We start from the raw sequence: 57,671 nt of genomic DNA on the forward strand, positions 1-57,671 counted from the left end.
CTGGTAACGCCCCCCGCCCGCGCGGAGAACCGTTTGCCGGACATCTTCCGTATCCGCCGGCACGGTCGATACGAAGCGGGCCATGGTGTCGTCTGCCGGTGGGCGCTGCGCAGGGGCCTGCTGCACTTGCGCAGGCATGCCGCCCCCACTGAGCAGGCCCAGAATCGTGAGCGGATTGATGCCCAACACCCAGCCACCCACAAGCGCGATCACGATGGTGCCGATGCCGATACTGCGGCCACCAAACACGGGCATGCCGCCCCCACCCCCACTGCCACGGCGGTCTTCCACGTTGTCCGACTCGCGGTTACCTTCCCATTTCATGCTGCTGCTCCCTGCACCTCGCCACCACGCGGGGTATGGCCTCGATATTAGGCCCAGTTCCCGGCGATCAATCCGGCGCAAAGGGCTGATTGGTAAACAACGGTACGCCCGCCTGCCACCCCGGCCGGTGCCGGATAGCGGGTTTTGCACAGCAGCCGCCCCTGAAGCCTGTATAAAGTGCGACCATGCTGACCACGCAAGCTGCAGGCCGTTTTGCCGCGCCCCCATTCACGAAGGCGCCAATGCGCGGCCCGGGCAACAAGCCCCCTGAAGGACGCCATCGGTGCCATTGAACACCCTCCCCTCTCTCATCTCGGGGCGCAGCCTGCGCACCCAAATTGCATGGGTGTTCGGCGCCCTCGTCGTGACGCTGGCGGTGCTGCTGTCGCTCGGATTTGGCGAGGCACTCAAGCGCCGCATCCAGGGGGACGCCAACGCATCCCTGCAAATGGTGACGGACAACACGGCTGCCTTCCTGGCCCACGGTTTGTTTGAGCGCATCCGAGAAGTGCAGGTGCTGGCCGACGCAGAAGTCATCTGGCGCCACGGCCTGGACACTGCCGAAGTCAAGCACGTCCTGGCCCGCCAGCAGGCCATGCAACCCCACAGCCTCTGGCTTGGCGTGGCCGACGCCCAGGGTGTGGTGCGTGCCGCCACCGGCAACATGCTGCTGGGCCAGAACGTGGAAGAACGGCCCTGGTTCCGGGCTGGCCTGCAAGCGCCCTACGTGGGTGACGTCCAACCCGCCAAGCTGCTCGAAAGCCTCTTGCCGCCCACCAAGAGCGGCGACCCCTACCGATTCGTGGACTTTGCCGCGCCCATCCGCATCGGATCGACCACGGTGGGCGTGCTGGGGGTGCATGGCTACTGGGAATGGGTCAACGAGATGATCCAGACCCTGACACCTGCCGTAGCGCGTGAGCAGCAACTGGAAGTATTCATCTTTGACAGAAGCGGTCAGCTCATCCATGCCCCAGGCCGGCAGCAAGCGGTGCTGCAGCGGCTGGGCCAGACGCTGCCCGACCCCGGCTTTGCCAAAGTTCCCAGCGATGCCCACCAGCCCCGTGAAATCAAGGTGCTGCGCTGGCAAGACGGCAAGACCTACCTGACCGCGCACTCACACTTGCCCGCACGCAACGCTGAAAGCGACCTGGGCTGGCACATCGTGGCGCGCATTCCCGTGGACATTGCCTTTGCCCAAGCCGACGCGGCCGTGGCCAAAGCCCTGCTGGGTGGACTGGCGGCAGCCGCCGTGGCATCGCTACTGGCCTGGTTGGCCGCGCGCCGGCTGAGCGAGGACCTGGACGCGCTGGCGCGGGCCGCAAAGGATCTGGAGGCAGGCAAGCCGGGGGCTGATATTCCAGCAGCCCATAGCAGCCGCGAAGTGCAGCGGCTGTCTTCCGCGCTGCGCGACATGATCCACAAGCTGCTGTCAGCCAACGAGGCGATGGAAACCCAGGTGCGGCAGCGCACCCAGCAGTTGGAAGAAGCCAACCAGGAGCTGGACCGCCAGGCCCGCAGCGACCCGCTGACCGGGCTGCTCAACCGGCGTGGTTTTGACGCGCAGATGAACCACGACCTGGCCCTGGCACGCCGCAGCGGCCGCCCCTTGTCGATCATCACGGTGGATGTGGACCACTTCAAACGCATCAATGACACGCATGGCCATGATGTGGGCGACCAGGTACTGCAGCGGCTGGCCGCCACACTGGCCACGCGGCTGCGCCAATCGGACGTGGTGGCCCGGCTGGGCGGTGAGGAATTTGCGGTGCTGTTGCCCGACACCGACCTGGAAGGCGCGCGCACCATTGCACAGGAGCTGGTGGATTCGCAAGCGTCCCTGGGCTACCCGGTGATTGGCGGGCTCACCATCAGCGCGGGGGTGTCCACACTGCGGGGCGCGGAGGACACAGCGCAGGAACTGCTGCGGCGAGGCGACATGGCGCTGTACCAGGCCAAGCGCGAGGGCCGCAACTGCGTGGTGGTGCAGGCGTAGCGCGGGGGCGAGCCTTCACTCGCCTTCGGCTGCAACGCCCGCTAACGCCTGGGCCTCAGGCCTTGGGCAAGGTCACGCCCACCTGGCCTTGGTATTTGCCGCCGCGGTCCTTGTAGCTGACCTCGCAGACATCGTCCTTGTCGCTTTCAAAGAACAGCACCTGGGCGCAGCCCTCGCCCGCATAGATGCGCGCCGGCAGCGGCGTGGTGTTGGAAAACTCCAGCGTCACGTAGCCTTCCCACTCGGGCTCGAACGGTGTGACGTTGACGATGATGCCGCAGCGCGCATAGGTGCTTTTGCCCAGGCAGATGGTGAGCACGTTGCGCGGAATGCGGAAGTACTCCACCGTGCGGGCCAGCGCAAAACTGTTGGGCGGGATGATGCAGCTGTCGCCGTGGAAATCGACAAAGCTCTTTTCATCAAAGTTCTTGGGGTCCACCACCGTGCTGTGGATATTGGTGAAGACCTTGAATTCAGGCGCGCAGCGGATGTCGTACCCGTAGCTGCTGGTGCCGTAGCTGATGATCTTGTGGCCTTCGCGTTCACGGATCTGGCCAGGCTCAAAGGGCTCGATCATGCCGTGCTCTTCGGCCATGCGGCGGATCCACTTGTCGCTCTTGATGCTCATGCTGCAAATTCCTCGGCAATTACTACGATTTTGATAGCTGCTGGCGCTTGATAAATCGGCGCCCGAGCCATATTTTGCTTGAGAATTCTGCCGCCGCCACAGGACAAAGCCTCAACTGCATCAAGGTTTGGCGAACTCCAGGGTGTTCACGGGGCTCCTCGATCCATCATCATCCGACAGGTACAAGGTAGTGCCTTGCAACTCGAAAGTACCGCAATCCACCTGCGCAATGCGGTAGTAGTCGCGGCATACCTGGTTTCCCTTGAACTTCCAGCTTTTGCCAAAGTTGGCACCGCCTTCGGGACCGGACTCCAGCTTTCCGCCCGGTCTGAAGTGAACGAAGAACCGCTTGCCCGACTTTCCGCTGGTGACCAGCATCTTGGTCACCGCATCGTCCTTGATGAGCATGGACTTGATCTCTGCCTCGGTCAGCACCCGATCCGGCCCACAAGGGAGCCATTGCGGTGCGCCAGCCCGCGCCTCACAAGCCGCTGGGGCCGGGGATGCAGGCTCTTTGGGCGGGTCTTGCGCCAACGCCGCCAACGGCGTCAGTGCAGCGACGAGCCGCAAACCACGCAAGCAGTGGGTCGGGGACATGGATACCTCCTGGGTCAAAGCAAACACGCGCCGCACGCGTCTGGCGCAGCTTGGTGCACGGGCCCACTGTGCCACCCTGCTGCGGGGCAAGGCATCCTTCGAACGCAGTATCGACGCAGGGATGATTCTGCGATACGCGTTCAAACGCCTGCTCTGCGCAACATCGCGCTAGGTGGCACGCTGGTTGGCGCCTTGCTGACCAATCACCGTTTGCTCCACAACCCGGTCGTCGCCCAGCACGATCAGCGCAAACAATAGCTCATCCAGGCTCTGGGCCTGGCGCGTCTTGCGCGCCAGCAGCGGCGTAGCTTCGGGGTTGAGCACCAGAAAATCGGCCTCGCACCCAGGCTGCAGGTTCCCCACCACACCCGCCAGGCCCAGCGCCTGGGCTGCACCCGCCGTGTGTTGCCACCACAGCTGCTGGGGCGAGAGGCTCAGGCCAGGCTTGGTCTGCCCTTCGCGCCCCACATAGTAGGCGGCCATCATCGTATGGAAGGGGCTGAAGCTGGTGCCACCGCCCACGTCACTGGCCAGGCCGTAGCCAAATCCCACCCGGTCCGCACTCGCGTAGTCGAAAAATCCGCTGCCCAGAAAAAGGTTGCTCGTCGGGCTGACGGCGGCCACGGCGCCGGTGTCGCGCATCAGGGCGCGGTCATCGTCATCAAAGTGGATGCAGTGTGCATACACGGCACGATCGCGCATCAGGCCAAAGTCGTCGTACACGCCAAGGTAGCTGCGCGAGCGCGGGAACAGCTCGCGCGCCCAGCGGATTTCATCCAGGTTCTCGGCCACATGCGACTGGATCCACACATCGGGGTAACGCGCCGCCAGCTCACCCGCGCCGCGCAGTTGCGCAGGCGTGCTGGTGGGGGCAAACCGCGGCGTGATGGCGTAGCCCAGGCGGTCCACACCGTGCCAGCGCTGGATCAGCGCTTCGGTATCGATGAGGCTTTGTTCGGTGTCGTCGCGCACACCATCGGGCGAGTGGCGATCCTGCAGCACCTTGCCGGTGATCAGGCGCAGATGCTGGCGCTGCGCCTCGGCGAACAAGGCATTCACCGAGGCAGGGTGTGAGGTGGAAAAAGCCAGCGCCGTGGTCACGCCGTTGCGCAACAGCTCTGCTATAAAAAACTGAGCTACTTGCGCACTGTAATCGTGCGCTGCAAAGCGTTTTTCATGTGGAAATGTGTAGTTCTCCAGCCAGGGTAGCAACCCGTCAGCGGGAGATCCGATCACGTCCGTCTGCGGGAAGTGGATGTGCATGTCCACAAACCCGGGCGCAAGGATGCGCCCCGGCAGGTGGGTGACAGGCTGGTCTGCGTATTGCGAGCCAAGTGCCTGCCATGAGCCTGCCGCCAGCACCCGCTGGCGGCCCTGCGCGTCGGGGCCAATGGCCAGCAGGCCATCTTCGTCATACAGGGCGCGGCCGTCGTCGGCAAAGCGCAATAGGGCGGAACGGTATACAGACATGGGTACTAGGGCCTGTTCACACTATTTTTGCCAGTGCGAAGGCCATGAAAGCCGCGCCAATCTAGGCGCGTGACGACGCCAAGGCCGGGGCCTTGGCTAGAAACGCAACAACGAGTGGCGCGGCTTTCATGGCCTTCCCTTCGGGTTGCAACCAAAAAGAGCCATCCGCGGCGTTGCCAAGCCTCGCTGGGGCCGCACCCCAGCTTCGTTTGGCGCCTGGCGCCTGACTCTTTTTGATTGCAACGCATCTGGCAAAAATAGTGTGAACAGGCCCTAGCTTACTGGCACCGTCCCGCGCCCACATACGGCGCGCACCATAGTGGCTATGGACGGCAGCTTGCAAGGCATGGGCCGAGTCCATGCGGGACCGCGAGGGCGCTCAACGCGCCAGCTTGCCCACCACCCCTTCCACCAGCCAGTTCATCTGCAGGATCTGTGCATCACCCAGCGCCTGGCCTGCAGCAATCCGCTCCTGCCCCTCGTTGTCGCGCACGGGGGTCTTGCCTGCGCGGAAGGGCAGGAGCGTGCCGGCTCCAATGGCCTTTTGCGCCTTCAGCACCTCTTGCTGCACAGCCGTCGGCACGCGGGTGCCAAAGTCACCGACGCGGATCATCTCCTCGCGCACACCGCCCCAGAGGTTTGCACTCTTCCAGGTGCCGTTGGCTGCAGCTCGAACGCGCTCGGTGTAGTAGCGGCCCCACTGGTGCGTCACGGCCACGATCTGCGCGTCAGGCCCGATGCGCCGCATGTCAGAGTGGTAGGCCACTGCCATCTTTCCGCGCTCTTGCGCCGCTGCCATCACGGCCGTGGAGCCGGTGTGGAAGGCGATCACGTCCACGTCCTGGTTGAACAGCGCCATGGCGGCATCGCGTTCCTTGGGGGGGTCAAACCACACGTTGAGCCACACGACCTTGACGGTGGCCTGCGGGTTGACCGACCGCATGCCCAGGGTAAAGGCATTGATGCCCTGCAGCACCTCGGGGATGGGGAAGCCCGCCACAAAGCCAGCGACACCGGTCTTGCTCATGCGGCCTGCCGCGATGCCAGCCAGGTAGCGGCCTTCGTAATAGCGCGCATTGGCTGTGGCCACATTGGCGGTCTGCTTGTAGCCGGTGATGGATTCGAACTTCACATGGGGAAAGTCCTGCGCCACCTTGAGCGTGGGCTCCATGTAGCCAAAGCTGGGGGTGAAGATGATCTGGTGCCCGGTCGCAGCCAGATCGCGGATCACACGTTCGGCATCCGCGCCCTCGGCTACGTTCTCGACAAACGTGGTTTTGACCTGGCTGCCCAAAGCCGCTTCGACAGCCTTGCGCCCCTCTTCGTGCTGGCGCGTCCAGCCCGCCTCGGTGATGGGCGAGACATAGACAAAGCCAGCCTTCACGGGCTCGGCCTTCGGCTTCGCGGGGTTTTGGGAAAAAGCGGGGGAGAAAAAACAGGCGGCCGCGAGCGCGGCAGCGAGGTTTTTGTACATGGTGTTCCTCTACATGGTCCCGGGGACAGAAAACAAAAAACCGCCGGGACAGCGGTCTTTGCCTCTGATTTTACCGCAGCCTCTCCAGGTTGCAGTGCGGGCTACCATACCGCCATCACCCACACGTTTGCGAAGGCCTCCCGCATGCCCATGTTCGTTGACTCCACGCCCCCTGGCCAGTGCCTCTTTTGCCTATTGGTGGCTGGCGAAATACCGTCGGCCCGGGTGTGCGAGGACGACATGACCCTCGCCTTCATGGACATCGGGCAGGTCAACCCCGGCCATGTGCTGGTGGCCACCAAGCGCCATGCCACCACGCTGCTGGACCTGACGCCCCAGGAGGCCGCCGCTGTGATGCAAACTGCGCAGCGTGTGGCCAAAGCCATCGAGGCCACCTTCCAGCCACCCGGTATCACCCTGCTGCAGGCCAACGGGCGCGAGGGCGACCAGACGGTCTTTCACTTTCACATCCATGTGCTTCCGCGTCATGCACAGGATGGCGTCACCTTCACCTGGCCTCGCAAAGAGCCAGACACCGCCACACTGCAAGGCTATGCCAAACGCCTTGCAGCCGCCATTGCGGCGCCAGCGTAATCAACGGACTCAGTCATACTCGACAAAGCGCTCGAACACCCCTTTGAGCTGGTGCTCCCACGCCCGCTTTTGCGGGTTGGTGGCAAAGCTGGCCTCAAAGCTGTTGAACGCCAGTTGGTACGCGTGCCTGGCCGTCAGGCCCGTGGCGGCAAACAGCTGGGTGAAGTTCTCGTTGATGTAGCCCCCAAAGTAGGCGGGATCATCAGAGTTGACGGTGACGGCCAGCCCTGCATCCAGCAGCTTGCCCAGGTTGTGGTCAGCCAGGTTGGGGAAGACGCAAAGCTTCTGATTGGACAGTGGGCACACCGTGAGCGGAATACGCTCCTGCGCCAGGCGCTGCATCAGGGCGGCGTCGTGGATCGCCTGAACGCCATGGTCGATGCGCTCCACCTTCAGCACATCCAGTGCGCTCCAGATATAGGCCGGGGGGCCCTCCTCACCCGCATGGGCCACCAGGTGCAAACCCAGCTCCTTGCAGCGGGCGAACACCCGGGCAAACTTCTCTGGCGGGTGGCCGAGTTCACTGCTGTCCAACCCCACGCTGATGAACTTGTCGCGAAATGGCAAGGCCTGCTCCAGCGTTTCAAAGGCAGACTCTTCGCTCAGGTGGCGCAGGAAGCACAGGATCAGCGAGGCGTTCACGCCCAGTTTCTGCCCCGCATCCACACAGGCGCGGTGCAGGCCATGCACTACCGTGGCCATGGTCACGCCGCGCTCGGTGTGTGTCTGCGGGTCAAAGAACAACTCAGCATGTACCACGTTGTCGGCCGCGGCACGCTCGAAGTAGGCCCAGGCCATGTCGTAGAAGTCCTGCTCGTGCAGCAGCACGCTGGCGCCTGCGTAGTAGATGTCCAGAAAGCTCTGCAGGTTCGTGAACGCGTAGGCCCGGCGCAGGCTTTCCACATCGGCATAGGGTAGCGCCACACCATTGCGTTGGGCCAGCGCGAAGATCAGTTCAGGCTCCAGCGAGCCCTCGATGTGGATGTGCAGCTCGGCCTTGGGCATCTGGCGCAACAGTTCGGGCAGGCGCTGGGCAGGAACGGGGGGGACTTTGAACATGGGCAGACTCCATGGGTATCGTTGAAAACATCATGCCCTTTTGCCATCTGAATGCAAACCAACAAACCAGGACAAGATAAAAAAAGGCCGCCCGAAGGCGGCCTTGGCTTCATAAAAACAGCGCCTTACTTCTTGTCGGCACCAGGGATCTTGCCTTCCACGCCCTTGACGTAGAAGTTGATGCCACCCAGGAACTTGTCGTCGGCCACAGCATCTTTTTCCAGCACGGGCTTGCCGTCCTGGCCAGCGATGGGGCCCTTCCAGATCACGAAGCTGCCATCGGCCAAGCCCTTCTTCACCTCTTCGACCTTGGCCTTGGTTTCGGCAGGCACGTCTTCGGCGATGGAGACGATGTCGATCGCACCTTCCTTCACGCCCCACCAGGAAGATTCGCCGCCCTTCCAGTTGCCTTCCAGTGCATCCTTGGTGGCCTTGATGTAGTAAGGACCCCAGTTGATGACGGCAGAAGCCAAGTGAGCCTTTGGACCGTAGGCGGTCATGTCGCTGTCCCAGCCAAAGGCGCGCTTGCCCTTTTCCTGGGCCGTCTTGAGCACGGCGGGCGAGTCGGTGTTCTGGAACAGCACGTCAGCGCCGCCGTTGATCAGGCTGGTTGCGGCTTCGGTTTCCTTGGGCGGGCTGAACCATTCGTTCACCCACACCACCTTGGTCTTGATCTTGGGGTTGACCGACTGCGCACCCAGCGTGAAGCTGTTGATGTTGCGGATCACTTCAGGGATTGGCACCGAGCCGACCACACCCAGGGTGTTGGACTTGGTCATGGCCCCAGCGATCACGCCGGCCATGTAGGCGCCTTCGTAGGTGCGGCTGTCGTAAGTGCGCACGTTCTCGGCGGTCTTGTAGCCTGTGGCGTGCTCAAACTTCACGTCCTTCAGGTCGCCTGCGATCTTCTGGATGGACTCCATGTAGCCAAAGGTGGTGCCAAAGATCAGCTTGTTGCCCTGGCCCGCCAGGTCGCGCAGCACGCGCTCGGCGTCGGCGGATTCGGGAACGCTTTCCACAAAGCTGGTCACCACCTTGTCGCCAAATTCCTTCTCGATGGCTTTGCGGCCGTTGTCGTGCGCAAAAGACCAGCCGCCGTCGCCCACAGGGCCCACGTAGGCAAAAGCGATCTTCAGTGGCTCGGGCTTGGGTGCTGGGGCTTCAGCCGCAGGAGCTGGGGCGGGAGCAGGCGCGGGCTCTTCCTTCTTGCCGCAGCCCACCATGGCAGCAGCCGCCAGGGCAGACAGTGCCGCCACTTTGAACAACGAACGCTTTTGCAGATCGGTCATGTCGATTCCTTGTGAGAAAACTGTGAAACGGGAGGAGAAAAACGAAAAACAGCCATTATGAGCCGGGGTAAAACGGCTTGCCGAGAGACGCGGGCATGTTCACGCGAATCCAGGTGGGGTTGCGTGAGATCAGGGCCAGCACCACGATGGTGGCCAGGTAGGGCAGCATGCTCAGCAATTGGCTGGCCACCTGCACGCCCGTGGCCTGCAAATGGAACTGCAGCATCGTCACCCCACCAAACAGATACGCACCAAGCAATACCCGTGCCGGGCGCCAGGTGGCAAAAGTGGTGAGCGCCAGCGCAATCCAGCCGCGCCCTGCCACCATGCCCTCCACCCACAGCGGGGTGTAAACGGTAGAGATGTAAGCCCCGGCCAGCCCGCACAGTGCGCCGCCCGCCACCACAGCCAGCAGCCGGATGCGGCGCACGGGGTAGCCCAGCGCGTGGGCAGACTCGGGCGACTCGCCCACCGAGCGCAGCACCAAACCGGCGCGCGACCGATACAGGAACCACACCAGCGCCAGCACCAGAAGCATGGTGAGGTACACCAGCGCGTGCTGCTGGAACAGCGCAGGCCCTACCAGCGGAAGATCTCCCAGCACGGGAATGGCGTACTTGGGCAGCTCAGGCAACTTGGCCTGCACGTAGCTGATGCCCGCAAAGGCCGAGAAGCCGACGCCAAACAGAGACAGCGCCAGCCCTGTGGCGTACTGTGTGGTGTTGAGCCAGATGACCAGTACACCGAAGACGGCCGCCAGCAATGCGCCTGCAACCATGCCTGCCGCAAAGCCCAGCCAGGTGTTGCCCGTGTGCACCACGGTGGCAAAGCCTGCAATGGCGGCGCAAAGCATCATGCCCTCAGCCCCCAGGTTGACGATGCCCGCCTTTTCGTTGATGAGCAGGCCCAGGGCCGCAATGGCCAGCACGGTGCCCGCACTCAGCGTGGCGCCGATAAGGAGTGCATACGATTCCATCACTTGCCTCCCTTCGAGGCCACCCAGCGGATGCGGTAGGCAATCAAGGTGTCGCAGGCCAGCAGCGTGAACAGCAGCAGCCCCTGGAATACGCCCGTAAGGGATTTGGGCAGGCCCAGGCGCGACTGCGCCAGTTCACCGCCGATGTAGAACATGCTCATGAGAATGGCCGAAAGGATCATGCCCACAGGGTGCAAACGCCCTACAAAGGCCACGATGATGGCCGCGAAGCCGTAGCCCGCAGGCACATAGGGCGTGAGCTGGCCAATGGGCCCAGCCACCTCCAGCGCACCCGCTAGGCCCGCTGCGCCGCCCGAGATCAGCAGCGCTGTCCACAGCGCGCGGCGCGATGAAAAGCCTGCATAGCGCGCCGCTGCCGGGGCCAGCCCGCCCACCTGCTGGGCAAAGCCCGCCCGGGTGCGAAACAGAAACACCCACAATGCGGCCGCCCCAGCCATTGCCAGCAGCAGGCCAATCGACACGCGCGAGCCCTGCATCAGTCGGGGAATCTGCGTGACCTTCTCGAACGTCTTGGTCTGCGGAAAGTTGTAGCCCATGGGGTCTTTCCACGGCCCATAGACCAGGTAGCCCAGTACCAGCGTGGCCACGTAGACCAGCATCAGGCTGACCAGGATTTCATTGGCATTGAACTTGTCGCGCAGCAGCGCCGTGAGCCCCGCCCAGGCCATGCCGCCCAGCACCCCGGCCAGCAAGATGGCGGGCACGATCCACGGCCCGGTGGTCTTGTCGGCCAGCAGTGCCACACCGCCCGCCACCACTGCGCCAATCACAAACTGCCCCTCAGCGCCGATGTTCCAGACGTTGGAGCGGAAACACACGGCCAGCCCCAGCGCGATGAGCAGCAGCGGCGTGGCCTTGACCATGAGCTCGCCCAAGGCGTACTGCGACTTGATCGGCTCCCAGAAGAACACCTGCAAGCCCCGCGCCGGGTCTTTGCCCAGCGCCATGAACAGGGCGATACCAATGAGCACCGTCACAGCCAACGCCAGCAGCGGCGAGCCGTAAGTCCACAGGCGAGACGCCTGGGGGCGCGGTTCCAGCTTAAGCATGCTGTACCTCCCCAGCTGCGGTCTGTTGTTGGGCTTGTTGCGCCAGATGGGCTTGCACATCAGCATGCCACAGGCCGCTCATCCACTCGCCAATGCGCTCCACCGTGGCCTCAGCACGCGGCACGGAGGGAGACAAATGCCCCTTGGCCACCACATGCAGCCGGTCGCAGATTTCAAACAATTCGTCCAGTTCCTCACTCACCACCAGCACGGCGCAGCCCGCATCGCGCAGCGCCAGAATCGAGCCGCGAATCTGCGCAGCCGCCCCCACGTCCACCCCCCAGGTGGGCTGCGAGACGATGAGCAACTTGGGATTGGCGTCGATCTCGCGCCCCACGATGAACTTTTGCAGGTTGCCGCCCGACAGCGACTTGGCCGCGGCATGGGGGCCACCGGCCTTCACATTGAAGCGCCGGATGATGTCCTCAGCGTGCTTTTGCAACGCCCCGACCTTGATCCAGCCGCTGCCGCTGACCGAGTCAGTGCGCGTGAGCAGCAGGTTGTGCGCCAAGCCCATGGTGGGCACGGCGCCACGGCCCAGGCGCTCCTCGGGCACAAAGTGCAGGCCCAAAGCACGGCGCTGGGCAGGCCCCATACGCCCCGCGTTCTGGCCTGCGACCTGGACGCTGGCCGCATCGGCCCGCTGGTCTTCGCCAGACAGTGCGTACAGCAGCTCCTTCTGCCCATTGCCCGACACCCCGGCAATGCCCACCACTTCGCCCGCCTTGACCTCAAACTCCACATCGATCAAGTCCACGCCAAACTGGTCCGCGCGCGGCAACGACAGGTTTTGCACCCGCAGCACCGTGGCACCGACTTGCGCCGGGCGGTGCTCCAGCGCAGGCGGCTCGGCGCCAATCATCAGGCGCGACAGAGAGGCGTTGGTTTCTTCCGCAGGGTTACACACCCCGGTGACCTTGCCGCCCCGCAGCACAGTGCAAGCGGTGCACAGCGCGCGAATTTCGTGCAGCTTGTGGCTGATGTAGAGAATGCTGCAGCCCTCGGACGCCAACTGGCGCAGTACCACGAAGAGCTTTTCCACTGCCTGGGGCGTAAGCACCGAAGTGGGCTCGTCCAGGATCAGCAGCTTGGGGTTGGTGAGCAGGGCGCGGATGATTTCCACGCGCTGCATCTCGCCCACACTCAGGGTGTGCACAGGGCGCAGGGGGTCGATGTCGAGGCCATATTCGGCGGCCTTGGCGGTAATGCGGCTGGTCACTTCGGCCAGCGTCTGGCTCTTGTCCAGGCCCAGCCACACGTTTTCGGCCACCGTGAGGGTGTCGAACAGGCTGAAGTGCTGGAACACCATGGCAATGCCCAAGGCGCGTGCCTCTTGCGGGTTGCGCACCTGCACGGCTTGGCCGTTGAAGTGCACGCTGCCTTCGTCGGGCTTGACCGAGCCATAGATGATTTTCATCAGCGTGGACTTGCCCGCGCCGTTTTCGCCCAGCACGGCGTGGATCTCGCCGGGCTGCACCGTCAGCGACACACCGCTGTTGGCCACCACGGCCGGGTAGCGCTTGGTGATGCCCGCCAGCTGCAGCCGTGGCGGCGCCGCACCAGGCGCTGAAGGAATGGGGGGAGAACTCATGCGGGGATTGTCTCTCAGAATTACAACTTGTTATCTCTGGGCGTATAGGGGCAAATCTTGCCTTGCGGCTTTGTCAGCGTGCGCAAGCAGCTATTCTTTTCGTAGCGACGCGGCGACGGACTTGACCGTATCCCGCAACCAGATGGCCGCAGCCGAGTGGTGGGTGCGTGCATGCCACAGCTGGTAATACATCAATCTTGGAAACGCCACCGGGCTGGGCAGGATGGCCAGCGGCAGCTGCGCTGTGAACCGTTCGCAAAACTGGCGCCCGGTGGTCAAGACCAGCAGGCTGGAAGCCACGATGTGCGGAATGGCGCTGAAATGCGCGCACCGCGCGGTGATGTTGCGCGAAAGGCCCAGGCTGTCCAGGTGTGCATCGATCACACCACGCGCGCCGGGGTGGGTGGGCGTGGGGGCGATGTGCTCAGCCGCCAGCCAGTCGGCCTCGGTCCATCCCCGGCGCACGGCAGGATGGTCCTGGTTCACCAGGCACACCACTTCGTCACCAAAGAGACGCCCCATGTGCAGGTCATCCGGCGGCTGGGGCCAGTTGCCAATCACCACATCCACATCGCCCTGGGCCAGGTGGGCGTGGTAATGCGCATCGGCCGACAGGGGCAGGATTTCAATCGGGCACAGGGGGGCTTGGGCCTTGATACGGGCGACCAACTGGGGCAGGAAGAGCGGATCCAGATAGTCGCTGGCCGCCACGCGGAAAGTGCGGGTGGCCGTGCGCGGGTCAAACCCCCGCGCATCAGAAAACAGTGCCTCGGCCGAGCGCAGGATCAGCGCGGCGGGCTCCACCATGCGCAGGGCAGCGTCGGTGGGCATCATGCTGGCGCCCGATCGGACCAGCAGCGGGTCGCCCGCCAGGTCGCGCAAGCGCTTGAGCGCGGCCGACACCGCTGGCTGGTGCATGCCCAGGCGGACGGCGGCCCTCGATACGCTGCGTTCAGTAAGCACGGTGTGCAAGACCCTTATGAGATGGAGGTCTATCTTGTCGAAAAGGGCTTGGTCTCTCATAGCGGTGGGGGCATGGCTGTCATAAGCTTGCACGTATGCCGACGGCGGCACTGCGTTCTACCCTCTGCGGGGCCTTCAAAGATCAAAGAAGCGTTTGTCATGACCACAAGACCCTTGCAATTCCTGCGCCGAGGCCAGCCCGTGGCGCTGGGCAATGTACCACCCGACCGCACTTTGCTGGAGGTGCTGCGCGAGGACCTGGGCTGCACCGGCACCAAGGAAGGCTGCGGCGAAGGCGACTGTGGCGCCTGCACCGTGGTGCTGGGCGAGGCTGATGGCCACGGCAAGGTGCGCTACAGCGCTGTGAACAGCTGCATCCGCCTGGCCCATTCGGTTGACGGGATGGCGCTGTGGACGGCGGAAGATCTGGCCGAAGACCCGCTGATCCAGCCGGTGGCCACATCGACGCAGCCCGCAGACCAAACCACGCATCACAGCGCACTGCATCCGGCGCAAGAAGCCATGGTGCAGTGCCACGGCTCTCAGTGCGGCTTCTGCACCCCCGGCTTTGTCATGAGCCTGTTTGGCATGTACCAAAACCGGGTGTGCCAGGGCCAGAGCATCTCGCGCGCACTGGCTCAGCAAGATCTGTCAGGCAACCTTTGCCGCTGCACGGGCTACCGCCCCATTCTGGACGCGGCCCAGCACATGGCCCAGCTGCCTCCGATGGCGGTGAACGAAGCCGAATTGCTACAAAAACTAGAGCTGCTTGCGCTTACCCCACAAGCGCCAGAGGCCAATTTGGCTTACATTGCCCCCACCACCCAGGCCGAACTGCTGGCCGCCCGCGCTGCCCACCCCCAGGCACAGGTGGTGGCAGGCGCCACCGATGCGGGCCTGTGGGTGAGCAAGCAACACCGCCAGTTGGCCCAGGTGCTGGACGTGACCCGCGCCGCCGAGCTGCGCCGCATCGACGACACCCCTGAACACATCGCCATCGGCGCCGCCGTGACGCTCACCGAGGCGTTTGCCCGGCTCACCGCCCAGTGGCCCAGCCTGGCCGAGTTTGCCCACCGCTTTGCAGGCCTGCCCGTGCGCAACTCGGGCACGCTGGGGGGCAATGTGGCCAACGGCTCGCCCATTGGCGACTCCATGCCGCTGCTGATCGCGCTGCGTGCCCAGGTGGTGCTGGCCAGCCAGGCGCGGGGCGAGCGAGCGCTGCCGCTGGAAGCCCTGTACACCGGCTACCGCCAGAACGTGATGGCGGCCGACGAGTTGCTCGTGCGCATCGTGGTGCCGAAACCATCGGCCACCGAGTCCGAGCCGCCGCCGGGCCGCCCCAAGGCGGCGAGCGCCCCCACGGGGGGCAGCGACGACACGCCAGTGCGGAGCGTGGGGGCCAACATCTTGCAGGCATACAAGATTTCCAAGCGCTTTGACGACGACATCTCTGCGGTTTGCCTGGTGCTGAACCTCGACATCGCAGACGGCACGGTGCAGCGCGCCAGCATCGGCGCGGGTGGCGTGGCGGCCACCCCGGTGCGTGCACAGCAAACCGAAGCCGCGCTGCAAGGCCAGCCCTGGACCGAGGCCACGGTGCAGCAGGCCATGCGCGTGCTGCAGGCCGAGTTCAGCCCCATCTCCGACATGCGCGCCAGCGGCGACTATCGCCGCACGGTGCTGGGCAATCTGCTGCAACGCTTTTGGCTGGAAAGCCAGGGCGGCGCCCCGGCCAGCATCGCCCAACTGCAGGCGAGCCATTTGGAGGGCGTGCTGTGAAACCTTCCATCGACCACACCGTGACCGACACCGCCCAGCCCGCCCCCGCACGCACTGCCATGGGGCAATCGCACTTCCACGAAAGCGCACGCGCCCAGGTCGCTGGCGCCGCCCATTACATCGACGACCTGCCCGAGGTGAAGGGCACGCTGTACGCCGCGCCCATCCTCTCCAACGTGGCGCACGGCACCCTGAACAGTGTGGACGCCACCGCCGCACTGGCCCTGCCCGGCGTGCGCGGCGTGGTGCTGGCGCAGGACGTTCCCGGCGACAAGATCCTGGCCGCATTCGGGCACGACGAGCCCGTGTTTGCGCTGGACAGCGTGCAGTTTGTCGGCCAGGTGATCGGCCTGGTGGTGGCCGACTCGGTCATGCAGGCGCGCCGCGCCGTGCGTGCCGTCAAGCTCGACATCACCCCCCTGCCCGCCGTGCTCTCGGTGCAGGACGCGCTGCAGGCGCAAAGCTACGTGCTGCCCCCGGTGTTTGTGCGCCGGGGCGATGCGGCCACGGGCCTCGCGCAATCGGCACACCGCATGCAGGGCGCGTTTGAAGTCGGCGGCCAAGAGCACTTCTATCTGGAAGGCCAGATCGCCTATGCCCTGCCGCTGGAGCAAAAACAGTGGTGGATCTACTCCAGCACCCAGCACCCCGGCGAAGTGCAGCACTGGGTGGCCCACGCGCTGGGCATTGACAACCATGCGGTCAAGGTGGAGTGCCGCCGCTTGGGCGGTGGCTTTGGCGGCAAGGAAACGCAGGCCGGACACCTGGCTGTGTGGGCGGCGGTGGCAGCGAACAAGCTGGGCCGCCCCGTCAAGCTGCGGCTGGACCGGGACGAAGACTTCATGGTCACCGGCAAGCGCCACCCGTTTGCGTACGAGTACGACGTGGGCTTTGACGACACCGGCCGCATCACGGGCCTGAAGCTGCAAATGGCTGCCAACTGCGGTTTCAGCGCCGACCTGTCCGGCCCCGTGGCCGACCGGGCGGTGTTCCATGCCGACAACGCGTATTACCTGAGCGATGTGGAGATTGCGTCATACCGCTGCAAGACGAACACCCAGAGCCACACGGCGTTCCGCGGCTTTGGTGGGCCGCAGGGTGTCATCGTCATCGAGGCCATCCTGGGCGACATCGCCCGTGCACTGGGCCGCGATGCGCAGGATGTGCGTCTGGCCAACCTGTACGGGCGCGATGCCAGCGAGGGCCGCAACGTCACCCACTACCAGATGGCGGTGGAAGACAACATCCTGCACGAGTTGCTGCCGCAGCTGGAGCAGACCGCCAACTACCGCCAGCGCCAGGCCGAGATTGCTGCGTGGAACGCGCATAGCGCGGTGCTCAAGCGCGGCATCGCCATCACCCCGGTCAAGTTCGGCATCAGCTTCACGGCCACGCTGTTCAACCAGGCAGGCGCGCTGGTGCATGTGTACACCGATGGCAGCGTACAGGTGAACCACGGCGGCACCGAAATGGGCCAGGGCCTGCACACCAAGGTGGCGCAGATCGTGGCCGATGAGCTAGGCGTGCCGCTGCACCGTGTGCTGGTGACGGCCAGCGACACCAGCAAGGTGCCCAACGCCAGCGCCACCGCCGCCAGCAGCGGCACCGACCTGAACGGCCGCGCCGCCCAGTACGCCGCGCGCAACGTGCGCGACAACCTGGCATCGTTCGTGTGCGGGCTGGACGGCTGCGGCGCCGGGGCCATCCGCTTTGTGGGCGGGCAGGTCATCTCGCCAAAAACCGTGCGCAGCTTTGACGCCGTGGTGAAAGAGGCGTACGCCAACCGCATCCAGCTGTGGAGCGACGGTTTCTATCGCACGCCCAAAATCCACTACGACAAGGCCACCCTTACTGGCCGACCTTTCTACTACTTCAGCTACGGCGCAGCCTGCTCTGAGGTAGTGATCGACACGCTGACGGGCGAGAGCCGCGTGCTGAAGGTGGACATCCTGCACGACGTGGGCCACAGCATCAACCCGGCCATCGACGTGGGGCAGATCGAGGGCGGCTTCGTGCAAGGCATGGGCTGGCTCACCACCGAGCAACTGGTGTGGAACGACAAGGGCTACCTATCGACCCACGCCCCCAGCACCTACAAAATTCCGGCCACGGGCGACATTCCTGAGCACTTCAAGGTGGATCTGTGGCCCGAGGCCAACCGCGAAGACAACGTGGGCGGCAGCAAGGCGGTGGGGGAGCCACCCTTCATGCTGGCGATCAGCGTGTATGAAGCGCTGCGCAATGCCATCGCCGCGGGGCGCAGCGGCGAAGCGTCAGCAAAACCGGTAGTGTTGACGGCCCCTGCCACAGCCGAGAACGTGCTGAGGGCGCTGGGGCGCTTGAGTTGACCGAGTTCTCTGATGGCGAGTCAGGCCGGGCCCAGCGCCACACGCCCTGACGCAGACGCTTCGCGGGCGCGACCAGTCTGTACCCGGTTGCGCCCCGCCCGCTTGGCGTCGTAGCACGCCATGTCGGCCGCGTACAAGACGGAAGCCACGTCTTGCATGGACGCATCCAGAGCCACCAGACCAATACTCATGCTGAGGGTGAAGCTGCTGCCCTGGTACGACGGTGCCCAGGCCTGCACCGCCTGGCGCAGTTGCTCTGCCACCGCCTGGCCTCGCGCCAAGGCACAGCCTGGCAGCACCACGGCAAACTCATCGCCGCCCACGCGGGCAGCCCAGCCCAGCTGTCGCACCTGCGATTCCAGCAGCCGCGCCACATGGCGCAGCGCATCGTCGCCCGCGTCATGCCCCGCCAGGTCATTCACCACGGTGAAATGGTCCAAGTCCATGAACAACACCACGCCCTCGCCTGCAGCCGCAGCGTGCGGCGCCGCACCGTCATCGCGCAAACGGGTGGCGCGCTCGGCCAGCAGGGCTCCCAGACGCTCGTCAAACGCCGCACGGTTGAACAGCTGGGTCAGCGCATCGTGCTCGGTCTCCCAGGCCTTTTGCTGCTGCGCCTCGCGGGCCGCGGTGATGTCTTCCAGAATCCACACCGTGCCGCCATCGATGGACCCAGCCCCCACGCCCCGCCCCTGTACGCGCGCCCACACGGGGCTGCCGTCCTTGCGCATGAAGCACACGTCGCCATCAAACGCGCCGTGCACCGCAAACTCGGCCTGCACCCTGGCGCCAGCGCGGGCGTATTCCTCTGAAGAGGCATAGATGGTTCGCGCGGGCTTGCCTTGCAGTTCGGCAGGGGTATAGCCCAGCATCAGGCAGGTTTGCCGCCCCACCACCTCCAGCACGCCGTGGCGCGTGATGACGATCCCGACCGAGGCGTGGTCCAGAATCGCCTGAAACTGGCTACCCAGCGTGGACTGTTGCTCCGCATGCTGGCTGCCCTGGCGCGCCAGCCGCTCCAGCGCCTGGACCAGGTCACCCACTTCGCCCCGCGCCCGGGGCCACTGCACGGGCCCCTGGGTGTCGCCCTGCAGCAATTGCTGTGCAGCCAGCCGCAGCCGAGCCAGGGGTTGGGCCATCCACCCCAGCAGCAGCACCAGCAGCACGGCGCCCGCGCCCAGTGCACCTGCCACGGTCCACCATGCATCGCGTTGCGCACCCGCCAGTGGCGCCAGCAAAGCGCGCGAGTAACTGACCCGGGCAACCACCCACTGGGGCAGCGGCATGCCCGCCATGCTGACGATGTGGTCGGGCATCACCTGCGTGATGCCCCGGCCCACCAGCGGCTGGGCTTGCTGCAGCCACTGCGCATACACCGCTGACAACCCCGCCTCGTCCCGCACATTGCCCAGCACCCGGGTGGGGTCAGAATGCGACAGGATGGTTCCGTCCCGCGAGAACACCACCAGCCGCGAATCGTCTCTTTCAGGTAATGCCATGGAAGGCGGCAGCAGGCTTTGCGATTGCAGCTTAAGCGCACCGCCTACAGCCCCCAGCACGGAGCCATCTTCCCGGTGCATGGGCATGGTGAAAGTCACCCGGGCGTCGCCTGTTCCGCCGGCCACCAGCTCCGATACCTGGGGCTTTCCATCGGCCAGGGTGCGCCGCAGCACATCGCGTTCTGCTGGCTCCAGTGAGGCTGCGGCCACAGGCCGGCCCCCGCGCAGGTTGAGCAGCATGGCACCGTCGCTGCCCACCACCTGCACCGCATCAAAAAAGCCCAGGGCGGGCAGCGCAAGATACTGCCGCTGGTCGTCAAAAAAACTGGAATCCTGCATGCGCGGCGTGACACCTGCAGCCATGGTGCGCAACACCTTCTGGCTCTGCTCCATCTTGCTGGCCAGCAGGCGCGCAATCACTTCGACCTCGTCGGTCTGCTGTGCCACCACACGGCGCATCGCCTCCTGGCCCGACACCTGGGACACATGCCACGCGGCGCCAGCCCCCGCCAGCACCATGGCGCACACTGCCACCAAAATCATGCGCAGCACCCAAGGCCCGGGCATATGCCAGGACGGAGCTTCGAAAGGCTGTGCTGGAGCAGGGCGTGGGGTCATGGCGCGCCCGCAGAGATAAGCAACAGCACTCTGCCGCAACCGCACGCCAACCTGCCTGCGCAAGCCGTGGCGCGCATAACATGGGCTGGGTAGTCAGGTGGCAGGCTGGGCATAAAGGCTGGTGATGGCAGCAAGGCTTCCAGCAAATATACGCAGTACATCCAGGGCCACGCTTGGGTGGAACCCTCATCAAATCACACGGAGAAACCCTTAGGGCAACTGGGCTTTGCAAGGTCCCAACGCAGGGCACCGACAGGGGATGGCCGCAGTGTAGACACAGCCGCCAGCCAATGGCAAACGCGCTGAAAACCAGCGCGTTCAATCCTCAGGATTCAGCGATTCAGCTATTCAGGGGCTGCGCTGCCGTCAGCTACCTGCCATGGTTTGCAGCGCCAGGGGCTGCGGCAGGTTCAGCACATTGCCTGTGCCGTGGATGAGCCCCATCTCGCGCAGATGGCGAAGTACGCGCGAGAAGGTTTCCGGGGCAATGCCCAGCTGCGCCGCAATCAAGCGCTTGCGCTGGTGCAGCGTGACGCGCATGGTGCCTGACGCATCCTGCTGGGCATGGTTCAGCAACCACTGGGCACAGCGTGTTTCCGCGTCGTGGGCCAGACGGCTCACCGCCAGTTCAGACTGCTGGCGATAGCCCGACGCCATGTCGAGCAGCAGGCCACGCGCCCCTTCGGGCATGGCGGCCAGGCTTTGGCGAAACTCCGCAATAGGCACCCGGCGCAACTGCACACGCGTTTCGGCCACCATGTCCACCGGCAAGGGCAGACCGAGCAACGCCGAAGCAGCGTCGAGCCAGAACGGGCCTTCCACCGCACCCAGCTGGTGCCGCAGGTAGCCTTCTTCGTAGAAGCCGCGCAGCACCCTCCCGCTTTCCAGGTGCAGCACAGAGGTAAGCACCTCATTACGCCTGCGCAGCACTTCGCCGGCGGCAAATACTTCCGTCTGGACGGGCAAGGAAAATAAGTTGGATGGCAGCATGCGATTGAATGTGCCGCCGCAGGCCGCAGAAGGCTTTGAGCAAGATCAAAAGCCGCGCGGAACCTACCCCGATTAGCTCAAAGCCAGCAGCCATGCCCCTTGGGTGGACGCACAGCCCGTGCTCAATTCGGTGCATTCAGCGCATAGCGCCCTCTTGCGGTGCCGACCCCTGCGGCAAAAGTGACAATATGCAACCGCCAGGAGTGCAAAGCCGGGGCACAAAACTTGCTCAGCCTTCTGGCATGCAAACGAAGTGCGCCACCACGCGGCCATCGGCAGCGCCACAGCGGCTGAAAGCGCAATGGCGCAACTTCCCAAGCATTCATTTTTGACTTTGTTTACAACCCTTCCCAACCCAGGAGAACCCATGAAAAAAAACCTGTTGGCACTGTCCCTTTCGCTGGGCGGCGTGCTGCTGTGCGCTGGCGGCGCCCATGCCCAAAGCTCGGTTGAAGTGTCCGGTCTGGTCGATGTGTTTGCCGGCTCCATCAAAAACTCTGGCGATGCAGGCCGCAAGTCGGTGGTCGACAGCGGTGGCCTCACCACATCCTGGTTTGGCTTCAAGGGCACCGAAGACCTCGGCGGCGGGCTCAAGGCCAACTTCCAGCTGACCTCATTCATCAAGGTAGACACAGGCAGCCAGGGCCGCTTCGCCAACGACACCTTTTTCTCGCGCGACGCCAACGTCAGCCTCTCGGGCAGCTTTGGCTCGGTGATGCTGGGCCGCTGGATGGCGCCCAACTTCCTGCCCTCCGTGGTGGGCAACCCGCTGGGCGACTCGTTCACCTTTTCGCCCCTGATCCTGCACATGAACGTGCCTTTGTTCAACGGCACAGGCTGGGGCGCCACCACGCCGTCTGACACGGGCTGGAGCAACCAGCTGGTGTACAGCACACCCAACATCGGCGGCTTCAAGGCCAACTTGCAGTACCAGTTTGGCGAGCAGGCCGGCAACAACGGCAAGAAGAACGTGGGTGCCAATTTCTTCTACTTTGGCGGCCCGCTGACGCTGACCGGTTTTTATGAACGCGACCAGATCAGCAACCCCGGCGCAGGCAGCTACCTGGGCACCACCAAGAAGGACTGGATGCTGCTGGGCGCCTACGACTTCGGCGTGGTGAAGCCCTTTGTGAGCTACGGCCAGGCCAAGGCCGACAACAACCCGAACAAGGCCAAGACCGTGCAACTGGGCGCCTCGGTGCCCGTGGGCCCCGCGGGCAAGGTGCTGGTCGAATGGGTGAAGACCGACCTGTCGCAAACCAAGGTGGACCGCAAGACCTACACCGTGGGCTACGACCACTTCCTTTCCAAGCGCACCGACGTGTACGCCATGTTCATGGGCGACAAGATCACCAACCAAACCTCTGGCACCAGCTTTGGCGTGGGCATTCGCCACCGTTTCTAAAGCGGCTTGAGCTAGGCGGGCAGCGCGCTGCGGCTGCTCGTCTGCTCCATCACGATTTGCCAAGGGGCCTGTTTCAGGCCCCTTTTTCTTGGGTGACTTTGCAACAAGGCAACCCCTCAAATACACAAGGCATGTTGGCATCCAGCGCTTAATACAAAAGCGCAATCAGCTATACATTTGATAGCAAACCAGGAACTACAGCGCACACCGCAGCCTGGCGCAAGCTCCCCGCCCCTCTTTTGCCACTTGTAACCACCGTGTCACAAGTCGCCGCTATCGTCAGCCCCTGCTCAGGGATTCAACACAAGCGATGCAAAACACACAGTGCAGCCGACGGGAAGCGATGGTGGCGCAACTGTCGCCCGCTGCACGCCATGGCACAGGCCCGCTGGCGGGCTTGATGCGCGATGGCGCGCTGCATTGCGTTTTTCAGCCCCTTGCCGATCTGCGCGAGGGCAGCGTCTATGCCCATGAAGCGCTAATCCGAGGCCCCCACGGCAGCCTCTTGCACGCACCCGATGCCCTGCTGGCGCAGGCCCGCACCGAGGGAGTGCTGCAGGATTTCGAGCTGTTCTGCGTTTTCACCGCGCTGGAACAATGGAGCGCCCAGGCCACACCAGGGCGCCTGTTCGTGAACATCAGCGCCGACGCTTTGGTCCACGGCGTGGGCATGGTGGGCATGGCCAAGCTGGGCGAAGCGGTGCGCAGCTGCGGCCTCAATGCGCGGATGCTGGTGCTGGAAATTACCGAGCACGAGCGCGTGACCGACATGCCTCTGCTGCGCGAAGCCATTGACGCGGTGCACGCCTGCGGCGCCCGCATGGCGCTCGATGACTTTGGCGATGGCCGCTCCAGCCTGCGCCTGTGGTCCGAAGTGAAGCCCGACTTCGTGAAGATCGACAAGTACTTCATCCGCGAGATCAGCGACCGCCCCGAAAACCTGCAGATGCTGCAAGCCATCAAAGGCATTGCCGATGTGTTTGGCACCACGCTGATTGCCGAAGGCATTGAAACGCAGGACGACCTGCGCGCCCTGCGGGACCTGGACATACCCTACGGCCAGGGCTGGCTGCTGGGACGGCCCGCAGCCATGGCGCGTGAAACCATTGAAGGCCCGGCCCTGGATGTGCTGCACGACCGCCGGGTGGCCGTGCTGCCGCACCTGGGGCAAACCGCGCGCCCCAGCATCTTGCGCAGCCTGCGCGTGGTGCAGGCCCCGCCCGTCACCCCCACCACCACCAATGACGCAGTGGCAGCGATGTTCCACGAAGGCACCGAACTGCACGCCCTGGCCGTGGTGGACGGCACGAAGCCCGTGGCCCTCATCAACCGCCAGCAGTTCATGAACCACTACGCCACGCTGTACTTCCGCGAAGTGTACGGGCGCAAGCCCTGCCTGGCGTTTGCCAACACTGCGCCGCGCGTGGTGGAGCAAGACTGCGATGTGGAACAGCTCATGGGCATCCTCACATCGCAAGATCAGCGCTACCTGAGCGACGGCTACATCGTGACGGACAACGGCCGCTACATCGGCCTGGGCACGGGCGACCAGCTGGTGCGCGCGGTGACCGAAACGCGCATCGAAGCCGCCCGCCACGCCAACCCACTCACGTTCTTGCCGGGCAACATCCCCATCAGCCTGCACATGCAGCGCCTGCTGGACAACGGCACCGAGTTCGTGGCCTGCTACGCCGACCTGAACCACTTCAAGCCCTTCAACGACCACTACGGCTACTGGCGCGGCGACCAGATGATCCGGCTGGTGGCGCGCCTGGCCACCATGCACTGCGATGCGCGGCGCGACTTTGTGGGCCATGTGGGTGGGGACGATTTCATGCTCATCTTCCAGAGCAGCAACTGGCGCCAGCGCTGCAAAAACATCATCCAGGACTTTGGACGCGAAGCGCTGGCCTTGTTTGACGAATCAGCCCGGCGGTCGGGCGGCATCCACTCTGAAGACCGGCACGGCGTGCGCAGGTTCTTTCCGTGCACCACCCTGGCGGTGGGTGCGGTTCACGTCACGCCAGGGCGCTTTCGCCACGCGGAAGAAGTGGCCAACGTGGCCGCCACCGCCAAGCACGAAGCCAAGCAAACCGCTACCGGCTTGGTGCTGCACACCGGAATGCCCCCGCAGACCTGAACATGCTGGTGGCGTGAGCGCGGCCAGTATCTGGAAAACAACCGTCAAGGCACCAGCGCCCCCGCCTCAAACCAGCGGCCAATCAGCGCACGCTCGGCATCGGTGATCTGCGTGGCATTGTTCATGGGCATCAGCTTTTGCACCACCACCTGCTGGTAGATGGCCTGGGCGTTTTGCCGAACCAGGGCCGGCTCGTCCAGCCGCAGGTTCTTCATCTGCACCTGCGCGCCGTGGCAGGTGTAACAGCGCTGCTCCAGCACACCCCGCACCATAGCAAAATCAACCTTTGCATCATTTTGGCCTGCAGGGCTTGTGGCGCTTGCGCTGCCAGCTACTGAAACAGGAGCAGGCCGCATCCACACCATGGCGCCGACGATGACGGCCACGCCCACCAGCGCGTAGGGCAGCGGGTTGCCGTTGCGGCCCAGCTTGTAGCCATGGCGCATCACGAAAAACTGGCGAATGGCCGCGCCCGCAAACATCATCAGGATGAGCACCAGCCAGTTCTGCGGGTGGTTCCAGGTAAAGCTGTAGTGGTTGCTGAGCATGGCGAACAGCACCGGCAGCGTGAAGTAGGTGTTGTGCACGCTGCGCTGCTTGCCGCGCTTGCCGTGGATGGGGTCCACTGGCTGCCCCGCCTTGATCTGCGCCACCACCGTGCGCTGGCCGGGAATGATCCAGAAGAACACGTTGGCGCTCATGGCCGTGGCGATCATGGCGCCCACCAGCAAAAAGGCCGCGCGGCCTGCAAACCAGTGGCAGGCCAGCCACGAAGCCACGCACACCAGCACGAAGACGAGTGCACCCACAATGGCGTCGCCGTTTTTGCGCTGGCCAAAGATGCGGCAGATGGCGTCGTACAGCAGCCAGAACACCACGAAGAAGGCGAGCGCCACGATGATGGCGGTGGCGGGCGCCCAGTCCATCTTCGATTTGTCAATGAGGTAGGTGCTGGCGCTGTAGAGGTAAGACACCGTGAACAGCGCAAAGCCACTGAGCCAGGTGCTGTAGCTTTCCCAAAAGAACCAGTGCAGATGCCCCGGAAGCTTGGGTGGCGACACGGCGAACTTGACCGGGTGGTAGAACCCGCCGCCGTGCACGGCCCACAGCTCACCGCTCACGCCCTGCTTTTTCAGGTCATCGTCTTCGGGCGGCGTGAGGCTGCTGTCCAGAAAGACGAAGTAGAACGACGAGCCAATCCAGGCGATGGCGGTGATGACGTGGACCCAGCGCAACAGCAGGTTGGCCCAGTCGAGAACGTAGCTTTCCATATCTCAACCTCGGCAGCGCATGGCGCTGCAAACCTGCTCACCACTGCGGGCGCTCTGAGCAGAACACACAGGTCGCGCACCTTGGCTCGCTGGCCTCTCCATACAAGAAGGGCCAGCGGGCCGGGGCACCGCTGCGACCAAAACTTACTGACAACACCCGAGGGTGCATGCACGAATTGTTCCAGATTCCATGCGTTTCAGATCACTGGCGCAGGTCTTACGGCGTCAGGGTCTGCAGCAATTGCGCAGCCACCGCCACGGCAATCACCTCGGGTTGCTTGCCATGGATGCCCGGCACGCCAATCGGGCAAGTCACCTGCGCCAGCTCGGCCGGGCTAAAGCCACGCTCGGCCAGCCGGTGCGAGAAAGTGGCCCACTTGGTCTTGCTGCCAATCAGGCCGATGAAAGGCAAATCCTGCTGCTGCCGCTGGCGACGCAGGCACGCGGCCACCACGTCCAGGTCTTCGGCGTGGCTGAAGCTCATGATGAGCACGCGCGAGCCTGCCGGCAGCGTGGGCACGGCCAGGTGCACGGGCTCGGAATGCTCGCAGACCACGCCCTCGGGCGGATGGGGCGGGAAGATGCCGTCGCGGCTGTCGATCCACGTCAGCGCAAAAGGCAGCGGCGCCAGCACTCGCGCCAGGGCGTGGCCCACATGGCCGCCGCCAAACAGGGCCACGGGCACGCGCGGGCCTTGCAGCCGGGCGGGCAGGCTGGCGGCATCGGCCGGGCCCAGCGCCTCAAACTGCAGGTGCACCACGCCACCACAGCACTGGCCCAGGGCCGGGCCCAGGGCGTAGCGCACCTGCGGCTCGCCAGGCTCGCCCGCCAGGCGGCGGCGCGCGTCGGCCATGGCCTGGTGCTCCAGATGGCCGCCGCCAATGGTGCCAATCACGCGGTCGGCCAGCACCGCCATCCAGGCCCCGGGTTCCCTTGGGGCCGAGCCTTCGGTAGACTTCACGCTCACCAGCCACGCGGTTGCGCCCTTGTTCAGCGCGGCCACCAGCAAACCTACATCCGTCACATCGGCCCTTTCACCTTGAAGGCTGCGCGCGGCGTTACCGCACGCAGCCATTGCGTTTCGAGTTGCCTGACTCTCCCACCAGCATGCCATCCATTCCACCCCAGCGCGCCACGCGCGCCCAAGGCAACCGTACCAGTTGGTTGCGCTGGCTGCTGGCCAGCGCCATGGCCGCCCTGGCAGCCTGTAAGTCGCCTCCGCCCCAGGCCCCTACGGCACAAGACAGCAAAATGCCCAGCCGGGACACCGCGGCCGGCCCTGCCGCGATGCCTGCACCCAAGGCATCTGCCGCAGCCACCCCGCGCGACTACCGCAAGGACGCTGCCAGCCATCTGTACAGCCACAACCAGCAGCGCATTTACAAGGGCAAGCTGCCGCCCATGCTGTACGCCATTGGCGTGCTGGAAGTGGACATTGACCGCCAGGGCCGCGTAACCCGCCTGCACTGGACCCGCGCCCCCCGCCACGCGCCCGAGGTGGTGGCCGAGATTGAACGCACCGTGCGCGCTGCCGCCCCCTACCCCACGCCCAGCCGCCTGGGCAAGGTGACGTATACCGACACCTGGCTGTGGGACAAGAGCGGCAATTTCCAGCTCGACACCCTGACCGAAGGCCAGCTCTGACCCATCTGCCGCTATGAAAGCAGGAGCTGCCAGCGCTTTCATCGCCTGCCTTGCAAGGTCAAAAGATACTGAAAGGCGCACTCAAAAAGCGCAAGCAGCTATCGAATAAATAGCGCTTGCTTGCATTGCCCCCGGGCTCAAGACCCCCGGTAGGTCGAATAGCTCCAGGGGCTGACCAGCAGCGGCACGTGGTAGTGCTGGTCGGCATGGGCAATGCCAAAGTCCAGGCTCACCTGGTTCAAGAAATTCGGCTCGGGCAGCGCAACGCCCCGGGCTTTGAAGTAGCCTGCCACATCAAACGTCAGCCGGTACGTACCCGCGCGCAGGCTGGCGTTGTCAAACAGGGGCGCATCGGTGCGGCCGTCGTGGTTCAGCACCAGTGACTTGACGAGCGTGGCCTGCTCACTCTGGGTGGCGTACAGGCGCACCGCCATGCCCGCAGCGGGGCAGCCGTGCATGGTGTCTAAAACGTGGGTGCTCAGGCCCATAGGTATCTCCGTATCTCCGCGAGGTGGTTGGCAGGCATCCAAAGTGGTGCAGCGGCCGCCGTGCGCTGACGGCAAAGTGTATACAGTTTCTGTACATCCGCAGCCGGTGCTGAAGCCAGTTTCGTGCCACGGCCCCTGGCGGCCCACACCCCGCCAAAGCCCCGCAGACAACCTACACTTGTGCCACCCATTCTTTAAGGCGGCAAACCCATGAACATCCGGCAAACCCTGCTGTCCGCCAGCCTTGCGCTGGCCCTGGCCAGCCTTGCGGCCTGCAGTGCGACCCCGCCGCAAGCGTCCACCGCGCCTGCTGCAGTGCAACAGACATCCGCTGCCGCAGCCGCCAGCGCAGCGTATGACTTCGACATGGACGTGTTCCACCCCGTGGTGGCCAACAACGGCATGGTGGCCACTGAGCAAGAGCTGGCCTCGCGCATCGGGCTCGATATTCTGAAAGCCGGTGGCAACGCGGTGGACGCCGCCGTGGGCATTGGCTTTGCGCTGGCCGTGGCCCTGCCCAACGCAGGCAACCTTGGCGGTGGCGGCTTCATGATGGTGCACGACGCCAAGACGGGCAAATCCGTGGCGCTGGACTTCCGCGAAGTGGCCCCGATCAAGGCCACACGCAACATGTACCTGGACGACAAGGGCAATGTCATCAACGGCAAGTCGCTCTACACCCACTACGCCGTGGGCGTGCCGGGCACCGTGGCCGGCATGGAGCATGCCCTGAAGAAATGGGGCACCATGCCGCTGGACAAGGTGATTGCCCCCTCCATCGCGCTGGCAGAAAAGGGCTTCCCTGTGAGCGAAACCCTGGCCAAGATCCTGCGCCAAGAGCAAAAGAACATGGGCAAGTGGCCCGCCACCACCGAGATCTTCTGGAAGAACGGCGAGCCCCTCAAGCGCGGCGACCTGCTGGTGCAAAAAGACCTGGGCCAATCCATGCGCCTGATCGCGCAGCAAGGTGCCAAGGCCTTCTATGAAGGCGCCATCGCCCAGAAGATTGCCGCCGAAATGGCCCCGCACGCCGGCGCCGTGACACTGCAAGACCTGCGCGAATACAAGGTGGCCGAGCGCGAACCTGTGCGCGGCACCTACCGTGGCCATGAGGTGGTGACCATGCCCCCACCCTCTTCCGGCGGCACGAACCTGGTGCAGATTTTGAACATGCTGGAGCAGTGGCCCCTGGCACAGTGGGGCCAGAACAGTGCGCAAACGCTGCACCACATGGCTGAAAGCAGCAAGCTGGCCTATGCCGACCGCTCTGAATACCTGGGTGACCCCGACTTTGTGAAGATCCCACTCAAGGGCCTGACCTCCAAGCGCTACGCCGAATCGCTGGCCAAGACCATCGACCCCAACCGCGCTCGTCCTGCCAAAGAGATCAAGCCCGGCCAACCCCAGCCGTATGAAAGCGACCAGACCACCCACTACTCGGTGGTGGACAAGGCGGGCAACGCCGTGGCCGTGACCTACACGCTGAACACCAACTTTGGCAGCGGCATCGTCGCCAAAGGCACCGGCATCTTGCTGAACAACGAGATGGACGACTTTGCCGCCAAGCCCGGCGTGGCCAACGCCTACGGCCTGGTCGGCGGCGACGCCAACGCCGTGGCCGCCAAGAAGCGCCCCTTGTCTTCCATGACGCCCACCCTGGTGCTCAAGGACGGCAAGCCCACCCTGGTGACCGGCAGCCCCGGCGGCGCCCGCATCATCACCACAGTGCTGCAAACCGTGGTGAACACGATTGACTTTGGCAACAACCCCGCCGAAGCCGCCGCAGCCCCCCGCGTGCACCACCAGTGGACGCCCGACGAACTGCGCGTGGAAAAGGGCCTCTCGCCCGACACGCTGGCCCTGCTCAAGCAACGCGGCCACAACATCGCAGTGAAGCCATCGATGGGCCGCACGCAGACCATCCAGATCCGCAACGGGATGCTGTATGGCTACTCTGATCCACGCAACCCCGATGGGCAGACGCTGGGGTACTGAAAACTGCCAAAGCACCAGCGCTGACAGGCGGCTGGTGCCAACGCAGAAAAGGGGCCGCACATTCTGCGGCCCCTTTTTTTATGGACTGGGCCTTGTGCAGAGGGGTGCCTCACAGCTTGCAGGTCGCCGCACGGCGGTCAATCCACTGCGCGGATGTCGGGCTTGTGTGCACCTCCCGACACTCTGTCCGCACGCGATGATGCACACTCGGCAACATCAACAAAACGGGCCGCGCCCGCAGCGCAAGACACCACACATGCGGCGAAATGTGTACTGCGGGTTACAGGCTTTGGGCACCCTAAGGAGACAAACGTGGCATTGAAAAAAGTAGTGCTGGGCACACTGGTCGTTGTGGCGGCCGCCGCCGTGGGCGGCTGGTTCAGCCTGGACAAGGAAACGCGCGGGCTTTTGGCCACCGTGCCCACCAACCGCGATTTGCTGTTCTGGACGCAGCCGCAACGCGACGCCGCCTTCCGCGCGCTGGACCGCATCCCGCTGCTGGCCAAGGCCAACGTGGTGCCCGCCAGCAGCACGCCATCGCCCCTGCCCCCAGGACCGCCCCTGAAGCTCAAGAGCGATGTGGATGCCTACATGGCAGGCCAGCGCAGCGCTGCGCTGCTGGTGGTGCACGACGGCAAGCTGCGGCTGGAACGCTATGGCCTGGACTTTGATGGCGCTGGCCGCTGGACCAGCTTTTCTGTGGCCAAGTCGCTCACCTCCACCCTGGTGGGCGCTGCGGTCAAAGATGGCTTCATCCAGAGCCTGGACGACAAGGTCAGCGTCTACATCCCCGAGCTGAAAGGCTCTGCCTACGACGATGTGAGCGTTCGGCAACTGCTGACCATGACATCTGGCGTGAAGTGGAATGAAGACTACGCCGACCCGAATTCAGACGTGGCCAAGTTCAACAACCACCAGCCCGAACCCGGCGTGGAAGCGCTGGTGAGCTACATGCGCAAGCTACCGCGCGATGTACCGGCAGGCACCCGCTGGCTGTACAGCACGGGCGAGACCAACCTGGTGGGCACCCTGGTGCAGCAGGCCACCAAGAAGCCCCTGGCCACCTACCTGGCAGAAAAAGTGTGGGGCCCGGCAGGCATGGAGCAGCAGGCCACCTGGCTTTTGAGCAAAACCGGCAAGGAGATTGGCGGCTGCTGCGTGCAGGCATCGCCACGCGACTATGCCCGCCTGGGCGTGTTCATCCTGAATGGCGCACAAGTCAACGGCCAGAGCATCGTGCCCGAGAGCTGGTGGGCCGAGGCCACCACCAAGCGCGCCGACATTGGCCGCCCCGGGCGCGGCTATGGCTACCAGTGGTGGACCTATGACGACGGCAGCTATGCGGCCCGAGGCATTTTCGGCCAGGGCATCTTCATCGACCCCCAACGCAAGCTGGTGATCGTGTCGAACGCCAACTGGGCCCATGGGGCGCGAGACCCCCAGGCCACCGAGGCGCGCGAGAACTTCTACCGCGAAGTGCAGCAGGTGATTGACGAGGAAGCACGGGCGCCGCGCCCATAGCGGCATCAACCCGGGGTGCCCGCCTGTGCGGTGGTCGGTGGGTACGCCAAATCAGTGCCGCCCCAAACCACCGCCCACCGGCGCGCAAACCCCATTTCTCAGGGTTGTCCAGAATGCCGACGCAGCCACCAGCCCACATGCCCAAGGCGACGCCGCAGCCCATGAGCTTTTTCAGCAGCCTGGAAGATGCCAAGGCTGCGGTGGAACAGGCTTTGGCCACCTGAGCCGGCCAAGGCTTCAAGCCTTTTTGGCACCTGGCGCTTAATACATAAGCGCAAGCAGCTACAAAATCAATAGCACCCTGAAGTCATTCACATTGGTGTGCGTAGGCCCGGTCACCACCAGATCACCTAAAGCGCTGAAGTAGCCGTAGGCGTCGTTGCGGTCCAGATGGTCGTCCAGCCGCAAACCCAGGGCGCGGCCGCGGGCCAAGGTGTCCGGCGTGACGATGGCGCCCGCGTTGTCTTCCACACCGTCGATGCCATCGGTGTCAGCCGCCAGGGACCACACGCCGCTCTGGCCTTGCAGGGCCTGGGCCAGGCCCATGCAGAACTCACCTGCGCGGCCACCTCGGCCTTTCGGGGTGCCTTCGGGCCGAGGGCGCACCGTCACCGTGGTTTCACCGCCTGACAGCAGCACACAGGGGCGTTCAAACGGCGCCCCGCGCTGGGCCACGGCGCGGGCCAGGGCCGCGTGCACCTTGCCCACTTCGCGCGATTCGCCTTCTATTTCGTCCGACAGGATGTGCGCGGCCCAGCCTGCTGCGCGGGCGGCTTGGGCAGCCGCTTCAAGCGACTGCTGGGGTGTGGCGATGAGGTGCACCGCATGGCCTGCAAACACGGGGTCGCCGGGCTTGGGGGTTTCTAGCGCGCCCGCCTCCAGAGCTTCACGGACGGCGGAGGGCACGGTGATGCGGTAGCGGTCCAGAATCGCCAGCGCATCGGCGCAGGTGCTGGCATCGGGCACGGTGGGGCCGCTGGCGATGATGGAGGGATCGTCACCCGGCACATCGCTGATGGTGAGGGTGACCACACGCGCCGGGGCGCAGGCCGCAGCCAGCCGCCCGCCCTTGATGCGCGAGAGGTGCTTGCGCACGCAGTTCATCTCGCCAATGGCGGCACCGCTGGCCAGCAGTTCTTTGTTGATGCGCTGTTTTTCGGCCAGCGTGAGGCCATCGGCAGGCAACGTGAGCAAGGCCGAGCCGCCGCCAGAGATGAGGCAGATCACCAAATCATCGGCCGTGAGCCCCTGGGTGAGCGCCAGCATGCGCTCGGCCGCCTGCAGGCCTGCGGCATCGGGCACGGGGTGCGCGGCCTCGACCACTTCAATGCGCTGCCTCAGGCCCGCCGGCCGGGGCGGTATGTGGCCGTAGCGGGTGACGACCAGGCCGCTCAGCGGCGCATCGGCAGGCCACAGCGCCTCCAGCGCCTGCGCCATGGAGCCCCCGGCCTTGCCCGCGCCCAGCACCAGGGTGCGGCCTTTGGGTGGAGCAGGCAGATGGGCTTGAAGGCCTTGCAGGGGCTGGGCGCTTTGCACCGCCACGTCGTACAGGTGGCGCAAGAAGGCGGTGGGATTCTGGCGAGGGTCAGGCATGGTCATGGCGGGGCATTGTGACGTAAGCACCGTCGCGCTGGCCCGGCTTACTCCAGCACCACCTTGGCCTCTTTCACCAGGCGCGCAAAGCGCTCGGTGTCTTCCTTGATCTGTCGGGCCATTTGCTCAGGCGTGTTGCCGATCGGGTCGGCACCGATGTCTTCCATCTTCTTGCGGAAGTCGGGCGACTGGATGATCTTGACCATTTCGGTGTTCAGCCGCGTCACCACCTCCTTGGGCGTGCCCGCAGGGGCCAGCACGCCAAACCAGGTGCCCAGGTCAAAACCTTTGAGCCCGGCCTCGTCCAGTGTGGGCACATCAGGCAGCGCGGCAGAACGCTTGGCCGTGGTCACTGCCAGTGCTCGCAGCTTGCCCGCCTTGATGTGTGGCAGCACGGGCGTGATGGTGTCGAAGGACATGGTGATCTGCCCGCCCAGCAAGTCGGTGGTCATGGGGCCGCTGCCTTTGTAGGGCACGTGCAGCAGCTGCACCCCGGCCATGGCTTCAAACTGCGCGCCAATCAGGTGCTGGCCCGTGCCGTTGCCGTTGGAGCCGAAGGTGAACTTGCCTGGCGCCCGCTTGGCCTGGGCGATCAGCTCGGGCACCGTGCGGCTAGAGCTGTCGGCCTGCACCACCAGCACATTGGGCACCATGGCCACGGTGGTGACAGGGGCCAGGTCTTTCTGAAAGTCGTACGCCAGCTTGCGGTACACGCTGGTGGCAATGGTGTGGTGCACCGCCCCCATCAGCAGGGTGTAGCCATCGGGTTTGGCTTTCGCCACAAAGTCGGCGCCCAGCGTGGCGCCTGCACCGGGTTTGTTCTCCACGATGACGGGCTGGCCCAGGCTCTTGGCCAGCTCTTGCCCCAGCGCGCGGGCCAGCACATCGGTCGTGCCTCCTGCGGGGAAGGGCACGATCAGGCTGACGGCTTTGGTGGGCCAGGCCTGGGCTGCGGCCGTGGTAGCCAAAGCACACAGCAGGGCAGCGCCTGCCAAGTGGCGCAAAGTGTGGCGCTTGGGGGATTGAAACGTGGTCATGGCTTGTCTCCAATATCGTTCTGTGAAGGGGTACTCCGCCCTCGCGCCTCTTGTCGGGAGCGTATTGGCGGGGGGAATGGATGCAAGAGGAATCAGGCTGCGGTGGCCAGTCGCTCGCACACAGCACGGGTTACCTGCCCTGTAGTCGCTTTGCCGCCCAGGTCGCCGGTGTGCAAGGTGGCATCGGCAGTGACTTGCTCGATGGCAGCCATCAGGCGCTTTGCGGCGGCGTACTCGCCCAGATGTTCGAGCAGCATCACGCAACTCCAAAACGTACCCACGGGGTTGGCCAGGCCCTTGCCCATGATGTCAAAGGCAGAGCCGTGGATGGGCTCGAACATGCTGGGGTAGCGGCGCTCGGGGTCAATGTTGCCGGTGGGCGCAATGCCCAGGCTACCCGCGAGTGCAGCGGCCAGGTCCGAGAGGATGTCGGCATGCAGGTTGGTAGCGACGATGGTGTCGAGCGTGGCGGGGCGGTTGACCATCCGGGCGGTGGCTGCGTCCACCAGCTCCTTGTCCCACTTCACATCAGGAAACTCCTGGCCGATTTGCAGCGCAATCTCGTCCCACATCACCATGGCGTGGCGCTGGGCGTTGCTCTTGGTGATGACGGTGAGCAGCTTGCGGGGCCGCGACTGGGCCAGGCGGAAGGCGTAGCGCATGATGCGTTCCACCCCGGCGCGGGTCATCACGCTCAGGTCGGTGGCCACCTCGATGGGGTGGCCCTGGTGGGCGCGGCCGCCCACACCGGCGTATTCGCCCTCGGAGTTTTCGCGCACGATGACCCAGTCCAGGTCTTTGGGCGCGCAGCGCTTGAGGGGTGCATCAATGCCGGGCAGGATGCGGGTGGGCCGCACGTTGGCGTACTGGTCAAACCCCTGGCAAATCTTCAGGCGCAGGCCCCACAGCGTGATGTGGTCGGGGATGTGCGGATCGCCCGCCGAGCCGAACAGGATGGCGTCCTTGTCCCGCAATTGCGCCAGCCCATCAGCGGGCATCATCTCGCCATGGGCGCGGTACCAGTCGCCGCCCCAGCCGTAGCTGGTGAATTCAAACCCCAGGCCGGGCTGTGATGCGGCCAGGGCCTGCAGCACCTCTTGCCCTGCGGGAATCACCTCTTTGCCAATGCCGTCACCGGGAATGCACGCAATGCGGTACGTCTTGCTCGTCATGAAACCTGTCTCCTGTAGATGGGTGGCGCGCCACGGGTGCGCCGGACGAAGACAAATCTACCGGCTTCGCATTCACAAAACCATACTTCAAGTTATCCTATTGTTAACTTCAAAGAAACAATGAGCACACCTTTGTCGGCCCCCTCGGAGATGGGCTTTTTCAGCCTCCTGGCGCGTTGCGGCAGCTTCTCGGCCACAGCACGCGAGCTGAATGTGACCACGCCCGCCGTCAGCAAAAGGCTGGCACAGATGGAAACGCGCCTGGGTGTGCAACTGGTCAACCGCACAACCCGCCGCGTGAGCCTGACGCCCGAGGGCGAGACCTACCTGCAGCATGCACGGCGCATCCTGGCCGAGATTGACGACATGGAGCAGCTGGTTTCGCGCACCCTGGCCACGCCGCAAGGCCTGCTGCGCGTGAACGCCACGCTGGGCTTTGGGCGTAGCCACATTGCGCCGCTGATTTCAGATTTTGTGCGCCAGCACCCACTGGTGCAGGTGCAACTGCAACTTTCGGTAGACCCACCACCGCTAGCCGCCGATGCGTTTGACGTGTGCATCCGCTTTGGCGAGCCGCCCGACGCCCGTGTGATTGCACGCCGCATTGCACCCAACCGGCGCCTGCTGTGCGCAGCACCCGCCTACCTGGAGCGCCGGGGCACCCCCAAGTTGCCCAGCGACCTGGCACGGCATGACTGCATAGGCATCCGCCAGGGCGACGATGCCTATGGCCAGTGGCGGCTGACGGCCGGGCGCAAGACCGAAGTGGTGAAGGTGCGGGGCGCACTGAGCACCAACGACGGCGAGATCGCCGTGAACTGGGCGCTGGATGGCCACGGCATCGTGATGCGGGCCGAATGGGACGTGGCCCGCTACCTGCGCAGTGGCCGCCTGGTTCAGGTGCTGGCAGACCACCAGACACCTCCGGCGGACATCTACGCCATTTACCCCCAACGCCACCAGACAGCAGCGCGCGTGCGCGCGTTTGTAGACTTTCTGGCAGAACGCTTTGCCACCAGCTCGCCAGGGCACTGAGCGCGCCAATCGTCCACCAAAACTGTATACAAAACACCGCTTGCCGCTATCATGCGGCGCATGGACAACTCGACCACCAGCCTCATCGCTGCGCGCCTGACCCGCGCCATCGTCGAGCACCGCCTGCAGCCGGGCACCAAGCTGGCCGAGCAAAAGCTGGCCGACCACTTTGGCGTGTCGCGCACGCTGGTGCGGCAGGCGCTGTTCCAGTTGTCGCAAAACCGTCTGGTGCGGCTGGAGCCCGCGCGGGGTGCCTTTGTGGCTGCCCCCTCGGCCGACGAGGCGCGCCAGGTGTTCGCCGTGCGCCGCATGCTCGAAGCCGAAATGGTGCGCGCCTTCATGCGCCAGGTCACCCCCGCCAAACTGCGCGCACTGCGTGAGCATGTGGGCCGCGAAAAGCAGGCCGTGGCCCAGGGCGACGCGCCTGAGCGCACCGAGCTGCTGGGCGACTTTCATGTGCGCATGGCCGAGCTGATGGGCAACCAGGTGCTGGCGCAGATGCTGGGCGATCTGATCTCGCGCTGCTCGCTCATCACGCTGATGTACCAAAGCGCCAGCGCCGCCGCGCACTCGCACGAAGAGCACGCCCAGATCGTCAAGGCCCTGGGCGCCAAGGACGAAGAGCGGGCCGTGCAGCTCATGCAGGCACATTTGCTGCATGTGGAAGAAAGTCTGACGTTTGACCGCCAGCCACCGGTCAACGATCTCTCGCTGGCCCTGTCTTGACCCCATTCCATGCCCCTGACGCCATGATCTACGACGCCACCGCCCCCTACCCCCGCGACCTGATTGGCTACGGCAAAAACCCGCCCCACGCCCAGTGGCCTGGCGGTGCCCGCATTGCGGTGCAGTTTGTGCTGAACTACGAGGAAGGCGGCGAGAACGCCACGCTGCACGGCGATGCGGGCAGCGAACAGTTTTTGTCGGAAATGTTCAACCCGGCCAGCTACCCTGATCGGCACATGAGCATGGAGGGCATCTACGAATACGGCTCGCGGGCAGGCGTGTGGCGCATCCTGCGCGAGTTTGAAAAGCGCCAGCTACCGCTGACGGTGTTTGGCGTCTCCACGGCGCTGCAGCGCCACCCCGAGCTGACGGCTGCCTTCGTGGAACTGGGCCACGAGATCGCCTGCCACGGCCTCAAGTGGATTCACTACCAGAACGTGCCCGAGGATGTGGAGCGCGCCCACATGCACGAGGCGATGGACATCATCCAGCGCATGACGGGTGAACGGCCCCTGGGCTGGTACACCGGCCGCGACAGCCCCAACACCCACCGCCTGGTGGCCGACTACGGCGGCTTTGCTTACGACAGCGACTACTACGGCGACGACCTGCCCTTCTGGATGAAGGTGAAGAAGACCGACGGCAGCGTGGTGCCCCAGCTCATCGTGCCCTACACGCTGGACTGCAACGACATGCGCTTTGCCCTGCCGCAGGGCTATTCGCACGCCGACCCGTTCTTTCAGTACCTGAAAGACACGTTTGACGCGCTGTATGCCGAGGGTGACCCGGCTGGCGACAACGCGCCCAAGATGATGAGCATCGGCATGCACTGCCGCCTGCTGGGCCGGCCCGGCCGCATCACGGCGCTGCAGCGTTTTCTGGACCACATTGCCCAGCACGACCAGGTGTGGGTGGCCCGGCGCATCGACATTGCCCGCCATTGGGCACAGCACCACCCCGCCCCGGTTTTATGAACCAAATCGGCCTCCAGCGCCCATTCAATAAGCGCCAGCCGCTCACTTTTTTGAAGCAACCACCATGCCACTGACTCTGGAACAACTCAACGCCGCCAGCCCCGCCGAAGCGCTGGCGCTGCTGGAAGGGCTGTACGAACACTCCCCCTGGATTGCCGAGCAAGCGCTGGCACAAAGGCCCTTTCGCTCACTGGCGCACCTGAAGCATGCGCTGGCGCAGGTGGTGCGTACGGCCAAGCTGGACGCCCAGCTTGGCCTGATTCGTGCCCACCCCGAACTGGCGGGCAAGGCCATGGTGGCGAAAAGCCTCACGGCTGAATCCACCAACGAGCAAAGCAAGGCAGGCCTCACCGAATGCACGCCCGAGGAGTTCGAGCGCATTCAGCAGCTCAACGCGGCGTACAACGAGCGCTTTGGCTTCCCGTTCATCCTGGCCGTGCGCGGGCCGCGCGGCACGGGTCTCTCCAAGCAGGAAATCATCGACACCTTTGCACGGCGGCTGGACAACCACCCCGAATTTGAGCTGACTGAGGCCCTGCGCAACATCCACCGCATTGCCGAGATTCGCCTGAACGACAAGTTCGCTGCCGAGCCAGTGCTGGGCAACGATGTGTGGGACTGGCACGAAGCGCTGGCCCGGCACTCTGACCCCGGCTTTGCCGAAAAGGGCCAGCTCACGGTGACGTACCTCACCGACGCGCACCGCGCCTGCGGCCGTGACATTGCACAGCGCATGCGCGAATGTGGCTTTGACAGGGTGGAGATAGACGCCGTGGGCAACGTGGTGGGGCGCTACTACCCGGCCGCGCCAGGCGCACGCTACCTGATGACCGGCAGCCACTACGACACGGTGCGCAACGGCGGCAAATACGACGGGCGCCTGGGCATTTTCGTGCCCCTGGCCTGCGTGCGCGAGCTGCACCGTGCTGGCAAGCGCCTGCCGTTCGGCATCGAGGTGGTGGCGTTCGCGGAAGAAGAAGGCCAGCGCTACAAGGCCACCTTCCTCGGCTCGGGCGCGCTCATCGGCCACTTCAACCCTGCATGGCTGGAGCAGAAAGACGCCAACGGCGTGACCATGCGTGATGCCATGCAGCACGCGGGCCTGCGCCTGGACGACATTGCCAAGCTGCAGCGCGACCCGGCGCAGTACCTGGGCTTCATCGAAGTGCACATCGAGCAGGGCCCGGTGCTCAATGAACTGGATCTGCCCCTGGGCGTGGTCACGTCCATCAACGGCGGCGTGCGCTACCTCTGCGAAATGATTGGCACTGCCAGCCACGCGGGTACCACGCCCATGGACCGACGCCGTGATGCCGCCGTGGCCGTGGCCGAGTTGGCGCTGTATGTGGAGCAGCGCGCTGCGAAAGACGGCGATTCGGTGGGCACCATCGGCCTCTTGAATGTGCCCAGTGGCTCCATCAACGTGGTGCCCGGCCGCTGCCTGTTTTCATTGGACCTGCGCGCCCCCACCGACGCCCAGCGCGATGCGATGGTGACCGACGTGCTGGACGAACTGGCCAAAATCGCCCAGCGGCGCGGCTTGCGCTACACGATTGAAGAATCGATGCGCGCCGCTGCCGCGCCCAGCGCCCCGGCCCTGCAGCACCACTGGGAGCGCGCCGTGGACGCCCTGGGCGTGCCCGTGTTCCGCATGCCCAGCGGCGCGGGGCACGACGCGATGAAGCTGCACGAAATCATGCCGCAGGCCATGCTGTTCACGCGCGGGCAGAACTCCGGCATCAGCCACAACCCGCTCGAATCCACCACCAACAACGACATCCAGCTCACGGTGGACGCCTTCACCCAGGTGCTGCACCAGCTTGCCGAGGAAACCCAACCATGACCCCACAGGCCTCCTACGACGCGCTCGACGCCTGGATTGACCAGCACTTTGACGAGGAAGTGCGCTTTTTGCAGGCCTTGGTGCGCGTGCCCACTGACACACCGCCCGGCAACAACGCCCCCCACGCTGAACGCACGGCCGAGCTGCTGAAAGACTTTGGCTTTGACGCCGAAAAGCACGCCGTGCCCGCTGCCGACGTGCAGGCCTACGGCATGGAATCCATCACCAACCTGATCGTGCGCAGACCCTACGGCACAGGCGGCAAGACCATTGCCCTGAACGCCCACGGCGACGTGGTGCCGCCCGGCGAAGGCTGGACGCACGACCCCTACGGCGCCGAGATCGTCAATGGCGCCATGTATGGCCGCGCCACCGCCGTGAGCAAAAGCGACTTCGCGAGCTTCACCTTCGCGGTGCGCGCGCTGGAAGCCGTGGCGCGCCCCGCGCAAGGCGCGGTGGAGCTGCACTTCACCTACGACGAAGAATTTGGTGGCGAGCTGGGCCCGGGCTGGCTGCTGAAAAAGGGCCTGACCCAGCCCGACCTGATGATTGCGGCAGGCTTCAGCTACGAAGTGGTCACCGCCCACAACGGTTGCCTGCAGATGGAAGTGACCGTACATGGCAAGATGGCCCATGCCGCCGTGCCGCACACCGGCGTGGACGCGCTGCAGGGCGCGGTGCACATCCTGAATGCGCTGTATGCACAAAACGATGAATACAAGAAGATCACCTCCAACGTCGCAGGCATCAAACACCCGTACCTGAACGTGGGCCGCATCGAAGGCGGCACCAACACCAACGTGGTGCCGGGCAAGGTCAGCTTCAAACTTGACCGCCGCATGATCCCCGAGGAGAACCCTGTGGAGGTGGAAGCCGCCATTCGCCACACCATCACGCAGGCAACAGCCGAGCGTGCTGGCCTCAGTGTCGAGATCAAACGCCTGCTGCTGGCCAATGCCATGACGCCGCTGGCGGGCAACCAGCCACTGGTCGATGCGATCCAGAAGCACGCCCAGGCCGTGATCGGCGAACCCGTGCCCGCCGTGGGCACACCGCTGTACACCGATGTGCGCCTGTATGTGGAGCGCGGCATTCCCGGCGTGATCTACGGCGCGGGGCCACGCACCGTGCTGGAATCGCACGCCAAGCGCGCCGACGAACGGCTGCAGCTGGAAGACCTGCGCCGGGCCACCAAGGTCATCGCAAGGGCACTGAGCGACCTGCTGGTCTAAAAGCCAGCGAATGTGGGTGTGTCGCGCGCCGCGCGATGGCCCTCCACACCCAGCCCCTCTGATACCAATGGGTTAGTCAGAATTCATTCAGGTTGCCCGGCAATCGGGTTATCCTGTGGGCCATCGCAGTCCAAAACCCTGCCCTGTAGTCCACCGCAGGGACCCTGCCCGCCGCTTGACCTGTGCGTTGCGGGCACCTCGCCAGGCTGGCCGCACACCTGCGGACCCGCCTGACCGAGGCAGACTGATGTGACCGCTGCGGCGCTCTCCTTGGGTGCAGGCCTTGCACACCATCCGAGGGCCCGACGCGGCCTGTGAATGAACCGATACCGCTTCGAGGCATGGCGCCCTTGCGCCTGCCGCTGAATTTCGTGAAAGCCTCCCACTTTTTCGTATGACCCAGAATCTGTCCGCCGCCGAACAAGCCCTGCGCGATGCCGCGCGTGAATACCACCGCAACCCCAGCCGGGGCAAGATTTCCGTCACTCCCACCAAGCCGCTGTCCAACCAGCGCGACCTGTCCCTGGCTTATTCGCCCGGCGTAGCCTACCCCTGCCTGGACATCCAGGCCGACCCTTCCAAGGCGTTTGACTACACCTCGCGCGGCAACCTCGTGGGCGTGATCACCAACGGCACCGCCGTGCTGGGCCTGGGCGACATCGGCCCGCTGGCCGGCAAGCCGGTGATGGAAGGCAAGGGCTGCCTGTTCAAAAAGTTTGCCGGTGTGGACGTGTTTGACATTGAACTGGCCGAGCGCGACCCCGACAAGCTCATCGAGATCATTGCCAGCCTGGAGCCCACGCTCGGCGGCATCAACCTCGAAGACATCAAGGCCCCCGAGTGCTTCTACATCGAGCGCGAGCTGAGCAAGCGCATGAACATTCCGGTGTTCCATGACGACCAGCACGGCACGGCCATCATCAGCAGCGCCGCGCTGCTCAACGGCCTGGAGCTGGTGGGCAAGCAAATTGGCGACGTAAAGGTAGCCGTCTCTGGCGCCGGTGCCGCCGCCATTGCCTGCCTGAATGTGATGGTGGGCCTGGGCGTGAAGCGCGAAAACATTTTCGTGTGCGACTCCAAGGGCGTGATCTACGAAGGCCGCCCCGGTGGTCTGGACGAGTCCAAAGCCCAATACGCACAGAAGACCGACGCCCGTACGCTGGCTGACGCTGTTAACGGTGCGGATGTGTTCCTGGGCTGCTCTGCCCCCGGCGTGCTGACGGCCGAGATGGTCAAGACGATGGCCGAGAGGCCCATCATCCTGGCGCTGGCCAACCCCGAGCCAGAAATCCGCCCCGAGCTGGCCAAGGCCGTGCGGCCCGATTGCATCATTGCCACAGGCCGTTCGGACTACCCGAACCAGGTGAACAACGTGCTGTGCTTCCCGTACATCTTCCGTGGCGCGCTGGACTGCGGCGCCACCAAGATCACCGAAGCCATGAAGCTGGCCTGCGTGCGCCAGATTGCCGACCTCGCCAAGGCCGACATCAGCGAAGAGGTGGCCAACGCGTATGCAGGCAAGGAGCTGACCTTTGGCCCCGACTACCTGATCCCCACACCGTTTGACTCGCGCCTGATCCTCAAGATCGCGCCTGCGGTGGCCAAGGCTGCGGCCGAATCCGGTGTGGCCACGCGCCCCATCGAAGACATGGAGGCCTACAAGGAAAGCCTGTCGCGCTTTGTTTACCAAACCGGCATGCTCATGCGCCCCGTGATCACCGCCGCAAAGGCCCTGCCCGATGCGAAAAAGCGTGTGGCCTATGCCGACGGCGAAGACGAGCGCGCCCTGCGTGCAGCGCAGCTGGCCATCGACGACAAGATTGCCCACCCCATCCTCATCGGCCGCCCTGCCGTCATTGCCGCCCGCATTGAAAAGGCTGGCCTGCGCATGCAGATCGGCAAGGATGTGGAAGTGTGCAACCCCGAAGACGATCCACGCTTCCGCCAGTATTGGGAAACCTACCACCAGCTCATGAAGCGCGAAGGCGCCACACCCGAGGTGGCCAAGGCGGCCGTGCGCCGCTCCAACACCATCATCGCCTCGCTGATGGTGAAGCTGGGCGATGCCGACGCCATGATCTGCGGCCTGGTGGGCACCTATGAAACCCACCTGGAGCGCATCCGCAACATCCTGGGCCATGCCCCCGGCGCCACCAACTACGCCGCGCTGAACGCGTTGATGACGGACCGCAACGGCACCCTGTTCATTGCAGACACCTACGTGAACGAAGACCCCACGGCGCAGGAGCTGGCCGACATTGCCTGGATGTCGGTGCAGGAAGTGCAGCGCTTTGGCCTGCCACCCAAGGTGGCGTTCCTGTCGCATTCGAGCTACGGTTCGTCCAAGCGCGCCTCGGCCCGCAAGATGCGTGAAGCACGCGACCTGTTCGTGGCGGCCCACCCCGAGATCGAATGCGACGGCGAACTGCACGGTGACGCCGCGCTGGAGCCAGGCATCCGCAACGCGTACATGGCAGATTCCACGCTCAGCGGCTCGGCCAACCTGCTGATCTGCCCGAACATTGACGCAGCCAACATCCTCTACAACGTGCTCAAGACCACCACCAGCGGCGGTGTGACGGTGGGCCCGATCCTGATGGGTGCGGCGGCTGCGGCCTACATCCTGACGCCGGCCGCCACCGTGCGCCGCGTGTTCAACATGACGGCCCTGGCCGTGGCCAGCGCTGCGGCGCGCGCCGCCTGATTCGCTCAGGCTCTGACACAAGAAAGGCCCCGAGGGGCCTTTCTTTTTGGGTGTATCGATACGCAGGTCTTTGCCAGGCCTGCGTCAGCGCACAGACACATCCACAAAGTCCGCCACCGGCGGCAGATGTTCGGCCAGCCAGGCCGAGTCCAATTGCAGCGCCCGCTTGATTTCCTCACGCAGGCTGGCAATGGTGTCGGCGGGGGACTTGGGCTCCTCCAGCCCAATCTCGGCCAGCAGCATGGCCACATGCACGATGCCGCCCAGGCGACAACACGGCACAGCGGCCACGGGGTCTTCAGCAGTTTCCAGCGCACGCACGATCGAATCAGGAAAGCGCCAGCGCCTGGCCAACGCAGCCGTCAGCTGCGCCCCGCTAAAGCCCAGCAGGCGCTTTTTACGCTGCCAGCGGCCGCCCAACAGGATGTCGCCGTCCTGCATCGTGGCCACCCTGGATCCCGCGCCACGTCGGGCATGGTGCGCCAGTGCACGTTGTCAAGAAAAACCCGGTCAGGTGTGGCATGGGTGAGCCCTCTCGTGGCTCTTTGAAAACCCGAAGACGCAAGCCTTCGGGCTGAAGTGCAACGGGCTGCGCATCCATCCCCAGAAGCACCGACCAGCAACGCCTGTGATCTGCGATGCCATGCCCTGTTTTTTTGGATGCTGCGACTTCGTTGCACCGCTGCGGCCGTGCACCCATCTGCGCGTTGATTCCAATCCGTTGCCACCGCGCACGCACCATTGCGGGAAACACTGCATGCCTGGGCGCACCACTTCGGTGAGGAATGGTTTGCCGTGCCGCGCCGCCCTTGCAAAAACCCGACAGCGCGCTTGAAAGCGGGCATCTTTTTTGCTGGATGGCTTGTACAGCCAAGGCATGACTGCCTTTTTCTTCTGTTTTTTATTTGGCATCCGCCAGGAGCTATCCCATGAAAAAAAGAACATTCATGCACACCGCAGCGGCACTGGCGCTGGCCAGCGCATTGCCCGTGGCGCATGCGCAGAGCACGCCCATCAAGTTTCAGCTGGATTGGCGTTTTGAAGGCCCTGCGGCGCTGTTCCTGCAACCCGTGGCCAAGGGCTACTTCAAGGCCGCAGGCCTGGACGTGACGGTGGACGCGGGCAACGGCTCGGGCGGCGCGGTGCAACGCGTGGCATCGGGCACCTACGACATGGGCTTTGCCGACCTGGCCGCGGTGATGGAGTTCCATGCCAACAACCCCGACGCGCAGAACAAGCCCGTGGCGGTGATGATGGTCTACAACAACACGCCCGCATCGGTCATGGCGCTCAAGAAGAGCGGCATCACCAAGCCCGCCGACCTGGCCGGCAAGAAGCTGGGCGCCCCCGTGTTTGACGCAGGCCGCCGCGCGTTCCCCATCTTCCAGAAGGCCAACGGCATTGGCGCCGTGACCTGGACCGCCATGGATCCGCCCCTGCGCGAAACCATGCTGGTGCGCGGCGACGTGGACGCCATCACCGGCTTCACCTTCACCTCGCTGCTCAACCTGGAAGCCCGTGGCGCCAAGGCCGCCGACGTGGTGGTGCTGCCCTATGCCGACTTCGGCGTGAAGCTCTATGGCAACGTGATCATCGCGTCTCCCAAGCTCATCAAGGAGAACCCTGCCGCCATCAAAGCGTTCCTGTCGGCCTTTGCCAAGGGCGCCAAGGAAGTCATCGCCAACCCCGCAGCCGCCATCGAGCATGTAAAGGCGCGCGATGGCATCGTGAACGTGCCGCTCGAAACCCGCCGCCTGCAACTGGCCATCGACACCGTCATCAACAGCCCCGACGCGCGCGCAGAGGGCTTTGGCAAGGCCGTGCCCGGCCGCCTGTCGCTGATGGCATCGCAGGTGTCGGACGCGTTCAACACCAAGACGCGCGTCAACGCCGACGACGTGTGGAACCCCAGCTTCCTGCCCAGCACGGCGGAACTCAACATCCTGGCGAAGAAGTAAAACTATCAATTTGATAGCTGCCAGCGCTTGATATAAAAGCGCTAGCAGCCATTTTCATTTAAAAAAGAACGACCTTCCATGCAGGCTGCCGATTCCTATTTTGTGGACTTCCGCGATGTCTGGCTCGCCTACAACGACGAGCTGCGTGCCAAGAACCAGTTTGCGGTGGAGGCCATCGACCTGCAGGTGCGGCGTGGCGAGTTCATCGCCATCGTTGGCCCTTCGGGCTGCGGCAAGTCCACCTTCATGAAGCTGGCCACGGGGTTGAAGATGCCATCGATGGGCAAGATCCTCATCGACGGGCAGCCGGTGACGGGGCCGCTCAAGGTCTCGGGCATGGCGTTTCAGGCACCCTCGCTACTGCCTTGGCGCACCACGGTCGACAACGTGCTGCTGCCGCTCGAAATCGTCGAGCCCTACCGCAGCAGTTTCAAGCAAAAGCGCAAGGAATACGAAGAGCGCGCCCGCAAGCTGCTGCAGAAGGTGGGGCTCGCAGGCTACGAGGACAAGTTCCCCTGGCAGCTGTCGGGCGGCATGCAGCAGCGCGCCAGCATCTGCCGCGCGCTGATCCACGAGCCCAAGATGCTGCTGCTGGACGAGCCGTTTGGCGCGCTGGATGCCTTCACGCGCGAAGAGCTGTGGTGCATCCTGCGCGACCTGTGGACCGAGCAGCAGTTCAACGTGATCCTGGTCACGCACGACCTGCGCGAGTCGGTCTTCCTGGCAGACACGGTCTATGTGATGAGCAAGAGCCCCGGCCGGTTTGTGGTGCGCAAAGAAATCGAGCTGCCCCGCCCGCGCGACCTGGAAGTGACCTACACCAAGGAGTTCACCGACATCGTGCACGAGCTGCGCGGCCACATCGGGGCGCTGCGAAAAGCAGGCGCGCCCATCCAGCAATAAGAACAAAGAAAGCGCCTCGTCCCCATGCACAAGAAAACCGTGGAGCGCTGGTCCCCATGGATCCTGCTCGTCGCCACCATCCTGCTGTGGCAAATCATCTGCTCGGCCTTCAGCATCCCTGAATACCTGTTCCCCAGCCCCTGGGCCATCGGCGTGCAGCTGGTGGAGTTCAGCGGCGTCATCGCGGGCCATGCCTGGCGCACCTTCTGGGTCACCATGGCGGGCTTCGGCATCGCCATCGTCGTGGGTGTGCTGCTGGGCTTTGTGATCGGCAGCTCGCGCATCGCCTATGCCGCCGTCTACCCGCTGATGACGGCCTTCAACGCGCTGCCCAAGGCCGCCTTTGTGCCCATCCTGGTGGTGTGGTTCGGCATTGGCGTCGGCCCGGCCATCCTTACGGCGTTTCTCATCAGCTTCTTTCCCATCATGGTCAACATCGCCACGGGCCTGGCCACGCTGGAGCCCGAGCTGGAAGACGTGCTGCGCGTGCTGGGCGCCAAGCGCTGGGACGTGCTGACCAAGGTGGGCCTGCCGCGTTCCATGCCGTACTTCTACGGCTCGCTCAAGGTCGCCATCACGCTGGCTTTTGTGGGTACGACGGTGTCGGAGATGACCGCAGCGAACGAAGGCATCGGCTACCTGCTGATCAGCGCGGGCTCGTCCATGCAGATGGGTCTGGCCTTTGCGGGCCTGATGGTGGTGGGCGCCATGGCCATGGTGATGTACGAGCTGTTCAGCTGGATCGAAAAGCGCACCACAGGGTGGGCGCACCGGGGCTCGCAAGGCGAGTGAGTTTGCACGGGCGGTTTTCAAAAACTCACCGAAAATGCCACCCAGCGCTTATCCATAAAGCGCTGACAGCTACATTTTCAGGAGCAAACAGCGCCACCCACGGTGTGGGAGCAACGCCGCCGCTATACTTCGCGCCCCGTTGCACCGCAGGACCGCCTGGCATGCGCTTGACCGCTTTTTTCCACCCGCTGGCCACCCTTGCCAGCGTAACCATGCTGGCAGCCCTGTCGCTGGCTGGATGTGGCGGCACCACCCCCGCCCGGCCCGACGCGGTGATGCAGCCTGTTCTTTCCTCCTCCGCTCCCCCTGTCCGCATCGGCATCGCCCTGGGCGGTGGCGCAGCCAAGGGTTTCGCGCACATTGGCGTCATCAAGATGCTGGAGGCCAACGGCTTTGCGCCTGCGGTGGTATCGGGCACCAGCGCAGGCAGCGTGGTGGGCGCGCTCTACGCCAGTGGCATGAACGCCTTTGAAATGCAGGAAAAAGCCGTGGCGCTGGACGAGGCCAAGATCCGCGACCTGCAGCTCTCGTCCGGCGGCCTGGTGCTGGGCCAGAAGCTCGAAGACTATGTGAACGAGCAGGTACGCCGCAAGCCACTGGAGCAGATGGCCAAGCCTTTTGTGGTCGTAGCCACGCGGCTGGAAGACGGCGAGCGCACCGTGTTTGCACGCGGCAACACCGGCCAGGCCGTGCGCGCATCGAGCAGCGTGCCCGGCGTGTTCCAGCCCGTCACCATCGGCAAGTACCACTTTGTGGACGGCGGCATCGTCAGCCCCGTGCCGGTGGATGCCGCGCGCCAGCTGGGCGCCGACATCGTGATTGCCGTGGACATCTCCAACAAGGCGCGGGGCCAGACGCCGGGCGACATGCTGGGCACGCTGGGCCAGTCGATCGCCATCATGGGTCAGAAGCTCGGCCAAGCCGAACTGGCACGGGCCGACGTCATCATCCGGCCCCAGGTGCTGGACATTGGCTCGGCCGATTTCAGCCAACGCACCAACGCCATCCTGGAAGGCGAAAAAGCCGCCTTGGCTGTGATGCCCCAGATCCGCGAACGCGTCGCCCAACTGCAGGCCGAGCGCGCCAACGCTGCACGCGCCGCACAGCAAAAAGCCGCAGAAGCCCAATACCAGACCTGCCTTGAAAAGCGCAGCAGCCTGCAAAAATTGGCAGGCATGGCGCGGCTGGACGACTCCTGTACGGCGCCGAAGTAGACAAACTAGCACTCAGGAGACGCATCCGCCACACGCCCCTGCGGTACAGTCCACAGCACGCTACTACAGCGCCTTTGACCACCCTCCCGCTCACGCCATGTCGTCCCCCTTCTCCGCCGTCAAACCCAGCCTCAAACTGGCCGACCAGGTTGCCAGCACGCTGGAGACCGAAATCCGCGCGGGTCGCATTCAGGCGTCGGAGAAGCTTCCTACGGAGGCAGCACTCGCGCAGCAGTTCCAGGTCAGCCGCACCGTGGTGCGCGAGGCGATTTCGCGCCTCAAATCGCTGGGCCTGGTGGATTCACGCCAGGGCAGCGGCGTTTACGTCAAAGCGCCGGGCATTGAGCCCCTGCACTTTGACCTGCCCCACGCCGCATCGCGCGAGGCGGTCATGCAAATTGTGGAAGTGCGTCGCGCGCTGGAGTCTGAAGTGGCCGAACTGGCAGCGCAACGCCGCAGTGAAGCCGATGTGCAGGCCATTCGCGATGCCATGCAGCGCATCAGCGACGCCGTGCAAGCCGGGCGCGACGGGGCCGAGGAAGACGTGGAATTTCACCGCGCCATCGCCCGCGCAGCGGGCAATCCTTTTTTGATCAGCACGCTGGACTATCTGGCCCGGTTTCTTCAAGGCGCCACCCGCGTCACCCGGGCCAACGAGGCGCGGCGCTCTGACTTCGCACAGGCAGTGACGCAGGAACACGAGCAGATCGTGCGGGCCATTGAATCTGGCGATGCGCGTGGGGCCCGCAACGCGGCCACCGAACACATGTGCAATGCACTGCGCCGCATTGAGCAAGCCGACACCACCTTCTGGGCGCAAGACGGTGCCCGGCTGGCGCAACCCCTGGTGGGCGAGGCGCCGCCCTCACCACGCGCCTGAACCGCGCCATGTCGGGCGCGTTGCAGACGCCTGCACCGCACACCTGCCGCAGAAGCCAGCCCCCCCCCAGCAGAGGTCGAGACCCAAACAACTTCAGGGTTAACCCGTAATCAGACGTTGTTTTAAATTTGTATGATAACCATATAAACACATCACAAAAGAGCCCTGCTGCGTGCACGGCCTTTTCCTCCCGGAGATACCCAGTCCATGTCCACCCTCGCACTTCTCGGCATCGGCGCCGGCAGCATTGCCCTGCTCCTGTTGCTCATCATCCGCTGGCAGGTCCACGCCTTCGTGGCCATGATGCTGGTGAGCTTCCTCGTCGCATTTGCCACGGGCATGCCGATTAGCGACATCATCAGCACGCTGATTGCAGGCATGGGCGGCACACTGGGCTCGGTGGCCATCCTGGTGGCGCTGGGCTCCATGCTGGGGCGGATGATCGAGGTCTCGGGCGGCGCGGCCAGCCTGGCCAACCGCTTCACGCAGCTGCTAGGCCCCACACGGGTGCCCATGGCCCTGACGGCCGCTGCGCTGGTGCTGGCCATCCCGGTGTTTTTTGATGTGGGCTTCATCATCCTGGTGCCGATCGTCTACGGCTTTTGCAAGGCGGCGGGGGTCAACCCCATCAAGTTCGGCCTGCCCGTGGCGGGCATCATGCTGGCCGCGCACGTGGTGGTGCCACCGCACCCCGGCATCGTGGGCGGGGCGGCCATCGTCAAGGGCGACATTGGCTGGATCACCATCATTGGCCTGGCCATCTGCATCCCGCTGGCGGCGCTGGCGCAGGTCGTGGCGGGCTGGCTCAACCGCAAGGGCTACCCCATGCTGCCCACCACGGCCGAGCAGTTTGCGGCCTTTGGCAACAGCGAAGACAGCACGGCATCCAAAGCCCGCAGCGCACCGGGCGTGGGCACCATCATGGCGCTGATCCTGATCCCGCTGGCCCTCATCATGGCGGGCACCACCGGTGCCACACTGCTGCCCAAAGGCGATAGCCTGCGCAATGTGCTGGGCTTCATTGGCTCGCCCATTTTTGCGCTGATGGTGGCCGTGGGCCTGGCGATGTTTCTGCTGGGCCGCAACCAGGGCTGGAACCGCGAGCGCACCAACGCCATCATGGAATCTGCCCTGCCCCCTGCTGCCACCGTGATCCTGGTGACCGGCGCTGGCGGCGTGTTTGCCAAGGTGCTTACGGCCAGCGGCATTGGCGCTGCGCTGTCGCAAAGCCTCACCGCTACTCACCTGCCGCTCATCCTGCTGGCGTTCATCATTGCGCTGGCCCTGCGCGCTGCCCAAGGCTCGGCCACCGTGGCCATCATCACCACCTGCGGCCTGCTGGCCGATGCGATGGCGGGTGGCGGGTATTCGCCCTTGCAAGTGGCGCTGCTCACGGTTGCCATTGGCTTTGGCAGCCTGGGCCTGTCGCACGTCAACGATTCGGGCTTCTGGATCGTGACCCGCTACCTGGGCCTGAGCGTGGGCGATGGCCTGCGCACCTGGACGGTGCTGACCACCGTGCTGGGCCTGGCGGGCTTTGCCCTGACTGCCCTGCTGTGGGTGCTGGTGGCCTGAGCCCACTGTTTTGAATTTCTTTGAAGGACTGACAACATGACAAAACCCACCGTCGGCATCATCGGCCTGGGCGCCATGGGCGCTGGCATTGCCAAGACCCTGCGCAACAACGGTTTCACCATCCACGTGTGCGACGTGCGTCCCGGCGTGGCCGATGCCTTTGTGGCAGACGGTGGCACGGCCCACGCCACGACGGCGGCATTGGCGGCGGTGAGTGATGTGGTGGTGTCGGTGGTGGTCAACGCCGCGCAAACCGAGAGCGTGCTGTTTGGCGACGACGGCAAGGGCGGTGCAGCCAGCGCCATGCGCCCCGGCAGCACGTTTGTGATGTGCTCCACCGTGGACCCCAACTGGTCGGTGGCGATGGAAGCGCGCCTGAACGCCCTGGGCCTGCACTATGTGGACGCGCCCATCTCTGGCGGCGCAGCCAAGGCCGCATCGGGCCAGATGACGATGATGACCTCGGCCAAGCCTGAGGCCTATGCCGCAGCGGGCGCGGTGCTCGACGGCATGGCTGGCAAGGTGTACCGCCTGGGCGACAAGGCAGGCGCGGGCAGCAAGGTCAAGATCATCAACCAGCTGCTGGCTGGTGTGCACATTGCCGTGGCCGCCGAAGCCATGGCCCTGGGCCTGCGCGAGGGCGTGGAAGCCAGCGCCTTGTATGAAGTGATCACGAACAGCGCGGGCAACAGCTGGATGTTTGAAAACCGCATGGCCCATGTGCTGGCGGGCGACTACACGCCGCTGTCGGCCGTCGATATTTTTGTGAAGGACCTGGGCCTGGTGCTGGACACCGCACGCGCCAGCAAATTCCCCCTGCCGCTGGCGGCCACCGCGCACCAGATGTTCATGCAAGCCTCCACCGCAGGCTTTGCCAAGGAAGATGACAGCGCCGTGATCAAAATCTTCCCCGGCATCACCCTGCCCGAAGGCAAGGAGAAAAAGGCATGACGCGCACACGTGCACTGCTGGGCTGCATCGCCGACGACTTCACCGGCGCGACCGACCTGGCCAACAACCTGGTGCGCGCAGGCATGCGCGTGGTGCAAGCCATGGGCGTTCCCACGGCGCCGTTGGATACCGAGGCCGATGCCATCGTGGTCGCGCTCAAGTCGCGCACCATTCCCAAAGAAGAAGCCATTGCCCAGTCGCTGGCTGCGCTGCAGTGGCTGCAGGCGCAAGGTGCCGAGCAGATCTACTTCAAATACTGCTCCACCTTTGACAGCACGGCCGAAGGCAACATCGGCCCCGTGACCGATGCGCTGATGCAGGCCCTGGGCACCGACTTCACCATCGCCACGCCCGCGTTCCCCGACAACAAGCGCACCGTGTTCAAGGGCTACCTGTTTGTGGGCGATGTGCTGCTCAGCGAGAGCGGCATGCAGAACCACCCGCTCACGCCCATGACCGACCCCAACCTGGTGCGCGTGCTGCAAGCGCAGACACCCAGCCGTGTGGGCCTGATCGACCACAGTGTGGTCGCGCAGGGCGAGGCTGCCATCCGCGCACGCATCGACCAACTCAAAGCCGAGGGCGTGCGTATGGCCGTGGTGGATGCGGTGTCCAACGCCGACCTGCTGCGCCTGGGCCCTGCCCTCAAGGGCATGCCGCTGGTCACAGCGGGCTCCGGCGTGGCCATTGGCCTGCCGGGCAACTTTGGCGTGGCGCCCAGCAACGAGGCAGCACGCCTGCCCGCCGCCCAGGGGCTGCAGGCCATCGTGTCGGGCAGCTGCTCTGTGGCCACCAACCAGCAGGTCATGGATTTCATCAAGGCAGGCAAGCCCGCCCTGGCTATCGACCCGCTGCGCATTGCGGCAGGCGTGGACGTGGCCGCCGAAGCGCTGGCCTGGGCCGAAGGCCACATCGGCCAAGGCCCGGTGCTGGTTTACTCCACCGCCGAGCCATCGGCCGTGCGCGCCATTCAGGGCAAACTGGGCTCCGAAAAAGCCGGTGCCATGGTGGAAGGCACCATTGCCGCCATTGCACGCGGCCTGGTGCAGCGCGGTGTGCGCCAGCTCATCGTGGCGGGTGGCGAAACCTCGGGTGCCTGCGTGCAGGCCCTGGGCATCACGCAAATGCGCATTGGCGCGCAGATTGACCCCGGCGTGCCGTGGTGCCATGCCGTGGCACACGACGCGAAGGACGGGCTGCACATCACGCTGAAGTCGGGCAATTTTGGTAGCACCGACTTTTTCACCAAGGCTTTTGCACAATTGCAGGCATGACCTCACCCCCCGCCTTCATGGACGAGAGCCAGGCCCGCGACGAGATCTGCCGCGTGGGCCGTAGCCTGTTTGAGCGGGGCTATGTGCACGCCACCGCAGGCAACATCAGCGTGCGCCTGGCCGACGGCTACCTCATCACGCCCACGGATGCCTGCCTGGGCACGCTGCAGCCCGAGCGGCTGGCGCGCCTGGACGCCCAGGGCCAGCAGGTGGCGGGCGACCGGGCCAGCAAGACCATTGCGCTGCACCGCCAGATTTACGAAGCCTCGGCATCGACAGCGGCCCCAGCGCGCTGCGTGATCCACACGCACAGCACGCACCTGGTGGGCTGCTCGCTGCAAGCCGACACCGCTGCAGGTGGCCAACTGGCGCCCGATGCGCAATTGCTGCCCCCCATCACGCCCTACTTTGTGATGAAGGTAGGCCGCGTGCCGCACATCCCGTACCACCGCCCTGGCGACCCGGCGGCAGCGGCGCTGGTGGCGCAGACCATTGGCCGCTATGCCACCAAGGGCAGCCCTGTGCGCGCCGTGATGCTGGCACGCCTGGGGCCCAACGTGTGGCACGACACGCCCGCCGCCGCCATGGCCGTGCTGGAAGAACTGGAAGAAACCGCACGCCTGTGGATGCTGTGCCAGCCTCACCCCACGCCGCTGACCGAGCCCCAGATTGAACAACTGCGCCAGACCTTTGGCGCGCAGTGGTGAGGCAAAGCCTTCACCATCAGACAGAAAGACACCCATGCCCCGTTTTGCCGCCAACCTGTCCATGCTCTACAACGACGTGGACTTTCTCGACCGCTTTGCCGCCGCTGCGCGCGATGGCTTCAAGGCGGTGGAATACCTCTTCCCTTACGCCTACCCGGCGCAAGAGTTAGCCCAGCGCCTGCAAGCCAATGGCCTGCAACAGGTGCTGTTCAACGCCCCTCCCGGCAACTGGGACGCGGGCGAGCGCGGGCTGGCCTGCCTGCCCGGGCGTGAGGCCGAGTTCCGTGAAGGCATTGCCAAAGCCATCGAATACGCCCAGGCCCTGCAATGCCCCCGCATCCACGTGATGGCCGGGCTGGTGCCCCAGGGTGCGGACGCGGCCACCGTGCGCGCCACCTACATCGCCAACGTGCGTTATGCCGCCGAACAGGCTGCGCCGCACGGCATCCAGATCCTGCTGGAGCCCATCAACGGCCGCGACATGCCCGGCTTCTTCCTGAGCCGCCAGAACCAGGCCCACGCGCTGATCGCCGAGATCGGCGCCGCCAACGTGAAGGTGCAGATGGACCTGTACCACTGCCAGATCGTGGAAGGCGACCTGGCCATGAAAGTGCGCGAATACCTGCCCACCGGCAACGTCGCCCATTTCCAGATTGCCGGTGTGCCCGAGCGCCACGAACCCGATGTAGGCGAGATCAACTACACCTACCTGTTCCAACTGCTGGACAGCCTGGGCTACGACGGCTGGATTGGCTGCGAATACCGCCCCGCGCGCGGCACGGCAGCCCACGCCACCAGCGACGGGCTGGGCTGGCTCAAGCCCTGGCTGTGAGGGAACGGGCGTATTTCAACCCGCCACGGGCAGCGATTCAACGCACACGAAGTCACCCAAGCGGGCATCAAAATCCCAGCGCTGAGCAAAACGATTAGGGTATTGCCGCCCCAGCGAACCCGTGGGCTCGGACTGCATCTGCAACACCACCAGACTATTGGGTTGCCCACTGCGCAGGCGGCGCGATACGGCCGTGCCGGCCTGCATGGACCACAAACCGGGCAGGGGCTGCAGCAAGGCCGGATGGTGCACATGGCCTGAGAGCAGCATGTGGGCACCCGCATCGCGCCAGCGTTGCACGGCAGTGTCGGCGCCGTGGGGCCGGTGGGATCGGTCTTCCGCACTGCGAGCCACCAGGGGGTGGTGACTGACCACAATGCGCCATGCCTGCGCGGGCGCAGACCGCAAGTCTTCCGCCACCCGAGTCACCTGCGCGGCCGAAAGCGTGCCGCGCTCATGCCGCCAGGGCCGGGTCGTGTTCACCCCCACAATCCAGAACGGCCCCACCTGCCGCTGAGGTTCGAGCTGGGCTCCAAACTGCGATGCAAATCGTTGGTAGGCCCGGCCCCAACGCAGCCACCAGGCGAACAGGGGCAAGTCGTGGTTGCCGGCCAGCACCACGCGCTCATCCACCCCCAGGCCGCAAACAAAATCGTGCGCCAAGGCGAACTGCTGGCGTGTGGCACGCTGGGTCAGATCGCCCGAAACCACCACCACATCCACACGCAGCCGATGCGCCAGTCGCTGCACCGCCGCGCACACCAGCGGGTCGTGCGCTCCAAAATGCAGATCGGAAAGATGCATCAATTTGTGCGTGGTGGCGATTACCGACGCTGGTGCTGGATGCAAAACTTTCGCTTCGTTCTTGCCAAGCCCCAGCTCCTTGTCAGCTTCCACCTTCAACGACGGGGGAACGGGCGCTGCTTCATGACCTTCGTGGCGAAGCATGGCACCAGCGTTCCCCGCGACTGCAGGCAGTTCCTGGCGCATGGTGTTCAGGCAGGCGCCAGCGCAGGTTCAGCCAAGGGCGGCGCTGCGGCAGGTGGTGCGTTGGCAGAGTCGCGCTGCGGCAAATGTTGCAACTGCGCTGGCGCCACCAGCCACAGGGGCCGCGTGTGTAGCGAAAAACACAGAGGCGCTTTCATGCGTTCGCGCTCGCCATCAAAAGCCACCTTCACGCTGGCCTTGCGCCACCCGGCGGGCGCCACACTCAGCTCGGCACAGGCCAGGCTTTGCACGGCAGGGTCGTCGTCCAGTTGGCCAGTGGCGGCGCGCCATACCGTGCGAGCCATGGCCCAGCGGCTTTGGGGTTTGAGCAACACCACGGCCAGCAGCCCGCCCTGCGCTACCGATTCAGCTTGCGCCAAGCCCACCTGCTCCAGCTGCAGGGGGTTGTTGCCGACAAACAGCGTGGTGACTTCGTGTTCCTGCTCTTGCATCTGATTTCCTTGGCGGGTGCGTACCACCACGCGCCAGCGTCGCCGCGCCGAGGGGCGCAGCATGCTCCACACCGCAGCGGCCATGGCCACCGCGCGAGAGCGGCCCAGCTTGCGCGTGGCCTGCTCGCGCTCTGCCAGCAACCGGGGGTACAGCCCCACGCTGGCGTTGACCAAAAATACCCGGTCATTCACAAAGCCGACCTGCACCGGCCGCAACTCACCCGCGCGCAGGGCTTCCAGCAGCTGCAGCACGGCGGCTTCAGCGTCCAGCTCCAAGCCTTGCTCGCGGCTGAAATAGTTGAAAGTGCCCATGGGCACCACCCCCATGGGCACACCGGCACGCAAGGCGGCTGCGGCCACGGCGTTGATCGTGCCATCCCCCCCCGCCGCCACCAGCAAACCAGCGTTATCGCGGGCGGCCTCTGCTGCGTGATCCGCCAATTGAACGATGTCACCCCGCTCACGCGGTATGTGCCACACCACGGGATGGTCGTGCTGAGCGAATGCACCACTCAGCTTTGCGCGCACCAGATCCAGATCAGCCCCTGGCCGCAGTGGAACCACCACATGGATGGGACTGTGGTGATGAAGGATCATGGGACTGTGCAAATCGGTCATGGGGATGAAAAGCGTGGTGGGCGTAACGATGCCTGTGAGGCCAAAGACCCGGCACGGGGCCGCTATTCAATGATCACGGCGCAGTGGCTACAGCGCAGCCAGCGGGCGGCGCCTTGGTGCGTCGGCGTGCGCCTACAGGCAGCACTGCGCATTGCAACGCTAAACCCTGTGATCGCAACGGGCCACCCCTTGCTGAGGTAAAACACCACGGTACCGAAAGCTGCACGGGCTGGCCATTCGCTTGGCTCAAGACGATTCCAGTGCATCCGCTGGGTACGCAGTAACAACCCGTCCCAGCACCGGCTCTCTTCCCCCCCAAAAAGACCTTTGAATCCATGGACCTGGACACCCTTGCCACCACTGTTGCCCGCCACCCCATTGCCCTTTGGCTGCTGGGAATGACTGCGGGCGCCTTGCTGGGCAGTGGCGCCTTGTGGGCCTTGAAAACCCTGCGCCACCGCCCCTCGCCTGTGCGGCATTTGC

Annotated in this window: 49 protein-coding genes (1 of these 49 running past the window's edge); 26 read left to right on the top strand and 23 right to left on the bottom strand. The window is 64.7% G+C overall.

The annotated features are described in order from the left end of the window. Window positions 1–324, bottom strand: a 324-nt coding sequence (locus AADJ04_RS04000) for a neutral zinc metallopeptidase (RefSeq protein WP_341238824.1), incomplete at its 3' end; no start/stop codon positions are given. A 283-nt stretch (window positions 325–607) separates the two neighbouring features. Here AADJ04_RS04000 and AADJ04_RS04005 point away from each other — a divergent pair. Next, on the top strand, window positions 608–2,320 hold the full coding sequence (locus AADJ04_RS04005) for a diguanylate cyclase (RefSeq protein WP_341238825.1): 1,713 nt from the start codon (window positions 608–610) through the stop codon (window positions 2,318–2,320). A 55-nt stretch (window positions 2,321–2,375) separates the two neighbouring features. Here the strand turns inward: AADJ04_RS04005 and dcd are convergent, their stop codons facing one another. The 4 genes from dcd to AADJ04_RS04025 all read right to left on the bottom strand — a co-directional run bounded on the left by dcd (window position 2,376) and on the right by AADJ04_RS04025 (window position 6,489). Beyond that, a complete protein-coding gene (gene dcd, locus AADJ04_RS04010; protein WP_044396909.1) occupies window positions 2,376–2,948 on the bottom strand; it encodes a dCTP deaminase in 573 nt (190 codons plus the stop codon). Window positions 2,949–3,068: 120 nt separating this feature from the next. Continuing rightward, window positions 3,069–3,545: a hypothetical protein gene (locus tag AADJ04_RS04015; RefSeq protein ID WP_198847631.1), complete on the bottom strand. Its 477-nt coding sequence runs from the start codon at window positions 3,543–3,545 to the stop codon at window positions 3,069–3,071. A gap of 168 nt (window positions 3,546–3,713) precedes the next feature. After that, window positions 3,714–5,015 carry a guanine deaminase gene (gene guaD, locus AADJ04_RS04020; RefSeq protein WP_341238826.1) on the bottom strand — a complete coding sequence of 434 codons (1,302 nt, stop codon included), beginning with the start codon at window positions 5,013–5,015 and terminating at the stop codon, window positions 3,714–3,716. 379 nt (window positions 5,016–5,394) lie between these two features. Then, window positions 5,395–6,489 (bottom strand): BMP family ABC transporter substrate-binding protein, encoded by a 1,095-nt coding sequence (locus AADJ04_RS04025; protein ID WP_341238827.1) that lies wholly within the window; start codon window positions 6,487–6,489, stop codon window positions 5,395–5,397. Between the two features lie 144 nt (window positions 6,490–6,633). Between AADJ04_RS04025 and AADJ04_RS04030 the strand changes: the two genes are divergently transcribed. Continuing rightward, a complete protein-coding gene (locus tag AADJ04_RS04030) occupies window positions 6,634–7,083 on the top strand; it encodes an HIT family protein (RefSeq protein WP_341238828.1) in 450 nt (149 codons plus the stop codon). A 9-nt stretch (window positions 7,084–7,092) separates the two neighbouring features. On the opposite strand, the gene AADJ04_RS04035 is transcribed toward AADJ04_RS04030, so the two are convergent. From AADJ04_RS04035 to AADJ04_RS04060, 6 genes are all read right to left on the bottom strand, one after another. After that, window positions 7,093–8,142, bottom strand: coding sequence for an adenosine deaminase (locus AADJ04_RS04035; protein ID WP_341238829.1), 1,050 nt, complete (start codon window positions 8,140–8,142; stop codon window positions 7,093–7,095). Window positions 8,143–8,267: 125 nt separating this feature from the next. Next, on the bottom strand, window positions 8,268–9,431 hold the full coding sequence (locus tag AADJ04_RS04040; protein ID WP_044398879.1) for a BMP family ABC transporter substrate-binding protein: 1,164 nt from the start codon (window positions 9,429–9,431) through the stop codon (window positions 8,268–8,270). Between the two features lie 55 nt (window positions 9,432–9,486). After that, window positions 9,487–10,407 carry an ABC transporter permease gene (locus AADJ04_RS04045; protein WP_341238830.1) on the bottom strand — a complete coding sequence of 307 codons (921 nt, stop codon included), beginning with the start codon at window positions 10,405–10,407 and terminating at the stop codon, window positions 9,487–9,489. Further along, window positions 10,407–11,477: an ABC transporter permease gene (locus AADJ04_RS04050; protein ID WP_341238831.1), complete on the bottom strand. Its 1,071-nt coding sequence runs from the start codon at window positions 11,475–11,477 to the stop codon at window positions 10,407–10,409. Before AADJ04_RS04050 ends, AADJ04_RS04045 begins: the two co-directional genes overlap by 1 nt. Further along, window positions 11,470–13,068, bottom strand: coding sequence for an ABC transporter ATP-binding protein (locus tag AADJ04_RS04055; RefSeq protein WP_341238832.1), 1,599 nt, complete (start codon window positions 13,066–13,068; stop codon window positions 11,470–11,472). Before AADJ04_RS04055 ends, AADJ04_RS04050 begins: the two co-directional genes overlap by 8 nt. A 90-nt stretch (window positions 13,069–13,158) precedes the next feature. After that, window positions 13,159–14,091, bottom strand: coding sequence for a LysR family transcriptional regulator (locus tag AADJ04_RS04060; protein WP_341238833.1), 933 nt, complete (start codon window positions 14,089–14,091; stop codon window positions 13,159–13,161). A gap of 99 nt (window positions 14,092–14,190) precedes the next feature. On the opposite strand from AADJ04_RS04060, the gene AADJ04_RS04065 reads away from it, so the two are divergent. Both AADJ04_RS04065 and xdhB read left to right on the top strand, forming a co-directional pair. Further along, window positions 14,191–15,810, top strand: coding sequence for an FAD binding domain-containing protein (locus tag AADJ04_RS04065; RefSeq protein ID WP_341238834.1), 1,620 nt, complete (start codon window positions 14,191–14,193; stop codon window positions 15,808–15,810). A gap of 59 nt (window positions 15,811–15,869) precedes the next feature. Next, on the top strand, window positions 15,870–18,158 hold the full coding sequence (gene xdhB, locus AADJ04_RS04070; RefSeq protein ID WP_341238868.1) for a xanthine dehydrogenase molybdopterin binding subunit: 2,289 nt from the start codon (window positions 15,870–15,872) through the stop codon (window positions 18,156–18,158). A 20-nt stretch (window positions 18,159–18,178) separates the two neighbouring features. Here xdhB and AADJ04_RS04075 read toward each other — a convergent pair whose 3' ends face one another. Together AADJ04_RS04075 and AADJ04_RS04080 are read right to left on the bottom strand one after the other, a co-directional pair. Beyond that, window positions 18,179–20,275, bottom strand: a complete 2,097-nt coding sequence (locus AADJ04_RS04075) for a diguanylate cyclase (protein ID WP_341238835.1) — start codon at window positions 20,273–20,275, stop codon at window positions 18,179–18,181. Window positions 20,276–20,641: 366 nt separating this feature from the next. Continuing rightward, window positions 20,642–21,265: a Crp/Fnr family transcriptional regulator gene (locus tag AADJ04_RS04080; RefSeq protein ID WP_044398896.1), complete on the bottom strand. Its 624-nt coding sequence runs from the start codon at window positions 21,263–21,265 to the stop codon at window positions 20,642–20,644. 367 nt (window positions 21,266–21,632) lie between these two features. Here AADJ04_RS04080 and AADJ04_RS04085 point away from each other — a divergent pair, with 367 nt between their 5' ends. Together AADJ04_RS04085 and AADJ04_RS04090 are read left to right on the top strand one after the other, a co-directional pair. Beyond that, window positions 21,633–22,670, top strand: a complete 1,038-nt coding sequence (locus tag AADJ04_RS04085) for a porin (protein ID WP_338820358.1) — start codon at window positions 21,633–21,635, stop codon at window positions 22,668–22,670. 310 nt (window positions 22,671–22,980) lie between these two features. Further along, window positions 22,981–24,810 (top strand): phosphodiesterase, encoded by a 1,830-nt coding sequence (locus tag AADJ04_RS04090; protein WP_341238836.1) that lies wholly within the window; start codon window positions 22,981–22,983, stop codon window positions 24,808–24,810. Between the two features lie 44 nt (window positions 24,811–24,854). Here the strand turns inward: AADJ04_RS04090 and AADJ04_RS04095 are convergent, their stop codons facing one another. Together AADJ04_RS04095 and xdhC are read right to left on the bottom strand one after the other, a co-directional pair. Further along, window positions 24,855–26,081, bottom strand: coding sequence for a urate hydroxylase PuuD (locus AADJ04_RS04095; RefSeq protein WP_341238837.1), 1,227 nt, complete (start codon window positions 26,079–26,081; stop codon window positions 24,855–24,857). 217 nt (window positions 26,082–26,298) lie between these two features. Beyond that, entirely contained in the window at window positions 26,299–27,105 is an 807-nt protein-coding gene (gene xdhC / locus AADJ04_RS04100) for a xanthine dehydrogenase accessory protein XdhC (protein WP_341238838.1), read from the bottom strand. Window positions 27,106–27,257: 152 nt separating this feature from the next. Between xdhC and AADJ04_RS04105 the strand changes: the two genes are divergently transcribed. Then, window positions 27,258–27,725 (top strand): hypothetical protein, encoded by a 468-nt coding sequence (locus tag AADJ04_RS04105; RefSeq protein WP_207374573.1) that lies wholly within the window; start codon window positions 27,258–27,260, stop codon window positions 27,723–27,725. Window positions 27,726–27,862: 137 nt separating this feature from the next. Here AADJ04_RS04105 and uraH read toward each other — a convergent pair whose 3' ends face one another. Then, complete coding sequence (gene uraH / locus AADJ04_RS04110; RefSeq protein ID WP_207374556.1) at window positions 27,863–28,213, bottom strand: hydroxyisourate hydrolase; 351 nt, start codon at window positions 28,211–28,213, stop codon at window positions 27,863–27,865. A 210-nt stretch (window positions 28,214–28,423) separates the two neighbouring features. Between uraH and ggt the strand changes: the two genes are divergently transcribed. Together ggt and AADJ04_RS04120 are read left to right on the top strand one after the other, a co-directional pair. After that, window positions 28,424–30,208: a gamma-glutamyltransferase gene (ggt, locus tag AADJ04_RS04115; protein WP_207374557.1), complete on the top strand. Its 1,785-nt coding sequence runs from the start codon at window positions 28,424–28,426 to the stop codon at window positions 30,206–30,208. A 312-nt stretch (window positions 30,209–30,520) separates the two neighbouring features. Beyond that, entirely contained in the window at window positions 30,521–31,729 is a 1,209-nt protein-coding gene (locus AADJ04_RS04120; protein ID WP_341238839.1) for a serine hydrolase, read from the top strand. A gap of 282 nt (window positions 31,730–32,011) precedes the next feature. Here the strand turns inward: AADJ04_RS04120 and AADJ04_RS04125 are convergent, their stop codons facing one another. The 3 genes from AADJ04_RS04125 to AADJ04_RS04135 all read right to left on the bottom strand — a co-directional run bounded on the left by AADJ04_RS04125 (window position 32,012) and on the right by AADJ04_RS04135 (window position 35,531). Beyond that, the gene (locus AADJ04_RS04125; protein WP_341238840.1) at window positions 32,012–33,328 is read right to left on the bottom strand and encodes a glycerate kinase; all 1,317 of its coding nucleotides are present in this window, start codon (window positions 33,326–33,328) and stop codon (window positions 32,012–32,014) included. Window positions 33,329–33,369: 41 nt separating this feature from the next. Beyond that, complete coding sequence (locus AADJ04_RS04130) at window positions 33,370–34,359, bottom strand: tripartite tricarboxylate transporter substrate binding protein (RefSeq protein WP_341238841.1); 990 nt, start codon at window positions 34,357–34,359, stop codon at window positions 33,370–33,372. A gap of 92 nt (window positions 34,360–34,451) precedes the next feature. Then, entirely contained in the window at window positions 34,452–35,531 is a 1,080-nt protein-coding gene (locus tag AADJ04_RS04135; RefSeq protein ID WP_341238842.1) for a tartrate dehydrogenase, read from the bottom strand. 120 nt (window positions 35,532–35,651) lie between these two features. Here AADJ04_RS04135 and AADJ04_RS04140 point away from each other — a divergent pair, with 120 nt between their 5' ends. The 6 genes from AADJ04_RS04140 (at window position 35,652) to AADJ04_RS04165 (ending at window position 44,045) form a co-directional block, all read left to right on the top strand. Further along, a complete protein-coding gene (locus tag AADJ04_RS04140; protein ID WP_341238843.1) occupies window positions 35,652–36,566 on the top strand; it encodes a LysR family transcriptional regulator in 915 nt (304 codons plus the stop codon). Between the two features lie 60 nt (window positions 36,567–36,626). Next, window positions 36,627–37,292 (top strand): GntR family transcriptional regulator, encoded by a 666-nt coding sequence (locus AADJ04_RS04145; RefSeq protein ID WP_341238844.1) that lies wholly within the window; start codon window positions 36,627–36,629, stop codon window positions 37,290–37,292. Between the two features lie 23 nt (window positions 37,293–37,315). Beyond that, window positions 37,316–38,266: an allantoinase PuuE gene (puuE, locus tag AADJ04_RS04150; protein ID WP_341238845.1), complete on the top strand. Its 951-nt coding sequence runs from the start codon at window positions 37,316–37,318 to the stop codon at window positions 38,264–38,266. Window positions 38,267–38,330: 64 nt separating this feature from the next. Further along, window positions 38,331–40,109, top strand: coding sequence for a 2-oxo-4-hydroxy-4-carboxy-5-ureidoimidazoline decarboxylase (gene uraD, locus AADJ04_RS04155; RefSeq protein ID WP_341238846.1), 1,779 nt, complete (start codon window positions 38,331–38,333; stop codon window positions 40,107–40,109). Further along, window positions 40,106–41,341 (top strand): ArgE/DapE family deacylase, encoded by a 1,236-nt coding sequence (locus AADJ04_RS04160; protein ID WP_341238847.1) that lies wholly within the window; start codon window positions 40,106–40,108, stop codon window positions 41,339–41,341. The genes uraD and AADJ04_RS04160 overlap by 4 nt, the downstream gene beginning before the upstream one ends. Window positions 41,342–41,735: 394 nt before the next feature. Beyond that, window positions 41,736–44,045 carry an NADP-dependent malic enzyme gene (locus AADJ04_RS04165; RefSeq protein ID WP_066698611.1) on the top strand — a complete coding sequence of 770 codons (2,310 nt, stop codon included), beginning with the start codon at window positions 41,736–41,738 and terminating at the stop codon, window positions 44,043–44,045. Between the two features lie 84 nt (window positions 44,046–44,129). Here the strand turns inward: AADJ04_RS04165 and AADJ04_RS04170 are convergent, their stop codons facing one another. Continuing rightward, the gene (locus tag AADJ04_RS04170; protein ID WP_341238848.1) at window positions 44,130–44,486 is read right to left on the bottom strand and encodes an HDOD domain-containing protein; all 357 of its coding nucleotides are present in this window, start codon (window positions 44,484–44,486) and stop codon (window positions 44,130–44,132) included. Between the two features lie 69 nt (window positions 44,487–44,555). Next, window positions 44,556–44,990: a hypothetical protein gene (locus AADJ04_RS04175; RefSeq protein ID WP_341238849.1), complete on the bottom strand. Its 435-nt coding sequence runs from the start codon at window positions 44,988–44,990 to the stop codon at window positions 44,556–44,558. On the opposite strand from AADJ04_RS04175, the gene AADJ04_RS04180 reads away from it, so the two are divergent. The 10 genes from AADJ04_RS04180 (at window position 44,975) to otnI (ending at window position 55,131) form a co-directional block, all read left to right on the top strand. After that, window positions 44,975–46,003, top strand: a complete 1,029-nt coding sequence (locus AADJ04_RS04180) for an ABC transporter substrate-binding protein (protein WP_341238850.1) — start codon at window positions 44,975–44,977, stop codon at window positions 46,001–46,003. The two genes, AADJ04_RS04175 and AADJ04_RS04180, sit on opposite strands and share 16 nt — an antisense overlap. A 78-nt stretch (window positions 46,004–46,081) precedes the next feature. Next, window positions 46,082–46,906: an ABC transporter ATP-binding protein gene (locus AADJ04_RS04185; RefSeq protein ID WP_341238851.1), complete on the top strand. Its 825-nt coding sequence runs from the start codon at window positions 46,082–46,084 to the stop codon at window positions 46,904–46,906. 24 nt (window positions 46,907–46,930) lie between these two features. Further along, the gene (locus AADJ04_RS04190) at window positions 46,931–47,698 is read left to right on the top strand and encodes an ABC transporter permease (protein WP_060986854.1); all 768 of its coding nucleotides are present in this window, start codon (window positions 46,931–46,933) and stop codon (window positions 47,696–47,698) included. A 161-nt stretch (window positions 47,699–47,859) separates the two neighbouring features. Continuing rightward, window positions 47,860–48,912: a patatin-like phospholipase family protein gene (locus AADJ04_RS04195; RefSeq protein ID WP_341238852.1), complete on the top strand. Its 1,053-nt coding sequence runs from the start codon at window positions 47,860–47,862 to the stop codon at window positions 48,910–48,912. 97 nt (window positions 48,913–49,009) lie between these two features. Further along, window positions 49,010–49,792, top strand: a complete 783-nt coding sequence (locus AADJ04_RS04200) for a FadR/GntR family transcriptional regulator (RefSeq protein WP_341238853.1) — start codon at window positions 49,010–49,012, stop codon at window positions 49,790–49,792. A gap of 207 nt (window positions 49,793–49,999) precedes the next feature. Further along, window positions 50,000–51,367, top strand: a complete 1,368-nt coding sequence (locus tag AADJ04_RS04205; RefSeq protein WP_341238854.1) for a GntP family transporter — start codon at window positions 50,000–50,002, stop codon at window positions 51,365–51,367. Window positions 51,368–51,403: 36 nt separating this feature from the next. Beyond that, a complete protein-coding gene (gene ltnD, locus AADJ04_RS04210; protein WP_341238855.1) occupies window positions 51,404–52,318 on the top strand; it encodes an L-threonate dehydrogenase in 915 nt (304 codons plus the stop codon). Continuing rightward, entirely contained in the window at window positions 52,315–53,592 is a 1,278-nt protein-coding gene (gene otnK, locus AADJ04_RS04215) for a 3-oxo-tetronate kinase (protein WP_341238856.1), read from the top strand. The genes ltnD and otnK overlap by 4 nt, the downstream gene beginning before the upstream one ends. Window positions 53,593–53,609: 17 nt before the next feature. Next, window positions 53,610–54,299, top strand: coding sequence for an aldolase (locus tag AADJ04_RS04220; RefSeq protein ID WP_341238869.1), 690 nt, complete (start codon window positions 53,610–53,612; stop codon window positions 54,297–54,299). A gap of 34 nt (window positions 54,300–54,333) precedes the next feature. After that, a complete protein-coding gene (gene otnI / locus AADJ04_RS04225; protein ID WP_341238857.1) occupies window positions 54,334–55,131 on the top strand; it encodes a 2-oxo-tetronate isomerase in 798 nt (265 codons plus the stop codon). 15 nt (window positions 55,132–55,146) lie between these two features. Here the strand turns inward: otnI and AADJ04_RS04230 are convergent, their stop codons facing one another. Both AADJ04_RS04230 and AADJ04_RS04235 read right to left on the bottom strand, forming a co-directional pair. Then, the gene (locus AADJ04_RS04230) at window positions 55,147–55,935 is read right to left on the bottom strand and encodes a metallophosphoesterase (protein WP_341238870.1); all 789 of its coding nucleotides are present in this window, start codon (window positions 55,933–55,935) and stop codon (window positions 55,147–55,149) included. A 191-nt stretch (window positions 55,936–56,126) separates the two neighbouring features. Then, a complete protein-coding gene (locus tag AADJ04_RS04235; protein ID WP_341238858.1) occupies window positions 56,127–57,167 on the bottom strand; it encodes a diacylglycerol kinase family protein in 1,041 nt (346 codons plus the stop codon). Window positions 57,168–57,523: 356 nt separating this feature from the next. Between AADJ04_RS04235 and AADJ04_RS04240 the strand changes: the two genes are divergently transcribed. Continuing rightward, a protein-coding gene (locus AADJ04_RS04240) for a phosphatase PAP2 family protein (protein ID WP_207374968.1) crosses the window boundary here: on the top strand, window positions 57,524–57,671 show its beginning. The gene runs 683 nt beyond the window's last position; only the first 148 of its 831 coding nucleotides appear in the window; its start codon is at window positions 57,524–57,526; its stop codon lies off the right edge, out of view.

The organism is uncultured Acidovorax sp. (genome assembly GCF_964021665.1).
Classification (GTDB): domain Bacteria; phylum Pseudomonadota; class Gammaproteobacteria; order Burkholderiales; family Burkholderiaceae_C; genus Acidovorax; species Acidovorax temperans.

Coding starts and splice junctions, on each gene's coding strand:
- dcd (WP_044396909.1), bottom strand. CDS start 2,948: ATGAGCATCAAGAGCGACAAGTGGATCCGCCGCATGGCCGAAGAGCAC.
- AADJ04_RS04015 (WP_198847631.1), bottom strand. CDS start 3,545: ATGTCCCCGACCCACTGCTTGCGTGGTTTGCGGCTCGTCGCTGCACTG.
- guaD (WP_341238826.1), bottom strand. CDS start 5,015: ATGTCTGTATACCGTTCCGCCCTATTGCGCTTTGCCGACGACGGCCGC.
- AADJ04_RS04025 (WP_341238827.1), bottom strand. CDS start 6,489: ATGTACAAAAACCTCGCTGCCGCGCTCGCGGCCGCCTGTTTTTTCTCC.
- AADJ04_RS04030 (WP_341238828.1), top strand. CDS start 6,634: ATGCCCATGTTCGTTGACTCCACGCCCCCTGGCCAGTGCCTCTTTTGC.
- AADJ04_RS04035 (WP_341238829.1), bottom strand. CDS start 8,142: ATGTTCAAAGTCCCCCCCGTTCCTGCCCAGCGCCTGCCCGAACTGTTG.
- AADJ04_RS04040 (WP_044398879.1), bottom strand. CDS start 9,431: ATGACCGATCTGCAAAAGCGTTCGTTGTTCAAAGTGGCGGCACTGTCT.
- AADJ04_RS04045 (WP_341238830.1), bottom strand. CDS start 10,407: ATGGAATCGTATGCACTCCTTATCGGCGCCACGCTGAGTGCGGGCACC.
- AADJ04_RS04050 (WP_341238831.1), bottom strand. CDS start 11,477: ATGCTTAAGCTGGAACCGCGCCCCCAGGCGTCTCGCCTGTGGACTTAC.
- AADJ04_RS04055 (WP_341238832.1), bottom strand. CDS start 13,068: ATGAGTTCTCCCCCCATTCCTTCAGCGCCTGGTGCGGCGCCGCCACGG.
- AADJ04_RS04060 (WP_341238833.1), bottom strand. CDS start 14,091: ATGAGAGACCAAGCCCTTTTCGACAAGATAGACCTCCATCTCATAAGG.
- AADJ04_RS04065 (WP_341238834.1), top strand. CDS start 14,191: ATGACCACAAGACCCTTGCAATTCCTGCGCCGAGGCCAGCCCGTGGCG.
- xdhB (WP_341238868.1), top strand. CDS start 15,870: ATGGGGCAATCGCACTTCCACGAAAGCGCACGCGCCCAGGTCGCTGGC.
- AADJ04_RS04075 (WP_341238835.1), bottom strand. CDS start 20,275: ATGACCCCACGCCCTGCTCCAGCACAGCCTTTCGAAGCTCCGTCCTGG.
- AADJ04_RS04080 (WP_044398896.1), bottom strand. CDS start 21,265: ATGCTGCCATCCAACTTATTTTCCTTGCCCGTCCAGACGGAAGTATTT.
- AADJ04_RS04085 (WP_338820358.1), top strand. CDS start 21,633: ATGAAAAAAAACCTGTTGGCACTGTCCCTTTCGCTGGGCGGCGTGCTG.
- AADJ04_RS04090 (WP_341238836.1), top strand. CDS start 22,981: ATGCAAAACACACAGTGCAGCCGACGGGAAGCGATGGTGGCGCAACTG.
- AADJ04_RS04095 (WP_341238837.1), bottom strand. CDS start 26,081: ATGGAAAGCTACGTTCTCGACTGGGCCAACCTGCTGTTGCGCTGGGTC.
- uraH (WP_207374556.1), bottom strand. CDS start 28,213: ATGGGCCTGAGCACCCACGTTTTAGACACCATGCACGGCTGCCCCGCT.
- ggt (WP_207374557.1), top strand. CDS start 28,424: ATGAACATCCGGCAAACCCTGCTGTCCGCCAGCCTTGCGCTGGCCCTG.
- AADJ04_RS04125 (WP_341238840.1), bottom strand. CDS start 33,328: ATGACCATGCCTGACCCTCGCCAGAATCCCACCGCCTTCTTGCGCCAC.
- AADJ04_RS04130 (WP_341238841.1), bottom strand. CDS start 34,359: ATGACCACGTTTCAATCCCCCAAGCGCCACACTTTGCGCCACTTGGCA.
- AADJ04_RS04135 (WP_341238842.1), bottom strand. CDS start 35,531: ATGACGAGCAAGACGTACCGCATTGCGTGCATTCCCGGTGACGGCATT.
- AADJ04_RS04140 (WP_341238843.1), top strand. CDS start 35,652: ATGAGCACACCTTTGTCGGCCCCCTCGGAGATGGGCTTTTTCAGCCTC.
- AADJ04_RS04145 (WP_341238844.1), top strand. CDS start 36,627: ATGGACAACTCGACCACCAGCCTCATCGCTGCGCGCCTGACCCGCGCC.
- puuE (WP_341238845.1), top strand. CDS start 37,316: ATGATCTACGACGCCACCGCCCCCTACCCCCGCGACCTGATTGGCTAC.
- uraD (WP_341238846.1), top strand. CDS start 38,331: ATGCCACTGACTCTGGAACAACTCAACGCCGCCAGCCCCGCCGAAGCG.
- AADJ04_RS04160 (WP_341238847.1), top strand. CDS start 40,106: ATGACCCCACAGGCCTCCTACGACGCGCTCGACGCCTGGATTGACCAG.
- AADJ04_RS04165 (WP_066698611.1), top strand. CDS start 41,736: ATGACCCAGAATCTGTCCGCCGCCGAACAAGCCCTGCGCGATGCCGCG.
- AADJ04_RS04170 (WP_341238848.1), bottom strand. CDS start 44,486: ATGCAGGACGGCGACATCCTGTTGGGCGGCCGCTGGCAGCGTAAAAAG.
- AADJ04_RS04180 (WP_341238850.1), top strand. CDS start 44,975: ATGAAAAAAAGAACATTCATGCACACCGCAGCGGCACTGGCGCTGGCC.
- AADJ04_RS04175 (WP_341238849.1), bottom strand. CDS start 44,990: ATGTTCTTTTTTTCATGGGATAGCTCCTGGCGGATGCCAAATAAAAAA.
- AADJ04_RS04185 (WP_341238851.1), top strand. CDS start 46,082: ATGCAGGCTGCCGATTCCTATTTTGTGGACTTCCGCGATGTCTGGCTC.
- AADJ04_RS04190 (WP_060986854.1), top strand. CDS start 46,931: ATGCACAAGAAAACCGTGGAGCGCTGGTCCCCATGGATCCTGCTCGTC.
- AADJ04_RS04195 (WP_341238852.1), top strand. CDS start 47,860: ATGCGCTTGACCGCTTTTTTCCACCCGCTGGCCACCCTTGCCAGCGTA.
- AADJ04_RS04200 (WP_341238853.1), top strand. CDS start 49,010: ATGTCGTCCCCCTTCTCCGCCGTCAAACCCAGCCTCAAACTGGCCGAC.
- AADJ04_RS04205 (WP_341238854.1), top strand. CDS start 50,000: ATGTCCACCCTCGCACTTCTCGGCATCGGCGCCGGCAGCATTGCCCTG.
- ltnD (WP_341238855.1), top strand. CDS start 51,404: ATGACAAAACCCACCGTCGGCATCATCGGCCTGGGCGCCATGGGCGCT.
- otnK (WP_341238856.1), top strand. CDS start 52,315: ATGACGCGCACACGTGCACTGCTGGGCTGCATCGCCGACGACTTCACC.
- AADJ04_RS04220 (WP_341238869.1), top strand. CDS start 53,610: ATGGACGAGAGCCAGGCCCGCGACGAGATCTGCCGCGTGGGCCGTAGC.
- otnI (WP_341238857.1), top strand. CDS start 54,334: ATGCCCCGTTTTGCCGCCAACCTGTCCATGCTCTACAACGACGTGGAC.
- AADJ04_RS04230 (WP_341238870.1), bottom strand. CDS start 55,935: ATGCATCTTTCCGATCTGCATTTTGGAGCGCACGACCCGCTGGTGTGC.
- AADJ04_RS04235 (WP_341238858.1), bottom strand. CDS start 57,167: ATGATCCTTCATCACCACAGTCCCATCCATGTGGTGGTTCCACTGCGG.